The sequence below is a fragment of the Priestia sp. TSO9 genome (genome assembly GCF_021029645.1).
Lineage (GTDB): Bacteria > Bacillota > Bacilli > Bacillales > Bacillaceae_H > Priestia > Priestia megaterium_E.
Genome location: NZ_JAJEKD010000015.1, coordinates 1366106 through 1423776 on the forward strand (window position 1 = coordinate 1366106; position 57671 = coordinate 1423776).

Sequence of the window (57671 nt, forward strand, 5' to 3'; positions counted from 1 at the left end):
TCCTTCATCCTGAGGCTGTGTACGTTCTTCTGCATTTATTTGCACATTACTTGGAGGTTTTGTATACACATGACTTTGGTCTTCTTCCAGCTTTTGAAGCTCTACAGCCGCTTCTTTAAACTTTCGATATTCAATTAAGCGCTGCATCAATTCTTCACGCGGATCTTCTTCATCGACCATTTCAATTTCATCCATATCTTCTTCATACGTAGGCAGAAGCATTTTACTTTTAATTTGAAGCAAAGTTGCTGCCATGACTAGATACTCACTGGCAACGTCTAGCTGAAGCTCATTCATAGTATGTATAAACATCATATATTGCTCAGTAATTGTCGCTACTGGGATATCGTAAATATCAATTTCAAATCGGTTAATCAAATGCAGAAGAAGATCTAAAGGTCCTTCAAACGCATCTACTTTTACACTATACTCCACTTTTATCTCACCAACACTTTTCAATTGCTTATCATTTCTGCTGCTTTATATAACGTTACTATCATTAGTATAGAGGATTATAGACACATGTCCAATACAAATTAACGTAAAAATAGGTCATTTGCCCATACAAAAAGTTTAAACATACATATGATGTCAAGGTAATAACATTTTGGAATGACTGAAGGAGGAACTCGCATGGGTGAAAAATCTTGTGGATACGGTAGCGGTTTCGCTTTAATTGTTGTACTGTTTATTTTATTAATTATTGTTGGTTGTTCTTGCTTACGCTTCTAACCACACATATTGAATAAAAACAAACGTGTTCTCCATACCTTGAGCACGTTTGTCTCTTTAAAGGCACCGCGCTGATGAATAGCTAACTTTTGTGATACACTACATATAGAGTCTTACCAGGAGGGAACAAGATTGTATTCACAAGCTTATATTGATTATTTAGTTCATTTTCATGGCGACCGAGATTACTTTGAATGTCATGAACTGCTAGAAGAACACTGGAAAAAAGACGAAAGAGGACACCGCAATATTATTTGGGTTGGTCTTATTCAAATTGCTGTTTCACTCTATCATCATCGACGCCAAAATTTCACCGGAGCCGAAAGAACGATGCAAAAGGCGCTGGCAATTTTAACAAAGGAAGAAGAAAATATTGCACAGCTTGGACTTAATTATAGTTCAATGCTTAAACTTCTTCGCAAACAATTAGCTTTAATCGATACCTATCAGCCATATAAAAGTATTAACTTACCCATTGAAGATCCAGCATTATTACGAGCTTGCAAACAAAGAAGCACTGATAAACAGCTTGTCTGGTTATCAGCTTCTAATCTGCAAAATGATGCGATTGTTCATCGTCACAGCACGCGAGATCGGTCAGATGTGATTGCGGAAAGACAAGCGAACTTATTGGCAAAACAAAACAACAGGTAGCGGAAGCTACCTGTTGTTTTATGATGACTAAGATGTGAAAGAAGCTTTTGCACCTTACCTAATCATGCTTTTCTTTATTCATCCGCCTGACACTTTTCATAAAACGGAGCGATGATTTCACTCGGCTTAATTTGTGCAGTCGTATACATTTCTTTAAGAGCTTTAATCATTTTTTTGCCAATGCCCTGTTGGCGGTGTGAAGGGTTTACACTGACGTGTTGAACCTCAATCAAACTTTTATCGAGCATGGAAATGCCAACAATCCCAATAATATCTTCTTCTTGTTTCCAAAGATACAGCTGCCAATGTTCGTTTTGCTCATATTCTTTCATCGTTTGTTGAAGTTTTTTTAAATCTTTTTCCGTAGGTACAAACGATAGAAGACCCATGGCAATTTTTTCATAGTTTCGTTTATAGCGAATAAGCATACGATTCTCCCTCGTCCTCAAACTTTCCTACAAATTAATGCGCTGCGTTTTTTACTGCTTTTATCATACAAAATTTATAAGTAAATAGCAATATTACACAAAAGCTTGTCCTATGTCATGCGTGTATGAGAAACCTAATCTATTACGCTTTTTGAGCTGTTGCGCGAAGAAAAAACGCCGTAACCCCCTGTAAAAGGTTGTTATGACGTTTTATCAGCTAATATCCATTTATAGCAGTATGCTCTTATTCTTCCCAGACTTTTACTTCTTTCATTACGTCGCCATTTTTCATTTTTAACACTGTATCAAGTCCTTCTGTTACTTTCCCAAATACAGTGTGAACACCGTTCAAATGAGGCTGTGGCTCGTGAACAAGAAAGAACTGGCTGCCGCCTGTGTCTTTACCAGCATGTGCCATTGATAGAGAACCCGCTTCATGTTTGTGAGGGTTTCCTTCTGTTTCACATTTAATTGAGTAGCCAGGGCCGCCAGCACCTGTACCAGTTGGATCTCCTCCTTGAGAAACAAATCCAGGGATAACGCGGTGGAACGTTACGCCGTTGTAGAATCCTTCATTAGCTAACTTTTCAAAGTTTTCTACTGTTCCTGGTGCTTCGTTCGAAAATAAATCGATTAGAATTTTTTCGCCATTTTCCATTAAAATACTTGCTTTTTTCATATAAATAACCTCCAATATATGTATTAGTACCGCTATAGGCTCTGTTTTTCCCTATCAAAGCGGCAAAACGTAAAAGTTGTAAGTGCCACCTAGAGGCAGAACACTTACATTTATAAACTCACTCTATTCTACTACAAACAAGCTCATGAATTCAATGAATGCACTTTTTCACTTTCTTCTCATAGGGCTCTAAATAAAAAATAGTAGTTGTGAGATGAAACTTTTTATAGTATCATCCGTCTAATACAGTGATGGAGATACATAGATTTCATTTTATATAGAAATCTACGCCTCTAGACTGATTTATGGGAAAATGATGAATTGACTCTGTTACTTCAGACCTGCCCGTATTATAATAGGGCAAGTATGGGATTAAAGGAGGAAAAAGGTTTGAAATTAACGATAAAAGCAATGATGGTGACATTAGGTCTTCTTCTATTCCTAACCGCACCCTTAAAAAGTTTTGCAGATGCTGCTCCTGGCGATGTGATTATTACATTAGGTCAGGACTTAACCAGCTCTCAGAAGCAACAGGTATTAAATGACCTTGATGCACCAAGCAATGCTCAAACAGTAACCGTGACAAACCAAGAAGAGCATGAATATTTAGGTGACTTTATTCCAAAGGCTACTATTGGATCTCGTGCTATTTCATCTTCTAGTATTACCCTTGGTTCAAAAGATTCAGGTTTAAGCGTAGCAACTCAAAATATTAATGGTATTACAGACGACATGTATATTAATGCTTTGATGACCGCCGGCGTTAAAGATGCAAAAATCCAGATTACCGCTCCATTTGAAGTATCTGGTACAGCTGCTTTAACAGGTATTATGAAAGCATATGAAGTTCAAACAGATCAAAAAATCCCAGAAGAAGTAAAAAAAGCAGCCAATGAAGAGATGGTCCAGACATCTGAGCTTGGTGAAAAAATCGGTAAAGAAAAAGCAGCGCAGTTTATGGCAACGATTAAAGAAGAAATTGCCAAAGAAAATCCTCAAACAAAGGATGATTTACGCACGTTAATTCAGCGAGTGGCTGATGATTTAGGTATTAAATTAACAGATTCAGAGCTTAATACACTTGTTGATTTTTTCAATCGTTTAAAAGATATGAACATCGATTGGAATCAAGTAAAAGACCAACTTTCCGCGACAAAGGAAAAAGTAACAACATTTCTTCAGTCAGAAGAAGGCCAATCATTTCTTGATAAATTAAAGCAATTCTTTGTTGATATTATTAATGCTATTAAATCGTTATTCTCATAAAAAAAGAGCCTCTTGAACAAGAGGCTCTTTTTTTTACGTTAATCACTCGTTACTTTTTTACCGTCACTTTGTATTTCACGTCATTTTTTACAATGTCTTCATACGTTTCGCGTTTTACGACTAGCTGTGCTTCTCCATCTTCTACGAACACGACAGCTGGCTTTGGCAAACGGTTATAGTGACTTGCCATAGAATAACCGTATGCGCCTGTACAAAACATCGCTAATAAATCATCTGGGTTTGCTTTTGGAAGGTGTACATCCCACATCAGCATATCCCCCGATTCGCAGCACTTACCCGCGATGGATACGAGCTCATCACTCTCATCATTCATTCGGTTGGCAATGACTGCTTCATATTTCGCTTGATACAGCGCCGGACGGATATTGTCGTTCATTCCTCCATCAATCGCTACATATTCGCGTACATTAGGTACATGTTTACGAGAACCGATTGAATACAGGGTCGTTCCAGCATCTCCTACAAGAGAGCGGCCGGGCTCAATCCAAATTTCAGGAATTTCTACCTCTAACTGTTTGGACTGCTTTTTGACCTCTTCTATAATAACTTCCACATACTGCGAAACAGGAATAGGCTGATCTTCTTCCGTATACCGAATGCCAAAGCCGCCGCCTAAATTTAATACTTGCGGAACAAATTCTATACGTTGTTTCCACTCTTTCATTTTTGCAAAAAGCTTTTGAGTCGCCATAATAAATCCGGTTGTTTCAAAAATTTGCGATCCTATATGACAGTGAATACCTAAAAGTTCTAGCCCTTTGCTTTTCTGCACGAGACGAACTGCTTCGTCTGCCTGACCGTTTTGAAGGTCAAATCCGAACTTAGAATCTTCCTGCCCTGTCAAAATATAATCATGTGTATGAGCTTCGATTCCGGGTGTTAATCTGAGAAGAACAGGCATCTTTTTTTGATACTTTTCCGTTATTTCCTGAAGCAATGCAATTTCATAAAAATTATCAACTACAATGCATCCTACATCTTCTTTGACGGCCATTTCTAGTTCTGCTCGGCTTTTATTGTTTCCATGAAAATGAATCCGTTCTTTCGGAAAGTCAGCTGCTAAAGCGGTATACAGTTCTCCTCCCGAAACAACGTCTAACGAAAGACCTTCTTCATGAACAACTTGGACCATGGCAATTGTAGAAAAAGCTTTGCTTGCATAAGCGACCTGTGCTTTTACCCCATGCTTTTCAAATGTTTCTTTAAATCCTCTAGCACGCTGCCGAATTAAAGCCACGTCATATACGTAAAGGGGTGTCCCAAAATTTGATGCTAATTCAACCGTATCAACTCCACCAATTTCAAGATGACCCTGCTTATTTATGCGACTTGTTCCGTGTAAAAACATGTTTAGACCCCGTTCCTGTGTATAGTGTAAAAAAGACAGTTAACGGCAATTCGCTGCTAACTGTCTAAATATTTATTATTTTCCATATTTAAAACAAATCTATCACATCTTCATACAGGTTTCAACCACATATTTTGTTTAAGGTTTTGCAGGCTGGCGGTCTTTGTCCTGCGGATGTACAATACTAGGACGCGGATTTGCTCCAGGAACCGGTGTGCGAATGAGAATCTGCCATAAAGCCTGCGGATTGAATGGAAGAAACGGCCACAAATAGGGCGTATTCAACGATTTTAGTCGCGCCATATAGAGAATGATACACGTTGTTGCAATAAGAAACCCTGGAGTATGAAAGGCCGCCACAAAAATTAACAAAAATAATCGCAGCATTTTATTTGCTACTGCTAACTCATAGCTTGGCGTTGCGAATGAACCAATTGCTGCAATAGCTACATACAAAATAACCTCCGGAACAAAGAGACCTACATCAATAGCAATTTGCCCAATAAGCGCGGCGGCAATCAAGCCCATCGCCGTGGCGAGCGGCGTCGGCGTATGAATCGCCGCCATCCTCAGAAATTCAATCCCAAAATCAGCTAGGAAAATTTGAACAACAGTTGGAATATTTGTTGCTTCGTTTGGTCCAATAAACTGCAATTTTGACGGCAGCAAGTCTGGCTCAAGTACAAATAACAGCCATAACGGTAATAAGAAAAGAGAAGCAAGAATTCCTAAAAACCGTATCCAGCGGATAAACGTACCGACAGAAGGAGCCTGCCTGTATTCTTCTGCATGCTGCACGTGATGAAACAACGTAGTTGGCGTAATAATAACGCTTGGAGACGTATCGGTAATAATGATCACATGCCCTTCTAGTACATGAGCTGCTGCTGTGTCCGGACGTTCTGTATAGCGTACCATTGGAAAAGGATTAATTCCTTGTTTGACTAAAAACTCTTCAATTGATTTGTCAGCCATCGGCAAACCATCTATATCAATTGCTTCCAGTTCATCTTTTATCAGTTTAACCAGCCCTGGATCAGCTACGCCATTTATGTACCCAATCGCTACGTCCAGTTTTGATCGTTCGCCTACCTTCATAATTTCAAAACGAAATCTTCCGTCACGAATTCGTCTTCTTGTTAACGCAGTATTGATAATGATGTTTTCAGTGTATCCATCTCTTGCTCCGCGAATTACTTTCTCTGTATCCGCTTCTTCAGGGGATCTGCCAGGATATGTACGCACATCGACTTCAAAGCCAACTTCTTCACCGTCAATTAAAACGAATAGCAGTCCTGATAAAACCGACACCATTCCATCATCCAGCGTCTTTAAAGGCTTGACTTGCTGATGAATAAGACGGTTTTCAACAATATCCTTTAGCTTTGCCCGTTCAACTTCATTATCATTAATTTGAACGAGGACTTTGGTAATTTCAATAATAAATGAACTATCGCACAGTCCTGTTACATAGTAAACGTGAACTTCTCGATCCAAAATAAGTAGTTTACGCACGCCCACATCAAAACTTGTGTTCATACTAGCGTTTTCTTTGAACCACTGATCGTTTTTTTGTACTTTCGAAAAAATAGCTGTTTTCTGCTCTGCTAGCTTATCCAAACGAACCGCTCCTTTCTAAAATAAGTCTTGCTGCTTTTTCTGTAATAGGACATCCCAGTTTAACATCATCCATCCTAGCCATTTTGCCGATATCGCCTATTCCTACAACTAAGGGAATATCGAGCTGATCCAAGCAGTAAACTGTATCTCCATTAATTCGTCCGACTTCTAACTCTTGAATTCCGCTTTTATCCACGCCGTAATGCGATATTTCCCCAAAACGATCAATGGTCACATCCACTCTTGTCCATTCGCTTTGATGAGTACGTGATGCAACAGCAATCACTCCAAGAACTTCTACTTGAGGATGCTTTGCTACATGGAGCAAAGCAATTTCCCCAGGTCCTTCCTCTAAGAAACCGCTATCGTCAAACATCACAAAGACGGGGTCATATGGTGCTTGAAGAATTAAATCTACTGTTTGACTGCCTGTTAACGTAGTAGGGTTTCCATATGACCTCGAAATGCATCTGCCACCAACCGATTTGGCTACATGCTCAATGGCTTTGCGCGCATATTCATCCCCATCGGTTACAATAATGACCCTTCTTTTTTTCATAATCTTTTATCCTTTCGGTTTAAAGATTAACGCAATAATAAAAGCAAATAAAATAGCTGCTGAAATTCCAGCCGAGGTAAGTTCAAAAATCCCAATCCCAATCCCAATAAATCCGTGGTCATCGGCTTGCTTCATCGCTCCGTGCAGCAAAGAATGACCAAAGCTTGTAATTGGAACCGTCGCTCCGGCGCCAGCAAATTCAATTAACTTATCATAAAGACCAAATCCATCTAAAATCGCTCCTGCAACTACAAACGAACTCATAACATGCGCTGGAGTAAGCTTAGCAAGATCAAGCAGCAGCTGCCCAATAACGCAAATGATTCCTCCTACAGCAAAAGCTATTACATACTCCATTGATCATCCCCCCTCCCCAATATGTTCTAAGACGACGCCATGAGCAATTGTTGGAATTGACTCTTTTTGCTGAATCATCGTTGGACTTAAAAGAGCTCCTGTTGCCACCATAAACACTTTCTTTAAGTTTCCTGATTTTAATTCATTTAAAATATGCCCATATGTGACAATAGCCGAGCAGCCGCAGCCGCTTCCTCCTGCAAATACATTTTGATCAGGGCGGTATACCATTAATCCGCAATCATTATGATTGGTTGATATATCGTAGCCTTCGTCTTTGAGCAGCTGTTTTAAGATTGGACTGCCTACACCAGATAAATCTCCTGTTAAAATAAGATCATACTCGCTTGGAGCGATGTTTAAGTCTTCCAAATGCCTTTGAATGGTATCTGCAGCAGCTGGTGCCATAGCAGAACCCATATCGTTTGCATTTTTAATCCCGTAATCCATTACCCGACCAATCGTTGCAGACGTGAGACGCACAATACCTTTTTCTTTCGAGACTAGCGCTGCCCCCGCTCCCGTAATGGTTGCCGTTGCTGTATCTGGTTTTTGTCCTCCGTACTCGGTAGGATTTCGAAATTGACGCTCAGCTGTTGCGTTATGACTGCTCGCTGATGCAATAACACGATTAGCAAACCCAGCATCTACAAGAGCTGCTCCCGTTGCTAATGTTTCCATCGATGTGGAACAAGCGCCAAACATGCATAGAAATGGAATTTGGTTATGTCGGGCTACAAAATTAGCCGTTACGTTTTGATTTAATAAATCTCCAGCCAAAAACAAATCAACGTCTTCATAGGATAAATTTATTTTTTGCAAGCAGGAATCAATGGACTCCGTCATCAGTCTTCTTTCAGCTAACTCCCAGTTGTCTTCTTCACAGTGCAAATCTTTATGTGTAATATCAAATGTTTCTCCCAACGGTCCATCTGCTTCTTTTGGCCCTACTGCTGTTCCTGTAGCATTAATGTAAATAGGATTTTCATAAACCCACGTTTGCTTTCCAGTTTTTCTCATAATCCCCCTCTTTTCATAGCAAATAAGTTTTAAAAAGGTAGCGAATGATTCCTACAACGTAAGCCGAAACCGTTCCAAATACAATGACGTTTCCAGCCAGCTTGAACATGTTGGTCGCAACTCCGAGAACAATTCCTTCACTTCGATGTTCAAGCGCTGCACTCGTCATGGAATTGGCAAAACCCGTAACAGGAACGGCTGAACCTGCGCCTGCGAATTGACCGATACGATCGTATATCCCAAACCCGGTTAAGAGCGCAGATATTAAAATAAGGGTTGCAACGGTAGGATTACCTGCATTTTTTTCATTAAAGTCAAAAAATGCAATATAGAAATTTTGAATTGCCTGTCCTAATGTACAAATGATCCCCCCTACCAAAAAGGCTTTTAGGCAATTTGCCACATATGAAGGTTTAGGCTGAAATGGTTTAATACTTTCTTGATAGTTATCTTTTAATTTTTGATTATTTGCCACGTTACATACATCCTTTTCTTATTGATTAACAAAATAAATCCAATGAAATAATGATCCGCATACTTTGCCTAGTACAATGGCCATTAGCAATAAAATAAGCTTGCCTTCCATCCCTATCCGTTTCGTTAACGTCGGCAATACATTAAGCACTTCTGTTAACGCTGCTGCCAGCATCCCAATAAAAATACCGCTCGTTAGACCTATGATCATAATAAGCACCGCAGGAAACTGCCACGTGTATTGATGAAGACTGCACCAACCGCCTGTAACAGCACCACCCACCACTCCCCATTCATATGCTTGAATGTATTTCATGGTTTTGGTCAGCTGCATCAAACGCGGAATAATGCCCAGCACCGTTAAAAATGCTACAAACCCAGCACCTGCAGCCAGTCCTCCCGCAAGTCCAATTACAATGGTCATCACAATGTTAATGATCATCAATTTTTTTCATACTTTCTTTATTCTCGTGCATAATGACGTATTGATCTAAGTCTTGCTGGTAATTAAACATTTCGACTTCGAGAGGACTAGGCTCTTCATTAATTCGTTTTCTAAAGACGTGGTTAAAAAACAGAATCATTCCCAGGCCTAAACCGATAGAGTAAGGCACTTGAATCAGCAAAGGCTGCTTATCTCTCAGACCGGTCAGCATATAGAACAATTTTTGATGTACTTGTCTCATACTCACATCTTCGTGAAAGTTCATAATTGCTAAAGCAGCTCCGATGAAGAGAAGAAACCAAACAGCTAGAAAAAACAAAAAGGAATATTGTTTCTTTTTATACACGACCTCTACAATCGTTTGAGCGGGTCCAATCGTCTGAATGTCTAAATGCGGATACTGAGAGGCAACTTTTTCAATTACCTTCATTAAATCAACAATGATAATATTTCGATCACTCATACTTACTTGGTATACAATGAGCTTTTCAATTTGCTTTTGAACAGAATCTCCTGCTATAACCATTGCTAATTGTCCAATATTTACAGCCTCATCAGGTTTTACTTGAATACGATGCCTCATTTTAAGATAAAGAACGTTTTCCATTCATATCACACCTTACGATTCATTATCTCCCTGTACGTGTAGTATGGATTTTCTTAAATTTTCTAATTCACGTTTCTGAACAGACCATTAATTACCAAATAAAAAAAGCAATCCGTTTCACTATTCTTCTTTGAATAGCAAAACGGATTGCTTCTTAAGTATTACGTATCATTCATATGCAGCTTCATTTGTTTTAAGATTTTCTTCTCAAGCCTCGATACCTGAACCTGGGAAATTCCCAGCCTTGCGGCCACTTCGGACTGAGTTTGATCTTTGTAATACCTCAAATAGACAATGAGCTTTTCACGCTCATCAAGTTCTTCAATTGCTTCTTTTAAGGCAATTTTATCAAACCACTTCGCTTCCGTATGATCAGCAATTTGGTCAAGAAGGGTAATTGGATCTCCATCATTTTCATAGACGGTCTCGTGAATAGACGAAGGAGCACGATTAGCTTCTTGAGCTAGCACTACATCTTCAGGAGTGAGATCCAAATGTTCTGCAACCTCAGCGACTGTAGGGACGCGTCCAAGTAATTTGGAAAGCTCGTCTTTGGCTTTACGTATTTTATTGCTCATTTCTTTTAGAGAGCGGCTAACCTTTACCGTGCCATCATCACGAATAAATCGCTGAATTTCACCAATAATCATTGGAACAGCATATGTTGAAAATTTAACATCATACGATAAGTCAAATTTATCAACGGACTTTAATAGCCCTATACATCCAATTTGAAATAAATCATCGGGCTCATAACCACGGTTAATAAAACGTTGAACAACCGACCAAACGAGCCGCATATTTTTTTGGACGATTGTATCTCGTGCAATTTGATCACCTTGCTGACTGCGCTTGATGAGGTCTTTAACTTCATGATCCTTTAAATACGGTTCGTTTTTATTTTTTTTGACCTCCACATCCATTGGCAAGTCTCCTTAATTACATAGCGCTTTACTATTTGTTAAGTGCTTTTTTAAATATAAGGTCGTACCTTCTAATACAGTAGACTCCACTCGAATTTCGTCCATAAAGTTTTCCATTATGGTAAAACCCATCCCAGAACGTTCTAGATCTGGTTTCGTCGTGTATAAAGGCTGCTTGGCTTCATCTACGTTATCGATACCAATTCCTTCATCACGAATCATCAGCTCGACTACACCGTCTTCATGAAGCGTCACAGAAATATATACCACACCATCCGGATTGCTTTCATAGCCGTGAATAATAGCATTTGTTACTGCTTCAGATACGACTGTTTTAATTTCTGTTAACTCATCCATTGTTGGATCTAACTGCGTAATAAATGATGCTACCGTGACGCGGGCAAACGATTCATTTTGACTAAGCGCGGAAAATTGGAGGTTCATTTGATTTTTCATTATGCCACCCCCAATTTTTGAAGCGCATTTTCTTCATTAGGTTCAAAACGAATAATTTTAAATAAGCCTGACATATTAAACAAACGTTCTACGGCAGGAGAAATAGCGCATACAACCATTTCCCCGCCGTTATTATGAACCTGTTTGTATCTCCCTAAAATAACCCCCAAGCCAGAGCTGTCCATAAAGGTTAAATGCTGTAAATTTAAAATCAAATGGCTGATAGATTCCCTCTCTATCGCTTCGGTGATTTTGCTTCTTAGCTCTTCTGCCGTATGATGATCTAATTCTCCTGTTAATCGAACCAACAAGACATCTTGTTTGAATTCCAATTCAATCGAAAGACTCACTATACAAACCTCCTCGGAAATCTTATAGTCAGTCTTTCGCTGCCGACAGAATAGAATCCTTCTCACCGACAAAACTAGTTCTATTTCGTCACATTTAGCTGTTTACGATGTTTGAGAGAAAATAGAGAATGTACGTTTGAATATCTTCCACCAAGAAGCAGCATCGATATCTTCTTTTGCAAGAAGCGGTGAAGAACTAACTACTTTGTTATCCTTCTTAATGGTCAACATACCAATTTTGTCGCCTTTTTGAATAGGCGCATTTAGCTTCTCGTTCATTTTCACTTCTGTTTTAACGTCTTTGGCTGCATTTCCTTTTTTCAATAAAACAGAAATAGGCTCGGACGTAACAGCTGTTACCTGATCTTCGCTACCCTTATTTACATCTATCTTAGTAATAACGTCTCCTTTTTTGTATAAAGGCTTCGTTGTATATTGACTGAATGCGTAGTCTAACATTTTGGTTACTTGATTATTGCGATCTTTTGGCGTGCTTGCACCGAATACAACGGCTAAGACACGCATATTTCCTTTTTTAGCGGTAGCTGTCAGACAATACTTAGCTTGACCTGTAAATCCAGTTTTGAGTCCATCAACGCCGGGATAAAACTTCACTAAGCGATTTGTATTTACTAACCAAAACTTCTTATCTGTATCCGTGCGCAAATAAGCTTCGTATTTACTTGTATAGTTAATAATTTTTTCATACTTTAGCAGCTCTCTGCCCATCATGGCCATATCATGAGCTGTACTATAGTGATTTTCTACGGGCAGGCCTGTCGGATTTTGAAATTTTGTATGAGTCAAACCAAGCTCTTTCGCTTTTTGGTTCATCTTTGCTACAAATTTTTCTTCTGATCCAGCTAAATATTCAGCCATTGCCATAGAAGCATCGTTACCAGAACCTATTGCAATTCCTTTTAGCAAATCATTTACCGTCATTTCTTCACCGGGCTCTAAAAAGATTTGTGAGCCTCCCATTGAAGCGGCATATTCACTTGCCCGCACTTTATCTTTTAAGGTAATTTTCCCTTTATCCAAAGCCTCCATAATTAAAATCATTGTCATAATTTTAGTCATACTGGCAGGGGGAAGTTCTTGATTACTATTTTTTTCGTATAGAATTTTTCCTGTATCCCGTTCAATTAAAATAGCTGACCTAGCACTGTCAGCGAGCTCAGAATTCTTTTTTTCTGCGGCTAAAACAGGTTGCGTCATAAGTGGAAATAAAAATATGACAACGAGTAACTTTACAATAGTTCGCTTCATCTCCACAAACCTCCATTCTTTATACAACCTATTTTTTCCAAGGTATAATCGATTTATACTAAGGGAAATAAAAAAAGCATCGAGAAATTCTCGATGCTTGAAGCCATATTTTCTTCTTATTTTTGATAAGCTGGAAGCTGCTTTACTACTTCTTTTACAAGCGATAAAAACTGCTGTTTTACTTTTTCAGTCGTTTCAATCACTTCTTCATGATTTAACGGCTGATCTAAAATACCAGCTGCCATATTAGAAATACAAGAAATACCTAGTACTTTCATACCTGCATGGCGTGCCACAATAACTTCTGGCACTGTAGACATACCGACCGCGTCTCCCCCGATAATGCGAAGCATGCGCACTTCAGCAGGCGTTTCGTATGTTGGACCTGTATTTCCTACATATACACCTTCTTGTAAGGCGATATTTAAATCAGCTCCTACTTTCTTCGCTAATTGACGAAGATCCTTGCAGTAAGCAGTTGACATATCCGGGAACCTCACTCCAAAATCAGAGTCATTAGGTCCAATCAAAGGGTTGGTTCCAAAGTTATTAATATGATCAGAAATAATCATTAAGTCTCCTGCATTAAAGGATTCGTTCACTCCGCCTGCTGCATTCGTTACAATCAACGTTTCTACACCGATTTCTTTCATTACGCGCACTGGAAATGTTACTTTATCAAGGGCGTACCCTTCATAAAAGTGAAAACGTCCTTGCATAGCTACAACCGGTACGTCATAAATGGTACCTATTACTAATTGACCTGCGTGACCTTCAACTGTTGAAACCGGGAACTCAGGAATGTCGTTATACGGAATTTTTACCGCACCTTCAATTTCGTCAGCTAATACCCCTAGTCCAGAACCTAAAATAAGCCCAATTGTTGGTGTAACAGCTGATTGATTTTTAATATATGCTGCTGCTTTTTCAATATATTCTTTTTTCATACTCCATTCCCCCTGCTTAATTCAACTCTTTTAAAAAACTTTTTCCATGCTTAGGCATTGCTACGCCAAAATTTTCCGCTACTGTTGCGCCAATATCTGCAAACGTTTGACGAATAGAAAGTTCTTTTCCTTCTTGCATGCCTTTATTGTACACAAGAAGCGGCACGTATTCACGCGTATGGTCTGTCCCATGATGAACAGGGTCATTTCCATGATCAGCTGTAATAATCAATAAATCATCTTCTTTTAATAAATCAAATACTTCTTCTAAGCGTGCATCATATTCTTCAAGCGCTTGCCCATATCCTTGTGGATCGCGGCGATGACCATAGAGAGCATCGAAATCAACTAAATTTAAGAAGCTTAAGCCTGTGAAGTCCATGTTTAATGTATCAACTAGCTTATCCATGCCGTCCATATTCGATTTGGTACGAAGAGATTTTGTGACCCCTTCTCCGTCGTAAATATCAGAAATTTTACCGATAGCAATAACATCGATGTCATTGTCTTTTAATTCATTCATTACTGTACGTCCAAAAGGCTTTAATGCATAGTCATGACGATTGGATGTACGCGTGAAGTTACCTGGTTCACCTAAAAACGGGCGAGCGATAACACGTCCAATCATATATGGATCATCAAGCGTTAATTCACGAGCAATCTCACAAATTTTGTACAATTCATCAATTGGAACAATTTCTTCATGAGCAGCAATTTGCAAAACAGAATCCGCTGATGTATAGACGATTAAGTCACCTGTTTCCATATGCTGTTTTCCTAGCTCATCTAAAATTTCTGTACCAGATGCTGGTTTGTTCCCAATGATTTTTCGACCTGTTTTTTCTTCTAGTTGTGAAATCAGCTCTTCTGGAAATCCGTCTGGAAACACATTAAAAGGCGTATCAATATTAAGACCCATGATTTCCCAATGTCCTGTCATTGTATCTTTTCCCGCAGAAGCTTCCTGCATTTTTGTATAGTAAGCCAACGGTTTTTCGGCTTTATCAATTCCTTTAATTTCACGGATATTGCTTAGACCCAGCTTAGCCATATTAGGCATATGAAGACCGTTGCAGTGCTCTGCAATATGACCAAACGTATCGGCACCTTTATCATTGTATTTTTCAGCATCCGGTGATTCACCGATACCTACTGAATCCATGACAATTAAAAATACGCGTTTATATGTATGCGCCATTTTATTCCCTCCAAATATAAATTTATTTATTCTCTATAAAATTCCCGTTTGGAAATAATTTAACCATCTTCTCTTATTGGTCAGAAGTCTGACCTCTCTATTAGTATAGACGCTTTTTATTTTTTTGTACACATGAATGAAAGTGTTCTCAATCAAAAAAACCAATGTCTATAAACTCACTGGACATTGGAATCTTCCTAAGCTCGCGGATGAAACTGATTGTATACATCTTTTAAACGCGCTTTTGTGACATGTGTATAAATTTGAGTGGTCGAAATATCCGCATGCCCGAGCATTTCTTGAACGGCTCTCAAGTCCGCGCCGTTCTCTAACAAATGAGTAGCAAACGAATGCCGTAAAGTATGTGGAGTTAATTCTTTTTCAATTTTTGCTTCAGAAGCTAACTTTTTTAATATTTTCCAAAACCCCTGCCTTGTTAAACGCCTTCCGTGATGATTAACAAAGAGTGCTTTGTCCTGTTCCTTTTGCTTTGTTAAAATACTCCGGCCATGCTGTAAGTACTCTTCAATCGCCTCCGTTGCCAACCTTCCGATGGGGACAATTCTTTCTTTATTCCCTTTTCCGATGCAGCGAATAAATCCCATCGTCAAATGTGCATCATCAATATTTAAGTTAACGAGTTCAGACACACGAATTCCAGTAGCATAAAGCAACTCAAGCATCGCTTTGTCTCGTATGCCAAAAGGTGTCGAAGTATCAAACACATTTAACAGCGCCTCTACTTCCTCTGCATTTAGCACTTTTGGCAGCTTGCGCTCAAGCTGCGGAGTATCAATATGAACGGATGGATCTGTATCCGCTGCTTTTTCTCTTAGTAAGAATTGATGAAAAGATCTAGTTGAAGCCACATGTCTCGCAATCGTTTTAGATGACTTTTGCTGATCACTTAAATATTTCAGGAAATTAACGATGTGGAGTCTTGTTACTTCATTAAATGATTTCAGCTGCTCTACATGCTCTAAATATTGAGCATACTTTTTTAAATCTCGTTCATACGAATCGATCGTATTTTTCGCCAGTCCCCGCTCTACTACTAAATAATGAATAAAATCTTGAATTTGATCATTCAATAGCCTCTACTCCCCGTTTTGATAAAACATAAATAAACGCTCCAGCCACGTCTGATCTTTGTTCACACTTGCTTGCATGACTTTAACTGCTGAACCCGACGGCTCATCATAACGTTTATAATTTTGATACTCTTGAGATACCCATATCATTCCAAAATAAAACAAAAGAGTAAACCCGGTAAATAAGATAAATACTTTACATGTATTATATACCATTTCAGCCCATGATTTCATGAAACAATTCCTCCAATTTTTGATTCTATTAGAAGATATGCCAACTGGGACAGGTTTTATACATGTTTCTTGCCTTTATACGCTGAGTTCTCTCCTGGTCATTTCCTTCCTTTCTATAAAACCATGTAGCTTGTAACCTCGTTATTTTTTCTATTTATGTACAACAAAAAACCTTCTCCATTAGGGAAAAGGCTTTTACTGCTTGTCTTCTTTATCCTGACAGCGATGGCAAATGCCATGAAACGTCAAGCGGTGATCTTTAATTTTAAAATTCCATTGCTTTTCCACAATTTCTTCAACGTCTTCAAGCAAATCTTCTTGAATTTCGTCCACAGATCCACATTCCATACACACAAGGTGATGATGAAAGTGTGCGGCTCCTTCTTGTCTTAAATCGTAGCGAGAAACACCATCGCCAAAGTTTATTTTATCAACAATTTTAAGTTCAGTTAACAATTCTAACGTACGATAAACAGTTGCCAATCCAATTTCCGGAGACTTTTCCTTGACGAGGAGATATACATCTTCGGCACTTAAATGATCCTCTTCATGTTCAAGAAGTACTCTTACAGTCGCCTCACGTTGAGGTGTCAATTTATAGCTAGCTGAGTGCAACTGCTGCTTAATTCGCTCAATTCGACTTTCCATAATTATTCCCTCCCTCGCCATTCACTAATCCATTATATCAGATGTGTCGAGGGTGTCAAAATAAAGTTATTATTAATAAGAAAAAAGAATTCTTTTTACTTAATACTTATTCTTACTTATTTAATAGAGCCATTACACTTTTCATTAAAGTAGGTGATACGTAGGCTTCAACTGTAGCCGCACAGGCAACCAAACATATCATTGCAATCATCGTGCCGCTATAGCGTAAAAAGGATGCGGAAATTGGCTCCGCTGCTTTTTTAAAGAATTGCTGCCGCACAAGCTTCAAAGAAAAGGCAACGGAAGCTGCAGACAAGATCAGAAACGCGGGGATGAGAAAGATATTTTGCGGCATAACAGATACAAAAGATAGCGCAAAACCAGAGAGTCCCATTTGATTGACTAAAAAGCCTACGGTAAAACCAATCACCATTCCTTTTAAAAACAGCAGAATTAACACTACAGGCAAACCAATAATGGCGATTCCTAATATCCAAATGAGCCCTAAGTATTTGACATTATGAAAAAAACTTTGCTGAAACATTTCAACGCTGCTTGCTACTTCTCCACTCTTTACCTGTCCGAAAAACCGGTTTAAATAGAAGTACAGGTCTTCTTTTTGATCAAGCGTCAAACTATTTACAACAATAGCCCCAAAAATGATTCCCATTAAAAACAGCACGGTCACAAACAAATAAATAGAACTGTTTTCTTGAAAATGTCTTGCATACGATAATGGCAATTGTTTTTTTCTCATCGTCTTCCTCCTATTAATCGCTTAATAGAGTGTATGATAGAGTACAAAAACTATGCCAAGAATCTTTTGAATCTATCAAATAAAAAAAGAGAATGAGACATAATGAAATCTACATTCACAATCACCTTAAAAAAATCCGAACGAATTTGATTCTTCATCAAGAATCTCTATTCATCGTTCGGATGTTCCTTCAACTAAAATATAGTTGTCACACATTTTTTTAAGCTAAAGATACACGCATGCCTGTTTTTTCTCACATCAAATGACGTTTCAATGTAAACCTCTAAATTGCTAGATTGCCGTTCGTATGTAAAAGAAAAAACTCTCTTACTCTCCTAAGCCGCTTTTTAACTGTAAGTACTGCACAGCATAGGCTGTTTTTGCATCATAAATTTCCTTGTTTTGAATAAGAGTAAGGGCCTCATCTACCGTAACTTCCATCACTTCAACAAATTCATCTTCGTCTAATTCCGCTTTGGTGGTCATCACTTTTAAATCTTCCGCTAAATAAAGGTGCACCAACTCATCCGCAAAACCTGGTGATGTATAAAAAGAAATAATATGGCTAAGCGAATCTGTCGTATAGCCCGTTTCTTCTTCTAACTCACGTTTTGCCGTCACAATCGGCTCTTCTCCTTTTTCTAGCTTGCCGGCTGGAATTTCGACTAAAATACGATCCATCGGCCTGCGATACTGTTTGACCATAACCATTTTATGATCGCTTGTTAACGCAATGACAGCTACGGCTCCAGGGTGCTTAACTACTTCTCTTGTACTCGTTTTTCCGTTTGGAAGCTCTACTTCTTCTAAGTACAAATCAATCACTCTGCCTCCAAACAGCTTTTCAGAAGACAGCATTTTTTCTGTTAAATGATCCATTTTCTACACCTCGTTCTATTTTTTTGACTCTTACATATATTCTATCATACGAATCTTGGGAGGTAGAAAAAATGAAAGTTTATGTTCACGAGAAGCAAATCATTTTGGTCGGTAAAGCATGGGAAATCAAACAAAAGTTAAAAGAATACGGTGAACAATTTCAGTATGTTGATGAATGGACGAACGCTATCTCTCAAAATTTCAATTCTTACAAACAAGCAGACTGCAGACACTAATTGTGCTGCAGTTTTCTAATCTTCTTATTTGAGTTTCCCTCTATCATAGCGCTACAATAGATAGAAACAAGTAAAAATAAGGAGTGACATATATGGAAAAAAGACGCTTAGGTACTTCAGACTTGCTTGTCAGTACATTAGGTTTAGGGTGCATGTCTCTTGGAACGGAACAAAAACACGCTGTCAATATGATTGATGAAGCTCTCGAATATGGCATTAACTATTTCGATACAGCAGATTTATATGATTTTGGCTTAAACGAGGAGTTTGTGGGACAAGCCCTAAAAAAACGCAGAAATGATATTATTTTAGCCACAAAAGTGGGGAATCGCTGGAATGATGCAAAAGACAGCTGGACGTGGGATCCGTCTAAAGCTTACATAAAAGACGAAGTAAAAGAAAGCCTGCGCCGTCTTCAAACAGATTACATCGATTTATATCAACTGCACGGAGGAACCGTTGAAGACAATATTGAGGAAACGATTGAAGCATTTGAAGAATTAAAACAAGAAGGCGTCATTCGCTACTATGGTATTTCATCTATCCGCCCAAATGTGATTCGAGAGTATGTGCAAAATTCTTCTATTGTCAGCGTCATGATGCAATACAGCTTGTTAGACAGACGTCCTGAAGAAAGTGCACTTCCTCTTTTACATGACAACGGCATTAGCGTTGTAGCGAGAGGTCCAGTAGCCAAAGGGCTGCTAACCGATAAAGGAGAGCAAAAGCTTGCTGCATTCGAGGGCAAAGGCTACTTAGATTATAGCGGTACGGAATTAGCAAAAACGATAGAAGAATTTCGTCACGTACGACCAACTCACTCTCTAAACTCAACGGCACTTCAATACTGTTTATCTAATCCTAGGGTAGCCTCGGTTGTAGCAGGAGCAAGCTCTTCTTCACAGCTTCGTGAAAACGTCAAAGCTGTCGAGGCTTCCCCGCTTCAGCCCACTGAAATTAGCAAGCTGCAATCGATCTTTAAAGCAAATCAATACGAAGCTCACCGTTAAAAAATAAAAGCGCCTTTATCGGCGCTTTTATTTTTTAAATTCAGACCAGTTCAAATCACTTTCATTTAACAGTTCTTCAAACGACTTATTTTTTTCTTTTTCTTTTCGAATTCGAGCAGCTTCTTTACGCTCTGTTTCTTTCTGCTCTTCTTCTTTTAAAGAAAGCGCCTGTTTTTTAGCTTGAAGCTGTTTTAATAAGCTATCATTTAGCTGATCTTTGATACTGAGCTGATCATTTTGTTTTTGTGCTGTTTGTGCTGATTGTTTTTGCTTTTTTTTAGCCATCACAATTCCCCCGCTACTTTAATTGAGAGATATTGTATCATATTCTTGCTTTTGTTACCAAAAATCAAAATGCATCTAGTTTTACATGTTCATCAATGATTAAAGTTGGCTCTGTAGATTGTTGAATATCTTCTACCGTATAGCCTTTCGCTACTTCAACAAGCTTTAGGCCTTCTGCCGTAATATCAATGACCGCTCGATCTGTAATAATACGATCCACTACCTCTTTTCCTGTCAGAGGGAGGCTGCACTCATTTAAGATTTTAGGCTCATCTTTTCTCGTCACGTGTTCCATAATAACAATGATGCGCTGTGCTCCGTGAACTAAATCCATTGCACCGCCCATTCCTTTAATCATTTTTCCAGGAATCATCCAGTTTGCCAAGTCACCAGTTTTTGAGACTTCCATTCCTCCTAAAATTGCAATATTAATGTGCCCTCCGCGAATCATTCCAAATGATTCAGCACTATCGAAATAAGAGGCGCCTTTTGTCGCCGTTACGGTTTCTTTACCTGCATTAATTAAATCAGGATCTACTTCTCCTTCTTTCGGATATGGTCCAATGCCTAACAGACCGTTTTCGGACTGAAGTACCACCGTTTTATTATCTGAGATATGATTAGCCACAAGCGTTGGAATACCAATTCCAAGGTTTACATAAAATCCGTCCAAAATTTCTTTTTCAGCACGTTTTGCAATTCGCTCTCTCACGTTCACGCCGTTTTCAATCATGAAAAATCTCTCCCCTTTTGTTATTTTTGAACGGTTAAACGCTCAATACGTTTTTCTTGTTCACCAATAATTAACGATTGAACATATACACTAGGTGTGTGGATAATATTTGGATCAAGTGAGCCTGTTGAATGAAGTTCCTCCACTTCTGCTATCGTCACTTTTCCTGCTGCTGCAATCATTGGGCTAAAATTGCGCGCTGTCTTGTTATACACTAAGTTCCCCATATGATCGGCTTTCCAAGCTCTGACCAAACTAAAATCAGCTTTTAACGCCTCTTCTAGTAAATATTCTTTTCCATCAAACACACGAACTTCTTTTCCTTCAGCAATGGGTGTTCCCACTCCCGCTGGTGTATAAAATGCAGGTATGCCTGCTCCGCCGGCGCGAATCTTTTCAGCTAGCGTGCCTTGAGGCAGCAATTCTACTTCAATTTCTCCTGACAATACTTGTCTTTCAAACTCTTTATTTTCTCCCACGTAAGAACCAATCATCTTTTTAATTTGTTTGTTTTTCAGAAGCAGTCCAAGTCCCCAGTCGTCTACGCCGCAGTTATTTGAAATTACGGTTAGATCTTTTACCCCTGTTTCAACTAACGCTAAAATCAAATTCTCCGGAATTCCACATAAACCAAAACCACCGACCATAATCGTAGCACCGTCGTGAATATCTTCCACCGCTTCTTTAAACGACGTATGTACTTGTTTCATACATAACCACCCCTTCGTTATTTTTGAAAACGCTTTCTAATCTATTATAAAAGATTTTTATTTCTTTTTAAATATATATATAACTGAAAATTATAATTTAATCATTTTTTTGTCAAAAAAGTTATATTACTAGACAAATTAAAGAAAAAACAAAAACGCCACGAGTTCCAAAGCTGTATGTTTGGAATCTGTGGCGTTGTGATATAGCTTTAATGTTTGTTAAAACTATATCAAATTAAGGACGTTCAACGATTGTTGCAACGCCTTGGCCTCCGCCAATACATAACGTTGCTAACCCAAGTTTTGCGTCGCGTTTTTGCATTTCATGAATAAGTGAAACTAGGACACGTGCACCACTTGCACCAATAGGATGTCCAAGCGCAATTGCTCCACCGTTTACATTTAAAATATCATGATTAAATTGAAGTTCACGATCCACAGCGATTGACTGTGCAGCGAATGCTTCGTTTGCTTCTACTAATTGAACATCTTCTAATGAAACAGCAGCTTTTTCAAGCGCCTTTTTCACTGCGCTTACAGGACCGATTCCCATAATGCTTGGGTCTACTCCGGCAGTTGCATTACCTTTAATTGACACTAATGGTGTTAGGCCTAACTCGTCTGCTTTTTTACGGCTCATTACCACTACTGCCGCTGCACCGTCATTGATACCAGATGCATTACCAGCTGTTACAGAACCGTCTTTTTTGAAGGCTGGACGTAGTTTCCCTAAGCTTTCAGCCGTTGTGCCTGCACGTGGGAACTCATCTTGTTCAAAAACAGTTACTTGACCTTTTCTTCCAGGCACTTCTACTGGCACGATTTCATCTTTGAAACGACCAGATTGAATAGCTGCTTCTGCTTTTTGCTGACTTGAAGCTGCAAACGCATCTTGTTCGTCACGAGTAATTTCATATTTATCACACAGATTTTCAGCTGTAACGCCCATATGGTAGTCGTTAAATGCACACCATAATCCATCTTGAATCATACTGTCAACTACTTTTTGGTCGCCCATTTTAAACCCGTTGCGTGCATTTTTTAATAAGTATGGTGCTTGGCTCATGTTTTCCATTCCACCAGCAACAATCACATCAGCATCCCCAGCAAGAATCGCTTGTGTAGCGAGATGTACTGCTTTTAGTCCTGATCCGCATACTTTATTGATGGTTAATGCTGAAACAGTTTCAGGTAAACCTGCTGCTAAAGTTGCTTGTCGTGCTGGATTTTGTCCTAAACCTGCTTGTAGGACATTTCCCATGATAACTTCATCTACTTCGTTTGCTGATACCCCTACTTTGTTTAAAGCTTCTTTAATTACAGTACCACCTAAAGTTGTTGCGGATACATTTTGTAAGCTTCCCCCAAAGCTGCCGATTGCTGTACGTACAGCGCTTACAATGACTACTTCTGTTTGACCCATGTCGAAAACCTCTCCTTACTGTTTGATTACTGTGATTAACTGTCACCTGTATTAATTTCGACATCGCTTGCGAAATTCCTCTTTTTTTGTAAAAATTTATAATTTTTATTGAATTTTAATTTTTTAGAATTAAAATGAATATTAGTAAGCGTTTACAATGTGGAAGGAGAGCGGTTTATGGGATTTCCTGAAAAAGTAACAATTATAGAAGTTGGTCCACGAGATGGACTTCAAAATGAAAAAAATTTTGTTCCAACTGAAAAAAAAATTAATTTTATCAAAAAATTAAAAGAAGCTGGACTATCCGAAATCGAAATTACATCCTTTGTTTCTCCAAAATGGGTTCCTCAAATGAAAGATGCTTCTACTGTTGCAAATACATTTCAGTCTGATACGTGTCGAAACATTGTACTTGTGCCAAACCAAAAAGGCTTGGAAAAAGCACTGCAAGCTAATTGCCGCTCCGTTGCGCTGTTTATTGGCGTAAGCGATACTTTTAATCAAAAAAATATTAACAAAAACACCAAAGAAGCTGTACAAACGCTGCTTCCTCTCATTCAGCAGCTCAAGCAGCAAGAATGTTTTATTCGAACTTGCATTTCCACCGCCTTTTATTGCCCGTATGAAGGAAAAATACATGAACGCGACGTGCTGGCCCTTTGCGAAAGCTTTGTGGAAGCTGGAGTGAATGAGCTAAGTGTTGCCGATACAATTGGTATGGCAAACCCTAAAGATGTATTTTCACTTTTCTCGAAATTAAAACAAAACTTTCCCCACACGCTACTTGCTGCGCACTTTCACGATACGAGAGGATTAGCCATTGCAAATATCTATGCAGCTCTGCAAGCCGGTATTAACAGGTTCGATTCATCCGCTGGCGGGTTAGGCGGATGTCCATTCGCTAAGGGAGCAACGGGAAACGTAGCTACAGAAGATCTCGTCTTTATGCTTCATGAAATGGGTATTTCCACTTCTATTAATGAAGAAAAGCTGCTCGAAGCGGTCGCTTTTATCGCTCCTCACATTTCAAGACCGATTGAAAGCAAGCAATACTCTTTATTTGCACAGCGTTAAAAATTAGGTTTTTATGAGAGCGATGCTATAATAAATAATAGCTATATTAACAAAAGGAGCCGCTAATCATGAAAAAATGGCTATTATTAATAGGAAGTGTTTTCGGAGCATTTGCCGCTCTTGGCATCTTTTTTACAAATCAAATGATGTACATCCGTAAAAAGACCGACAAAGTTATTATTGACCGCGATACGGAAGATGGCTTTTATGATGAGAAAGTCTATAGCACTCTTCCTAAAGAAGCATTTGTGCTTCCTTCTTCTCTAGGCTATAACATAGCTGGGACCGTTATTAAACAACACGAAAACAACCGATTTATGATTCTTTCGCACGGAGTTACAGTTCATTCACTGAACTCTATGAAATATGCTCGGCTTTTTCTAAAGCTTGGATGGAACGTCGTTCTTTATGATCATCGCCGACACGGCAAGTCTGAAGGGAAAACAACGAGCTACGGCTATTATGAAAAACTGGACCTTCAATCCGTTGTTCACTGGGTAAAAGAACAATTCGGTCCAACTATTTCCCTCGGGATTCACGGGGAGTCTATGGGAGCTGCGACCACTCTTTTGTATGCTGGAATGGAAGACGGAGCTGATTTTTATATTGTCGACTGTCCTTTCTCTGACTTGGAAGAACTTCTTGCCTATCGCTTAAAACAAGATTTCCACTTACCAAAACAGCTTGTGATGCCAGCAGCTAATATTATTTTAAAATGGCGAGAAGGCTACTCATTCAAAGACGTATCACCCATTTCAGTCGTAGATCAAATCAAACATCCTGTTCTATTTATTCACAGCAAAGAAGATGACTATATTCTTCCTAAAATGACGGAGCAGCTGCATGCCAAAAAAATGGGAGCAAAACGGATGTACTTAGCACCTATAGGCACTCACGCCCGCTCGTATGCTGATAATCCAGTGGAATATGAACATGTTATTGAAGAATTCTTAGAAAAAACACAAAAAGAAGCGCTTTAAAGCGCTTCTTTTGTTTTATCGATAAATGACATGCGCGGATTTAAAATTTGAGAAGGACATTTTAGCATAAACGCATATGCACTTTCATTGTAGTCAATCGTCATATTATCATCTAAAAATACTTGCTTTGTTTTTTCGACAAGAACAGGAACAAAATTCGTCTCAATGGTTACATCATCGCTCTCTTTTTCATCAACAATCCATAGCGTCGTTACGCCGCTCACAACACAGCCGCATCCATCCGTATCGTATTTTAATTTTAAATATAGTGAAGAATCTTTCCCGTACTTTTCTTGTACTTTTGCTATCGCTTTATCAGTAAAGGTAATATTCATTTTCCTTTAACTCCTTTTAAACTAATTGTATAAACAAACGAAAATTGCTTATATAATGAGTATAATACACATCTCGCTTTCATTAAACTCTGGCGCTTCATATAGATGTGTACAAAAAGGAGGTTTTTTTATGTCAAAAGTACAAATTAAAGTAATGGATAACGGCTCTTTCCGTGTCACTGGAGACGTTGAATTAATTGATGCAGACGGCAACAAATTTGAAACAAAGCCGACATTTTCACTATGCCGATGTGGCCAGTCGCAAAAGATGCCCTTTTGCGACGGAAACCATAAAGGGAAATTCGACTCTTGTGTGCGCGCTGCAAAAATTTTAGATGAGCAGTAGATTCATACAAATACAGCCTTACTGAACGAAATCGTTAACGAAAAACATTGGTAACCTGTGGTTAAAGCACAGGTTACTTTCTATTAAACGCATCCCCTGCCAATTTTTCTACGAGCCCCGGGGCAAGCTGATACACCTTCGAACCTATATTCATCCACTTAGGCAAGTTGACTTCTCGTTTTGGTTTCCCAATAATATTGACCGTTTTTTCAGCTACGTATTGAGGGGTTAACATAAACTTTTCTACGCTTTTTTCATAGTTTCCTGATTGATCTGCTATTGAAAAGAAGTTGGTTTGAATAGGACCTGGATTCACTGCCGTTACATAGATATGTGTTTTCGCTAATTCCATTCGCAGGCTGTTGGTAAACCCTAGCACGGCATGTTTAGAAGCTGAATAGCCACTGGATTTAGGCGTTGCAAGTTTGCCTGCTTGAGAAGCAATGTTAATAATATGTCCTTTGTTTTCTTTTAGCATATAAGCTAAAATTTCTTGTGTACATGCAATTAATCCAATAACATTGACTTGAAACATTGAGGCAATTGTCGTAATCGATGCTTCTTTCACTTCTTCAAATACACCAAAACCTGCATTATTAATCAGGACATCCACACGCTTAATTTCACTCATCATTTTCTGAACAACTCTTTTGACTTCCTCTACGTTCGCTACGTCAGCTTTATATATGTAAGAGGTAATCCCATGCTTTTGACTAATTTGCTCGGCTACTCGGTGCAGCTTTTCTTCTGTACGTGCAAGTAAAACGGGGACGCCCCCTCTTTTGGCCACTTCATAAGCTAAATGTTCTCCAAGACCTCCTGAAGCGCCTGTAATCACGACATGTTGGTTCTTTAACGAGGATTTCAAATATAACACACCTTTTTCATAAGTTAAGAGCACACAGAATAAATAAGCGTACTTTCTTTTTCATGTGTACTGATTTTATTTGCATCTTCTAAAAAATCGAGCTGACCAATTGTTTCAGAAAGAGTTAGCCCTAGTTCTTTTTCATAAATAGTAGGAAATAGCTGTTTACAAATATCAAACGCTGTTTGAGGGCGTTCTTTTATCATGCTAAGCACTTTATCCGCTCGGTCGCTCTGCTTTTGTAACCTCTCTTGTACAAGTTCGCGAACATGTAACACTTCATCTCCATGACCTGTATAAATACAGTTTATCTCTAAGTCAAGCAGACGTCTTAATGAATGATTATATTGAAGAAGCGTTTTAGGTCGCTCGCCGCTTGGTTTCATAGGAGGTTCAATAAGCGGATTAGATGAAATATGCTTTAACAGTAAATCTCCTCCAATCATAACCGCTGTTCTTTCATTGTATAATGCAATATGGCTTTGAGCATGACCGGGTACTTCAAGTACTTTCCAACTCTCTAGGCCCGGAATGTAGTCTCCTTCCTGCACAGAAGTTGTAAGAGAACGGTGACATGAATACTTCATTGATGCTTTTAAACGTTTTAAATAAGGGCGAAACCTTTCATCTACGCCGGCTTTCATAAAGTGGTCTTCAAAAAACGCATCGTACCACTCAAAAAAATCTGGATTTTGGGAGATCCAAGGCTGATTTTTCGCATGACCGACTATGGCGATATCTTTATCAAAAAAATCAAGCATTCCTACGTGATCAGGATGGTGATGAGTTAGGACAACTTGCTTAATATCATCTGGTTTTAATCCTATTTCATTAAGCTTTTCTTTAAATACAGACCACGCCGCCTCCGTTTTAATACCAGCATCGATTAGCGTAACGGTCTGACCTTTTATAACAAAAACATTCACATCTCCTACCGCAAAAGGAGTAGGCAGCACAATTTTATATAATTGCTCATTCATCTGTATTTTTGCTCCTTTACCATCGCATTTTCTTTTAAGTTTACACGATTTTTCCTGTTATTTATACAATTGCATTCGTTTTCTGAAAATTACATTGACATCCTTCTCTTTTTCATTGCATAATGACAGAAATATAGTGAAGTTTTATTCATATCTTTAGATAACTATGCATTTTATAAAGAAGAGATACACAAACACAAACCTTTAACAGATACTGAAATCTCAGTATCTGTTTTCATTGGATAGCAAATGACTGGAGGAACTTTTAATGAAAACGGATCTAAACATCGCCTTTATTGGAGCTGGATCAATGGCTGAAGCTATGATCTCAGGGCTGCTGTCAGATAAAAAGCTTCGCCCCAATCAAATCACCGTAACAAATCATAGCAACGATAAAAGACTTCACGAACTTCGAAACGCCTATGAAATTAACATTACGCGTAATCATGCCTTGTTAATCGAAAAAAGCGATATCGTCGTGCTTGCTATTAAACCAAAAGACGTAGCGGAAAGCATCGATACGATTAAGTCTTATATTCGTCCGCACCACCTCGTTCTCTCTGTTTTAGCAGGTGTATCGACTGCCACAATTGTAAACTTGTTTGACCAAGAAGTAGCGGTTGTAAGAGCTATGCCAAATACATCGGCCTCTATTGGATTATCGGCTACAGCCATTGCACCCGGCAAGTTTGCTACAGCAGAGCATATGAACGTTACTACTGCTTTATTTGAAACGATTGGTACGGTTACAACTGTAGAGGAAGAGCAGCTTCACGCTGTAACAGGACTATCTGGAAGCGGCCCAGCGTATGTTTACTATCTAGTAGAAGCAATGGAAAAAGCAGCTGAAAAACAAGGCTTGGATACGTCAGTGTCAAATGAACTAATTCTTCAAACTCTTATCGGTGCTGCAGAAATGCTAAAACAGTCACCTAAAACGCCAGCCGTACTTCGAAAAGAAGTGATGAGTCCGGGCGGCACAACAGAAGCAGGAATCGAACAGCTTATTTCTCATAACTTCCAAGAAGCCATGATGCAGTGTATTGAACAAGCTACAATTCGCTCCAAATATTTAGGAGATACGATTGACGAAAAAATCTCGAGTAAACGTTCGTAAAGGTTCACCTCTTTCTAAAAAAAGAAAGAGGTTTTTTATGATTAAAAATGGATAAGCAGATTATGTGAAAGAAAATTCAATGCGGTGATATAATAACTTTTGTTTAGAGTATCGAAATAATTGGAGGTTAAACCGAATGACAACAAAACTATTTTCACCTTATACAGTGAAAGATGTAACATTAAAAAACCGAATTGTAATGTCACCAATGTGCATGTATTCATGCGAAAAGGAAGACGGCGTAATAACTGACTTTCATATGGTTCACTACACAACTCGTGCGTTTGGACAAGTAGGTCTCATTATGGTTGAAGCCTCAGCTGTCGTGCCACAAGGTCGTATTTCAGCTCAAGACTTGGGAATTTGGAATGATGAGCAAAAAGATGGATTAACGAAACTTGTGACACAGCTAAAAGAAAACGGTGCAAAAACAGCTATTCAACTTGCACACGCAGGACGTAAAGCAACTGTTGAAGGCGATATTTATGCTCCTTCCGCTATTGCTTTTGATGATAAAAGTAAAAAACCTGTGGAAATGACCACAGAACAAATTCATGAAACGATTTCTGCCTTTAAAGAAAGCGCTCGACGTTCAAAAGAAGCTGGATTTGATATTATCGAACTTCATGCGGCACACGGTTATTTAGTACATCAATTTCTATCGCCGCTAAGCAATAAGCGCAGCGACGAATATGGCGGCAGCGCTGAAAACCGCTATCGTTTCTTAAAGGAAATTATTGAAGCTGTGAAAACAGAGTGGGACGGCCCTTTATTTGTCCGTGTTTCTGCTTCTGACTATACAGAAGGCGGATTAACAGTCGATGATCACGTTGTATTTGCAAAATGGATGAAAGAACAAGGCGTCGACTTAATTGACGTTAGTTCCGGTGCTCTGGTACACGCTCCAATCAACGTATACCCTGGCTATCAAGTGCCGTTTGCAGATAAAATCAAGCAGCAAGCTAATATTGATACAGGCGCTGTTGGGCTAATTACAACTGGACGACAAGCAGAAGAGATTTTACAAAGCGAACGCGCTGATTTAATTTTTGTTGCGCGCGAACTTCTGCGCGATCCATACTTCCCGCGCACGGCGGCAAAAGAGCTAAATGAAACAATTTCAGCACCCGTTCAGTACGAACGCGGATGGTAAAAAAAGACGAGGATATCCTCGTCTTTTTTTATGAAATCGTAAACCGCTTCAAGTCTTCTGCTATGTCGGTATTCGGAAAAATTTCTTTTGCTCCTTCTGCTAGCTGGCTGACTGCGTCTCCTTGGTAACGCGAACTAATATGAGATAAAATAAGATGCTCGGCCGATGCTGTTTTAGCAATTTCAGCAGCTTCTTTTGCAGTAGAATGAAAATAGTTGTAAGCAAGCTCCTCGTCTCCCGCTGAAAAAGTAGCTTCATGGACTAATACATTCGCATCCATAGCAAGCTGAACACTTTGCATGCACTTTCTTGTATCTCCTAAAACCGTGATGACCTTCCCTTTTTTAGGCTCTCCTACAAATTCTTGACCATTGATTATACGCCCATCTTTTAATACTACTTCTTTCCCTTCTTTTAACTGCTGATAATGAGGCCCCGGGGGAATATTCATCTCTTTTAAACGCTGAACATCCAGTGATCCTGGCAAATCTTTTTCGACAACTCGATATCCATAAGATAAAATGCCATGTTCAAGCTTGCCAAACTCCACTGAAAAAGTTTCATCTTCAAAAATCGTTCCACTTTCACTGTCCTCTTCTATTTCAACAACCTCTAGAGGATATTGCAGATGAGTTTGACTTACAGCCAGCGTGACTTCAATAAATTCTTTAATTCCTTTTGGCCCGTATACAGTAAGCTGCGATTCTCCACCTTGAAAGGAACGGCTTCCAAGGAGTCCAGGCAATCCGTAAATATGATCACCGTGAAGGTGCGTAATAAAAATTTTCTCAATCCGCCTCGGTTTAACGGTTGTATGTAAAATTTGATGCTGCGTTGCTTCTCCACAATCAAAAAGCCACACCGCCCCTCTTTCTTGCAAAAGTTCGAGCGCAAGAGATGAAACATTCCGCTGTTTCGCCGGTACTCCTGCACCCGTCCCTAAAAATAACAATTCCATTTTCTACTTCCTCCTTCACACGCACAAAAAGCCTGTAAGTATATTATACAGGCTTTTTGCAAACTTACCTATTTGATGCTGTCAAGCGCATACGTAATAGTAGCTAATAACAGCTCAATATCACTTTCCTCAATGTTAAGCGGCGGTGAGAGCGTGAGAACATTATTATAGCCGGCCACCGTTGCTCCATTTTTCCCAATAATCACTCCTTTGCTTTTGCATTTAGCAATCACTTCATTTACAAGATTAACGTCTAACGGTTCCTTCGTTTGTTTATCAGCTACAAGTTCAATTCCAATTAAAAGCCCTTTACCCCTTACGTCTCCAACGTATGGGTGGCTATCGATAAGCGGCTTTAGCTCACTTAATACGTAAGCTCCGAGCTGTTTAGAACGGTCAAAAAGATTTTCTCTTTCCATAATTTCTAAATTCTTTAATGCCAGTGCACACGCAGCCGGGCTTCCTCCAAATGTATTAACATGGCGAAAATACTCGTACTGATCGCTATCTTTGAACGCTTCATAAATTTCTTTTTTAACAGCAGTTGCAGAGAGCGGAAGATATGCGCTTGTAATTCCTTTTGCCATGGTAATGATATCTGGTTTTACATCGTAATTCATAAAACCAAAGGCTTCTCCTGTACGTCCAAAGCCGCAAATAACTTCATCTGCAATTAAAAGTGCACCGTGTTTTTCACACGTTTCTTTTACGCCTTTCATATAATTTTGAGGCGGTAAAAGAATTCCTCCTCCTGTAATAATTGGCTCCATAATAACAGCGGCAATCGTTTCACTTAGCTCCCACGTCATAACGTTGTCAATATCTTTTACAGATTGAAGATTTTCTTTCGGTGCATCGTAGTCATCTTGCCCTCGGTACGAATCAGGCGGGGCAACGTGAATAAAGCCAGGGGCAAGCGGTTCATATTTATATTTACGCTGAGCTTGACCGGTTGCTGCTAGTGCGCCCATTGAATTTCCGTGATACCCTCGGTAACGCGAAATAAATTTGTAGCGAGAATGCTCTCCTTTTTGCTGATGGTACTGACGCACAATTTTAAAAGCCGTTTCATTTGCTTCAGATCCGCTATTTGAAAAGAAGATAACATAGTCATCACCTAGCATTTCATTTAGCTTCTCTGCCAGTTTGATAGCAGGTACGTGCGATTGAGTGAGTGGAAAATAAGCCAGTTCTTTTAGCTGCTCATAGGCTGCGAGCGCTAACTCATCCCGTCCATACCCGGTATTTACACACCAAAGCCCTGCCATTGCATCTAAATAACGATTTCCTTGTTCATCTGTAATCCAAGCACCTTTTGCTTTTGTAGCAACCATTGTTGCATCCGGACTGTATGGTTTCATTCCATGCCATACATACTGCTCATCTTTTGCACGCAGATCTTTTTCATTTTGACTGACCTGTACCATCTTATCCACTCCCAAATCGCTAGCGCGGTATTTTTTTCTGTATGAAAAGACTTCGACAAAATGCCGAAGCCACTTGCTATATTCATCTATATGTTAAAAGTCAAAGCGTGATGTAACCATCTTTTTACGTGTAAAGAAGTTCAAACCGTCTTTGCCGTTGACATGCAAATCTCCGTAAAAAGAGTCTTTCCAACCGGAGAATGGGAAGAAAGCCATTGTAGCAGGTACTCCTACGTTAATACCGAGCATACCCGCATCTGCTTCTTCTCTAAATTGACGCACCGCTTTTGCATCTTTTGTATAAATCGTTGCTCCATTTCCAAAACGGGATTTTTCCATATAGCGAAGTGCTTCATCTAATGTGTCAGCGCGAAGCAAGCTGAGTACAGGTGCAAAAATTTCTTCTTTAGCAATGGTCATATCAGGAGTTACGCGGTCAAAAATTGTTGCCCCTAAGAAGTTGCCTTCCGTATGCTCATCCATTTCTTTACGTCCGTCACGAATGAGTTCCGCTCCTTCTTTCATGCCAAGTTCAATATAATCCAGCACCTTATCACGGTGCTCTTTTCGAATCACAGGCGTTAGAAGCACTTCATCATCAAATCCGCTTCCCATAATTAATTCATCTGCTTTTTGTTTTAATTTTGCGACGAATTCATCGCCTTTTTCACCAACCACGATCACGGCGCTGCACGCCATGCAGCGCTGGCCGGCACTTCCATAAGCCGAGCTGATAATATGTGATACCGCTTTATCCATATCGCAGTCTGGCATCACAACATGGTGATTTTTAGCTCCAGATAAAGCCTGAACTCGTTTCCCTTGAGCAGCAGCTTGTTCATAAACATATTTTGCTACCGGCTGCGATCCGACGAATGAAATCGCTTTAACTTTTTCATGCTCTATTAATCCGTTCACGACATCGTGTGCCCCGTGCACAATATTTAATAATCCATCCGGTGCTCCTGCTTCTGTAAAAAGTTCAGCAAGTCGCGTTGCTAAAAGCGGCGTTCGCTCAGACGGTTTTAATACAAACGCATTTCCACATACAATGGCGAGAGGAAACATCCAAAGCGGTACCATCATCGGAAAGTTAAAAGGTGTGATGCCGCCAACGACACCCAGTGGAAAACGGAACATCTCAGAATCGATTTCTTCCGCTATGTTATTTAATGATTCTCCCATTAATAAAGTAGGAGCACCCGCGGCAAACTCCACGCATTCAATACCGCGCTGTACTTCACCGTAAGCTTCTTTGAAAGCCTTGCCGTTTTCTTGTACAACTAATTTAGCTAACTCTTCATGATGCTTAACGAGTAAATGCTGAAACGCAAACATTAATCTTGCTCGTTTTGGAGCAGGAACGTTACGCCATGTTTCAAATGTTTTTTGAGCTGTTTCCACCGCATTGGCTACGTCTTCTTTTGTAGAAAGCGGTACTTTTGCAATGACTTCGCCCGTCGATGGATTAATTACCTCTCCAAATTTTCCCCCTCCCGTATCAACCCATTTTCCGCCCACGTAATTTTTTAAAACTTGCGTATCATTATTCACAACTGACATATCGCTTGGCCTCCTCAAAAAATAAGAAATGACAAATCTACCTTTATTATTGAATAAATAAATGGTGGTTGCATTAGACAAAATGTGAAACAACTCTAGATTCTCGTTTCACATTTTGCGCAGTGAACTAGGAGAAAGCATGAACTAAAATGAACATATAGTAAAATCCTCCTCAACATAAAAAAACAGCTGTTTCCAGCTGCTTACTTATCCGTTTATAAATTCCGCACGCGACTTTTTCATCATAAACAAATATTCATATGCCATGATCATAAACTCGATTGCCAGTCGTTTTTCCGGCTCCATAAAGTCTTCACCCAACAGCTTTTCTAATTTTTCAATACGGTGATACAGCGTTTGCCGGACAATGTATAAACGCTTAGCCGTCTCTTGTTTAGATCCGTTGCATGCTAAATAAATTTTTAATGTTTCCATGAGTTTTGCATTATACGTTTCATCATATGTAATAACGGGCTGCAGATATTCAAACACCACTTCCTGTAAGTCTTCATGCTGATGTAAAAGCGAAATAATCCGGTACATATGCAAATCATCATAAAAATGAATAATGGTTTGTTTTTGCAGCATTTCTTGAATCGAAATCGTTTCTTTAGCCGTTTCATAGCTTTTATGCATGCAGTCAAGCTGTTCACAGTATTGGCCAATTCCGATAAAGCTAATGGCGTTCCTCTTTGAATTTTCATCCGATTCATATTGATTCATCCAGCGATGAAGGCTGTTTTCTAGTCTCTCTCTCCACGTGCTAACCATTCGTTTGTTCAAAAGAATAAATAATACTTCGCGATTTCGCTCGGAGACTAATAAGTGAAAGCCTTCTTGTTCAAAAATGCTTCGCAAGATCAGCTTAAAATACGTTCGATCAAACTTCTCCCGCCTTTGCCACTTACAGCAAACAACGACACCTCCGCGGATAGGAGAATCTGAACACACTTCGTGCATAGAGTCTTTTATTTGTTCAAGAGTTAACTCTCCGTTCATCCATTTCGTCATCCATTCGGTTTCATCTACTCTTTTTTTCTCTTCGACATACAGGTCCTTCAAAAAATGCTGAGCAAGTGCAGTCGCCGTTCGGTCAACGGTGAGCACTTCAAGTTCTGTTAATGCTTCATTTATAGAAGCGACATACAGCTGAGCATAATCTTGTCCTAATAAATGAATAGGCTGCTCAGTAAAATGCGGACTTCCATTTTCCCTGCTTATATAATGAAGTAGAAGCTGCTGTTTGAGCAAGTCCATCTCCGGAGCAAAGGTAAGTAATTCATTTGAAACTTTAAGGCCGACAAGAAGCCCCGTAGATTCATATAAACACTGTAAGATGAGGGCCGGATCATTAACTGTTAACAGCAGCTGATTTAGCCTATGAGAATACTGTTCTAAGTCGGAAATCATTTGATAGTGCTGATTAATTAAAAGCGAGTGAACATCTTGCGTAATTTCAACGAACGGAACTTCCTCGTGAAATAAAATAATCGGAAAATCACATTCGTTCGCTTTATCGATGACAATTTGCGGAATCTTAGAAGTATAAGTGCCAAGTTCAATACACAGTCCTGATGCCTTACAAGAAATTAATTGCCGAAGAAATGATAAACAAGATTGAGAATCTTCTCCCCAGCCTACCCCTGTTGATAAAATGAGCTCGTTTCCTTTTAGCAGCTCATTGATGCGCGTCACTTCCATCACGTGCACCCACTTCACAGAATTAGTAAGCCCGTTCTCTCCAGCTATTACTTCACAGTTTACAAAATGTTTCCTTGTTAAAATCTCTGTTACTGTTAAATATGATTTCAAGTCAACACCGCCCCTAGCGAATTTCACATCATGTCTCCTGGATCATTAACGCGTATTTCGCATATGTGTAGAACAAAAGCTATATCTTCTTACATTATATTAAATATTTAGAAGAAATAAAATATTTAATAAAAGAAACGAAAAAAGCCGTAACGATAATGGATCGTTACAGCTTCTGAGCTGTTTGCTGTAATTTATTAAAAAAACCGTGGCGTTTAACCGCTTGTTCTTTAATTCGGTGAATTTCTTTTTTATAAAACCGCAAATCTTGTAGTGACACTGCATTTAACATTTCCATTTTTAATTTATCAATAATTTTTGTTTCTTCCTGTGTCATACACTGCATAGCTTGATCCATCCGTGTCACACCCTTTTCGTATTTAATAGATTTAGTTTGAAAACGTTCTACTCTAATATTTACTACAATTTACTAGATAACTAAACCTTTTCTCTTTCGATGTAAACGAAATGTAACAACTGTAATACAGTGAATGGATAATATCTAGTTATTTTGTTTCACATCCAAAACGAAAAAAACACACAAACGGATCACTTTTGTCAGCCAATATAGTAAAAAACTTATAGGTATTAGTAAACAAATAAAGAGATTGAAACATAATTAAATTACTCCAATCAACATCTGAAAGCGCTTATATATATGAAATCTACGTTCACTCTACCAATAAAAAATCCGAACGATTCATCGTTCGGATCTTCCTTCAGCTAAAATAATTTTGTCCTAGCCTCCATTTTTATACTTGTTGAATCAGTACGGATGAAAAATATTTTCTAGCATCCGCCGTCAATATATGAAGTGTTTCTTGTTCGGTTTGGTTATTTTCGGTGCGTTCAAACGTCACAAACGCCCCGCTTAGATTCTCTGTTACGGCCGTTATTTTGAATCCTTTTTGCAGCAAAAAATCAATCTTTTCTCGCTCTGCCATATATTCATGGTAACTTGACACTTCCCTGCCTCCGATCTATTTTTGCATCTGTTTTTATAACATTAATTTTTCAGCTTCGTTAGCCGTGTTTAACTCATTAAACTTTGCTCGTTTTGTAAATTGTCCGTAGCCTTTTTGACCGACAAACTGCTTATCTTTTACGATAAATGCCCCGCGGCAAAGTACTGAAACCGGCTCACCTGTGACTTTCATTCCCTCAAATGCGCTATAATCGACTGCCATATGATGCGTGTTTGCTGAAATCGTACGTTCAACAGATGGATCAAATATAAGCAGATCCGCGTCTGCGCCAACCGCTATTGTTCCTTTTTTCGGGTACAGTCCGAACAGCTTAGCAATTTTTGTTGATGTTATATCAACAAACTGATTGATATTAATTCGTTTCTTCACTACTCCTTCTGAAAATAAAATACTCATGCGATCCTCGATAATAGGTCCTCCGTTTGGAATCTTCGTAAAATCTCCTTTCCCCAGATCTTTTTGACCGTTAAAATCAAATGAACACTGATCAGATCCAATCGTTTGCAAGTCGCCATTACGCAAAGCATTCCACAAAACATCTTGGTTCCATTTTTCACGTAAAGGCGGTGACCATACGTATTTTGCTCCTTCAAAATTCGGTTTCTCTAAATAGGTTTGGTCAAGCGTCAAATACTGCGGACACGTTTCACCCCAGATATTTACGCCTTTTTCCCTTGCTTCAGCAATCTTTTTAACCGCTTCAGCGCACGACACGTGAACAACATAGAGCTGTGAGTCAGCCAGCTCCGTTAGCACCGCGGCTCTTCCCGTAGCTTCTCCTTCTATTTCTGGAGGGCGAGTCAGTGCATGATAGATAGGATCAGTTTGTCCTTGTTCTAGTGCTTTTGCCGTTAAATACTCAATAACATCTCCATTTTCAGCATGTACCATCACAAGCGCCCCTAGTTTTTTAGCTTGCACTAGCGTTTGATAAAGGGTAGCATCGTCTGCTTGAAAAACATTTTTATAGGCCATGAATACTTTAAAAGAAGTAATTCCTTCTTTTTCAATAATTGTAGGAAGTTCATTTAATACATCTTCCGTGATTTCGCCAATCATTAGATGAAAGCTATAATCGATAGCCGCTTTCCCTTTTGATTTTTCATGCCATGTGCCGATCGCTTTTTGCAGCGGTTCGCCTTTATTGGTTAAGCAAAAATCAATAACAGTTGTCGTACCTCCAAAAGCTGCTGCTCTTGTACCTGTTTCAAAGTCATCTTTTGTAACGGTGCCTCCAAATGGCATATCTAAATGAGTATGAGGATCGATCCCTCCCGGAAATACATAGTTGCCTTTTGCATCAATCACTTCACAGCCCTGCTCTTCAAATGCCGAGCCAATTGCCGAAATAACTCCATTTTCAATTAAAATATCGGCTTTATACGTATCTGTTGCTGTGACTACCACACCATTTTTAACGATTTTCTTCATTTCTTCATCCCCTTTGTCTTTATACGTCTAATCGCTGTGCAGCCGTCGCTTGTAAAACAGCTTGGCGTTCATTCCACGTCATTGGAGGCTGTTCATTTGGTAATTCAACCATGGATATAGCCCCGTCCACCGGACATACAATCGAACATAAATTACAGCCTACACAATCTTCTTCTCGTACTTTTAAATAAGATTTCCCTGAAGGATCTTTCAGCATATCAATACATTGGTGAGAAGTATCTTCACAAGAAATATGACACTTGTTGCAGTTAATACACGTATCCGGATCGATGCGAGCCACTACTTTATAATTGAGATCTAAGTTGCCCCAGTCGGAATATTTTGAAACGGCTTTCCCTACAATATCACTTACTTTTTCGATTCCTCTTTCATCCAAATAATAATTGAGACCTTGAATCATATCCTCTACAATGCGGAACCCGTGATGCATAGCCGCTGTACATACTTGCACACCTGTAGCACCCATGAGCATAAATTCGACGGCTTCCTGCCAGTTCGAAACGCCTCCCATACCTGATATTGGAACGTTAATAAACGGACTTCTTGCACATTCAGCAACCATGTTTAATGCAATCGGCTTAACAGCCGGGCCGCAATAACCTCCGTGAGCGCCTTTTCCTGCTACGTGTGGAATCGTATTCCATGAATGAATGTCTACTCCTGCTAAACTATTAATAGTGTTAATCATGCTCACAGCGTCAGCACCGCCTCGAACCGCTGCTTCTGCTGTAACGGTGATATCTGTGATATTTGGGGTTAATTTAACAATAACCGGCGTTTGGGCAACTTCTTTAGCCCAATACGTTTGTTTTTCAACCAAATCAGGGACTTGCCCAGAGGCAGCACCCATCCCTCGTTCTGCCATTCCATGCGGACAGCCAAAGTTCAGCTCTAATCCATCCACTCCTACGTCTTCTACTTTTTTGACAATCTCATGCCATTTTTCTTGCTGAGGCTCTACCATAAGAGAAGCAATAATTGCGTGGTTAGGAAACTTCTTTTTCGTTTCATAGATTTCCTTCAAATTAACTTCAAGCGGACGATCGGTGATTAACTCAATATTATTAAAGCCGGCTACGCGCTGACCGTTGAAGCCAACGGCAGCAAATCGAGAGGAAACATTTAAAATCGGATCACCAAGCGTTTTCCAAACTGCGCCTCCCCATCCTGCTTCAAATGCACGCTGCACTTGATAACCTGAATTGGTTGGCGGTGCGGATGCCAGCCAAAACGGATTTGGTGATTGAATACCTGCTAAATTTGTTGTTAAATCTGCCATAGATTTCTCCTCCTCCTGATTTTAAGCTGTTTCCATTGTTTCTTTTGTTAACTGCATATGAATATTTAACGCCGTTTGTTTTCCTTGCTGAGCAGCGGTCACAACCATTGCTTCTCCTTGCCCTTTACCAAAAATAACGTCTCCGCAAGCAAATACTTTTGGATTGGATGTTTGAAACGTCTCTTGATTAATTAAGACAACTCCGTCTTCATGATGCAGCTGAAATTGTTGAATTAAAGACAGGTACCGTTCTTGACCAATTGCTTTAACAACAGCATCGACTGGAATGGTAAACGTTGAACCTTCAATAGGAACAGGCTTTCTTCGGCCGTCTGCATCTGGATCTGTTAGGGTCATTTTTACACATTCAATTCCGCTCACCTTACCATTTTCATCTCCAATAATTCGTATAGGAGCCGTTAACCAGCGGAATTCCACACCATCTTGTTTTGCAAATTCAAATTCAAAATCATAAGCCGTCATTTCTTCTCGTGTACGACGGTATAAAATTTGAACATTTTCAGCCCCCAAGCGCACGGAACACGTAGCACCATCAATCGCAGTATTTCCCGCACCAATGACAGCAACACGCTTACCCACAAATTCTGTTGATAACGCTTCTGACTTCGTTTTTTTCACAAAATCAATCGCGTCATACACACCGTCTAGCTCTTCACCTTCAACATGTAGAGAAGGCACCTTGCTCATACCAATAGCTAATACAACAGCATCATACGACTGCAGCAATTCGCTTGGAAGAATATCTTCTCCAATTCTTACGTTTGTTTTAATTTTCACATCTAAGCTTTTTACTTGTTCAACTTCCCAGAATGAAATCGCTTGAGGAAGACGAAACGACACGATTCCATATGTATTTAACCCTCCTGCTTGTTTTTCCGCTTCAAAAATGGTTACGTCATACCCAAATCGCGCCAGTTCTCTTGCTGCAGAGAGACCAGCCGGACCTCCGCCAACAATTGCTACCTTTTTGCCGTTTGCTTTTCCTTTTTCAAACAGCACCTGTTCATTTTGAATAGCCCAATCCGTTGCGTAGCGCTGCAAATCTCCAATCATAATTGGTTTGGTTGAATGATTAAGCACGCACGCTCCTTCGCATAGTTCATCAGTCGGACAGACTCTCGAACAGCTTGCTCCTACGGGATTAGAAGACATAATCGTTTCGGCAGACCCTTTTAAATTGCCCGATGCAATTTTTTTAATAAACGTCGGGATGTCAATTCCTGTAGGGCATGCCTGAATACAGGGTGCATCATAACAGTACAAACATCGATTAGATTCTTCGACTGCTTCTCTATTTGACAACCCTTTTTCTACTTCATTAAAGTTTTGAATGATGGACTGCAAACTTTCCTGTGACCGCATTGCATCAACCTCCCAAGGATATCTGTTGATAAAGCTCAGATTGAAAGCGCTTACATATTTTTTATATACGTTATTTTCAACTTCTACTTTGGTAAAATGTATTACTAACTTTATTGTACAAAACGACCGTCTTTTCTTCATTATACATTATGTTAAAAGATTCAGACTATTTACTATTCACTATGTAAAAAGCCTTGCTTTTATATAAAAGCAAGGCTGCAACTATTATTTTGCTACTTCTTTAATAATCGACACTACTAGTTCAGATGTCTTCACCAGTTCTTCTACCGGAATTTTTTCATTTGTTGTATGAATGTCTTCATAACCAACTGCTAAATTTACTGTTGGAATATCAAAGCCTGCGATTACATTTGCATCGCTTCCGCCTCCGCTTTGAAGCAGGCGTGAAGGACGATCGATATTAGCCACGGCTTTTTTAGCAACTTCGACAACATGATCTCCCTCACCGAATTTAAAGCCTGGATACATCACTTTAATATCAACTTCTGCACGTCCGCCCATTTCTTGTGCAGCTGTTTCAAACGCTTCTTTCATTTTCGCTACTTGTGCTTCCATTTTTTCCGGAATTAATGAACGAGCTTCTGCTAAAATATCGACGCGGTCACACACGATATTCGTTTGCGTTCCACCTTCAAAACGTCCAATATTCGCTGTAGTCTCTTCATCAATACGTCCAAGCGGCATTTTAGAAATGGCTCTTGAAGCAATCGTAATAGCAGAAACACCTCGTTCAGGAGCTACACCTGCATGAGCTGTTTTTCCATAAATTGTTGCATTCACTTTTGCTTGCGTCGGCGCAGCAACAATAATGTCTCCCACTTTGCCATCGCTATCTAAAGCATAGCCGAATTTTGCCGTTACAAGACTGGAATCAAGAGCTTTAGCGCCCACTAAGCCAGATTCTTCTCCTACTGTAATAATAAATTCAATTTTGCCGTGCGCGATGTTTTCTTCTTTTAATACGGTGATGGCTTCTAGCATTGCTGCTAAGCCTGCTTTATCATCCGCTCCAAGAATTGTCGTGCCGTCACTTTTAATATACCCATCTTCAATAGATGGTTTAATACCGTTTCCAGGTACGACTGTATCCATATGAGAAGTAAAGTAGATTGTGTCTACGCCTTCTTTTGTAGCTGGCAGTGTGCAGATTAAGTTGTTAGCTCCGTGGCCCGTTTTTTCTTTAGCATCATCTTCTACTACTTCGACGCCTAATGCGGTAAATTTTTCTTTTAGTACAACAGCAATTTTTTCTTCATGCTTTGTTTCTGAGTCTACTTGTACTAATTCAATAAATAAATCAACGATTCGTTGTTCATTAATCATAATATGTAATCCCTCCAAAAATAACCTACAATGGTATGTTACCATGTTTCTTTGCTGGACGCTCTTCCTTTTTATTGTGCAACATTTCAAGTGCTTGTATTAATTTTATTCGCGTTTCCCTAGGATCAATAACATCATCAACCATTCCAGCGCTTGCCGCTACGTAAGGATTAGCAAATTTCTCGCGATACTGTTCAATTTTTTCGTGTCTTGTTTCATCTGGGTTTTCGCTACCTCGAATGTCGTTTGCAAAGATAATATTTGCAGCACCTTGAGGACCCATAACAGCGATTTCTGCATTCGGCCACGAATACACAAGGTCCGCTCCAATCGATTTACTATTTAAAGCTACGTATGCACCGCCGTATGCCTTTCGCAAAATCACCGTGATTTTCGGAACGGTAGCTTCGGAGTATGCATATAAAATTTTAGCACCATGACGTATAATTCCGCCATGTTCCTGCTTGATACCTGGGAAGAAACCTGTAACATCTTCAAATGTAATAAGTGCGATATTAAATGAATCGCAAAATCGAATAAACCTTGCTGCTTTATCTGAGGAGTTAATATCTAAACTGCCTGCCATTACTTTAGGCTGGTTACACACAAGTCCGACAACTTTTCCATCTATGCGGGCAAAACCAATGACAATATTTCTTGCAAAGTCTTTTTGCACTTCAAAAAATGAGTGCTCGTCCACTACTTGGTGAATGACTTGACGCACATCGTAGGGGCGCACGGCATCAAACGGGACAACGTCTAATAAATCCGGACGATAATGATCACACTCTGCCTTTGAAGCTAAAGGAGGCTGCTCTTGGCTAGACTGAGGAAGATAGCTTAAGAGCGTTCGTACTTGTTCTAGCACCTCTTGTTCTGTTGCACCTCTAAAATGGGCATTACCGCTAATTTCGTTATGAACAGCTGCTCCTCCAAGATTTTCAGAGGAAATGCTTTCTCCCGTTACCGTTTCAATTACTTTTGGTCCTGTAATGAACATTTGACTTGTTTCTTCTACCATAAAAACAAAGTCTGTAATCGCCGGTGAATACACGGCTCCGCCTGCACAAGGACCCATAATAACAGATATTTGAGGCATGACACCCGAATAAATGGCATTTCGATAAAAAATATGACCGTATCCATCAAGAGACATGACGCCCTCTTGAATACGAGCTCCGCCTGAATCATTTAAGCCAATAAACGGCACGCCTGTTTTAGCCGCTAAGTCCATTACGTGCGCAATTTTTTTAGCATGCATTTCACCTAACGCACCTCCGAATACTGTAAAATCTTGCGAAAACAAGTAGACTGAGCGACCGTTTACCTTGCCGTAACCTGTTACTACCCCGTCTCCTGGTCCTACTTGATTATTCATACTGAAATCCGCACACCGATGTTCAATAAACGGATTTAATTCGACAAATGTATGTTCATCCAAAAGAATTTCAATTCGTTCGCGTGCCGTTAGTTTTCCTTTATGGTGCTGTTTTTCAATTTTTTCGTCTCCACCGCCTAACTCGATCTTTCGGCGCTTATCGTACAATTCATTTAATTTATCATAAATGTCAACCATGTTTCTTCTCCTCCTCTAGTGTTTTTTCACAGAGCTCATAAAGAACACCGTTTGCTGACTTTGGATGCAAAAAAGCAATGGATGCTTCCCCTGCGCCTTTTCGCGGAACATCGTCAATCATTTGTACACCCTTCTCCTTTAACTCGTTAATCCGTTCTTCAATCGTGCGCACACCTAAAGCAACATGATGAAGACCTTCACCTCTCTTTTTGATAAACGCGCCGACCGCACTGTCTTCAAAGAGCGGCTCTAATAATTCAATTTTTACGTTGCCGCACTGAATAAAAGCAACTTTTACTCCTTGTTCTTCTACTTCTTCTACTTTTAATAGAGACAGTCCTAATACCTTTTCATAAAACGGGAGGCTGCCTTCAATTGATTTTACAGCTATTCCTATGTGATCAATTCCTTTTATCACTTTCTCACCTCTTAAAAAAGCGTTTTCATTTACACATATTCTTGAAAACAAAAGAAATCTCCTGCTCGCGTATCTACAGAAAGTTGCTTGTCTAAGCAGCGGAAGACATGTAAAATAAGAAAAAAACGTGTAGGAGGACTTTGGTTGTATGTCTAATAAGAAAATCCAAAAAACCATTGTGTTTTTAATGCTTCTTGTCATGTTAATATCTACGCTTTTAGCTGGACTTGCCATGTGGTTTTAATCGGAACCGATGACTAAAAACATAGCTGCACTGCTGTTTCTGTGTGCAGTGCAAACATATAAAAAAGACTGGTGACTAGTCACCAGTCTTTTGCTGTATATTCACAATGCCTTTTTGAGCGGCTAACTCTTCAAAAGATTGATCTGTAGATACAATCCATACTTTTGTACCTAACGGGACTTGGTCATATAAATGGCTTACTTCACGATTTTCTACGCGAATGCAGCCATTCGATACATATTTACCGATGGAATCCGGCTGATTTGTACCGTGAATGCCATAAATACGTCCGTCAGTCTCTCTTGCATCAAACCCAATCCACCTTACACCTAGAGGATTTTGAGGAGCGCCTCCTTCGATATTACTTCTCCGATAATAAGGATTAACAGCTTTTACTGTTACGGTGAACTCCCCTTCGGGCGTCAGATTAACTGTTTTCCCCGTTGCTACTTTAATAATTTGTTTAATTTCTTTATTTTGAATATAAGCAAGCTCATTGCTTTGTTTATTAATAATAATATAAGGATCATTTGGCAACGGATTTTCTCCTAATGGCCAAACCGGAGATAGTAGTAAAAGGATAAAAGCAAACACATGCACGTAATCCACCACCTTACGTTAGTCCTAAATAAGACGAGAGAGATATCTCTTGTCTTATTTAGTGTTCGTAAGCAAGATAAACAACATGCATGCTGTTTAACTTATTTTTAAGGTTTGTTTAATAACTAAATATTGTTCAATTTCTTTGACTACGTGCAGTAAATCGGCACGCGCTTCAAACTCTTCCCGCGTTTTTGGAAGTGGCATCTCTGCAAACGCTTCTCGTAAATGCTGAAGTTTGGCTAAAAATAATTTTGCTGTATTACCGGGGTGGATGGATAGACTTAATTCTTCAATGAAATCGGCAATCATGTAGCGCTGTTCTACCACCAAATCAATAGCGGTAATGAGAGGAAGCGTTCGCTCAATAATTTCAAGCTGTTTTTCACGAATTTTAAAATAGCGGTAATAATAGTTTTCCCCACGCACAAAATGATTTTCTACATCACGAAACGCAAGGCTTTTTGCTTTTTCTAAAATTTTTACCGTATCTGCAATTTCCTTACCGTCCCAACTGCTGTCATTGGTTCTGAGATACAGGGCAATTTCTTTTAACATCGACCGGAAATTCTCTTCAATTTCTTGCTGATACGTGCGAAGCTCTTGATCTAAACTTGGCATGTATAAATTCACAAGCAGGGCAACACCTATCCCAATTACAATTAAGCCAAGTTCATTAAAGACGATTCCCCATGTCATATTGCCTTTGGAGTAAATATGAAGCAAAATAACGGAGCTTGTAACAATGCCTGCATTAACTTTGAATATAACCGTAACCGGGATAAACAAAAGCAGCATCAGTCCTATAACAATTGGATGATAAGCAATCCCTTCAAAGAATATAAACGAAAACAGAATGGACAAAGAACAAGCAATAAAACGATCGCTTGCACTTCGCAACGATTTTTTCTTTGAATTTTGAATGCACAAAATGGTGATAATTCCAGCTGATACAAAAAACTCGAGGTGAAAGAACTGAGCTATAATAATAGCCAGTGATGTACCGACGGCTGTTTTAATTGTCCGGTACCCAATTTTAAATTTCATTTTCTAGACTCCTACATGTTGGTTTCTTTTTAGTGTGATAAAATACTCTATTCTTTATTAACACGAATAGAAAAATAACACAACCTTAAACCCTGCTGTACCGTATAAATTTCAATAAAAAAAGTGCAGAAAAGTTCGTACTCTTCCTGCACTTTTTTTATTATAAAATCTTTTCTAAGAAATCTTTAGCACGCTTGCTTTTAGGCGCTGAGAAAAATTCAGCCGGAGGCGCATCTTCAACAAGCACACCGCCGTCTAAAAACAGCACGCGATCCGCTACTTCTCGTGCAAATCCCATTTCATGCGTTACAATGACCATCGTCATTCCTGTTTCTGTTAGCGACTTCATTACGTCGAGTACTTCTTTTACCATCTCTGGATCCAATGCTGAGGTTGGTTCGTCAAACAGCATCACTTTCGGTTCCATTGCCAGTGCTCTGGCAATAGCTACACGCTGCTTTTGACCGCCCGATAAGCGACTTGGAAACTCGTTGGCTTTTTGAGCAAGCCCCACTTTTTGGAGTAATTCTTTGCCTTTAGCAACAGCCGTTTCTCTTGACACGCCTTTTACCGTCATCGGAGCATACGTCAAATTTTCAAGCACTGTCATATGTGGAAACAAGTGAAAATGCTGAAATACCATTCCTACGTTTTCACGCACACGCATAATGTTTGTTTTTTTATCTGTAATCACTTGACCGTTAATTGAAACGACTCCGCTCGTCGGTTCTTCAAGCAGGTTCATACAGCGTAAAAAAGTAGATTTACCAGAACCAGAAGGGCCAATAACAGCCACGACTTCTTTTTCTTTAATCTTAGTTGAAATACCTTTTAAAACTTCATTTTTACCAAATGATTTGTGTAAATTTTCAACGTTAATCACCTTTTCTCATTCTCCTCTCGACTGCTTTACCAAGGAGCGTTAAGCCCATTACCATTACATAATAAATCAACCCTGCAAAAATTAACGGTTCAAGGTAGGCGAACTTTTCTCCCCCTACAATGTAAGCACGGCGCATAATGTCGAGTGCTCCAATAACTGTAACGATAGCTGATTCCTTTGTTAATGTAATGAACTCATTCATTAAAGCAGGTAAAATATTTTTAAGTGCCTGTGGCAAAATAATTTGTCCCATCATGCGGCGATAAGGAATTCCTAACGCTAATGCCGCTTCACGCTGTCCTTTGTCAACAGCTAAAATACCAGCGCGAATAATTTCAGATATATATGCTGCAGAGTTTAGCCCGAACGCAGCAACGGCTGCTGGAAACGGGGCAATATCAAACCCGAGCAGCTGAGGTAATCCAAAGTATATTAATAATAATTGCAGTACTAGCGGTGTTCCGCGAAACACGGACGTATATGCATCCGCAAACCATTGAAGAGGTTTATTGCGGCTGATTTTACATAAAGATAAAATAACTCCCAGCACAAACCCTAAAATTGCTGAAGCTAGGACTATCTGTATCGTTACCCCTATCCCTTTTAAAATATAAGGCATAGAAGGCACGATTTGCGAAAAATCCAAATTCATGCCTAGTTCCATTCCTCTCTAACTATCATTCTTATTTTTGGTCGTCAAACCACTTAACGATTAATTTATCTAATTCACCGTTTTCTTTCATTTTCTTTAATTCACGGTTAAAGTCATTCGTTAGCTTGCTGTCTTTAGGAAATGCGATTGCTGATCCTTTACTTGAATCTGGACGTCCGGTATCAGACATTTGCAAGCTTTTGTCTTTGTTCACATACCCTTTAGCTACTGTATCTTCAATAATCGCTGCATCGATACGATTTGATTTCATTTCTTGAATTAGTTCTGGAATACGGTCACGCGTTGTTACATTTACTCCGTCAACTTCTTTTGCAATTTCTTTTGCTTCGTCTGCTTGAATAGAAGAAGTTTGTACACCGACTGTTTTTCCTTTTAGTTCTTCTGCATTTTTAATTGGCGCATCTTTCTTCGATACAATCATGTTTTTTGCTTCATAGTATACGTCCGAGAAGTCCACGTTCTTTTTACGCTTTTCAGTTGGCGTCATACCCGCTAAAACTAAATCGACTTTATTAGATTGTAAAGCTGGAATTAATCCGCCAAATTCCATATCCTTCACCTGTACGTCATACCCTAACTTTTTACCGATTGCTTTTGCTAAATCTACGTCAAATCCGATTGCTTCACTATCACCTTTTGCCGTATCAATATATTCAAATGGTGGGTAATCTGCTGATGTTCCCATTACTAGTACTTTTTTATCTTTGTCGTCGCTGCTTGCTCCGCCATTAGACGTTCCATCTCCTGCTCCGCATGCAGCTAAAACGCCTGCTGTTAAAAGACCAATTGCCGTTACCGATAACCACTTCTTCAATTTCATCTTCGTTCCCCCTAGTTTATTCCTTACATTATTTTTTAAAAATTAATAATATTATGAAATAAGTTTTTTACTATTGCAAGTAAATGTCGAAATTTAAATATATATTCATATAAATGTATTTTAACACAACATTATAAATATGCAATATCTTTTTTAAATATAAGTTTCACTATTTGAAAATACCTTTTCTCAACATTTTCCACTCGTTAGAAGGCCTGCATACAGATAGGTAAAAAAACGCATAAAAAAAGAAGCCGTTCAAAACGGCTTCTCTCTTACACTTCTTCACAGTGCTGTTCGAATGCTTCTTGCAGCTTCATCACAACTGACATTGGCTCATGGCCTTCAATTTCGTGACGCTCTACCATTGTGATAATTTTTCCGTCTTTTAATAAGGCGAAAGATGGAGATGAAGGCGGATAACCTTCAAAGTATTCGCGTGCACGTGCAGTTGCTTCTTTATCTTGCCCAGCAAATACTGTAACCAAGTTTGTTGGACGTTTATCATAATGTACAGAGTGCGCTGCAGCAGGTCTTGCAATACCTCCTGCACAACCACAAACTGAATTCACCATTACAAGCGTTGTACCAGGCTTTTTAAAGGTTTCATCTACCGCTTCAGCCGTCGTTAATTCTGTATAACCAGCAGCTGTAATTTCTTTGCGGGCTTGACGAACAACGTCGTTCATAAACAAGTTAAAATCGATATTCATTTTCATACCTCCCTTTTGCTATCTATTCTTTATCATAGCAAACGAAAACTAAAAAGGCGATTGCTTTGACTCATTTTTTCTTGGTAATCAAGATTAAAGAAGAAAAGAAATGGTGATACTATTTTTACAGCTAGTAAACCATACTCTTAACTCCCTAGTGTAGAAGGATCCGCATAAAATGCAGGATCCTTTTTTATATTTCCTTCATCGCCTGCTGGTAGGTTTTAATCAAGTGTTCGAGAGCTTCAGCCATTGTGACATCTCCCGTCATCATTTGTTTTTCAACATCCCCTAACGTTTGCTTAACTAAAGGATGTTCATAAAATGATTCTTGTAAATATTCATTAACACTTGCTTGTAACCATGCCCTCATTTGCTTTTGCCTTACTGTATAAAACAGATCCTTTTTATTCATCCATTCCTTATAGTCACAAATTATCTTCCACAAGTCTTGAAATGATGCTTCTTCATAAGCAGAAGTTGTGATGACCTGTGGGTTCCATCCTCCAGAATGACCGTGAAGGAAACCGATGATGCTTTCGTATTCTTTTGCAGTCACTTCTGCTTTTAGCCGGTTATCCCCGTCTGCTTTATTTACACAAATCAAATTAACCCACTCAAGCAGCCCTTTTTTAATTCCTTGCAAATCATCTCCTGCTCCGGTTAAAGCAAGCAGAACAAAGAAGTCTACCATCTCTTTTACAATCATTTCACCTTGGCCAACGCCCATCGTTTCGACAAATATGATGTTATACCCAGCCGCTTCGCAAAGAAAAATGGCTTCTCTCGTTTTAAGATGAACACCTCCAAGCGTTCCTTGAGAAGGTGAAGGACGGACAAAAGCATTCTCTTGTTTGGTAAGCAGCTCCATTCTCGTTTTATCTCCTAAAATACTTCCTCCAGACAAGGTACTGCTTGGATCGACTGCCAAAACTGCAACGGAATGGCCATTTTTGCATAGGTACGAACCAAATTTGTCAATCAGCGTACTTTTTCCTGCTCCGGGTACCCCTGTAAAACCAATGCGCACTGAATGCCCCGTATGAGGATAGATTTCTTTAATCAGCTGTTGTGCTAGTACTTTATGCTTCGGCGCTTTACTTTCAATTAAAGTAATGGCTTGAGCTAACACTGTTCTTTTTCCTTCAAGCAGCCCTTGTTTATAATCTTGTACCGTTTTTAATTTCACCAATTGTCTTCACCAACTATTCTTCTAACCGTTTCTTTATTTCATATAAAACGGAAACGGCCGCTTTTGGGATTACTGTTCCAGGTCCAAAGATTGCAGAAGCGCCGTGTTCTAAAAGAAATGAGTAGTCTTGTTTAGGAATAACGCCTCCGACAATAACAACGATATCGTCGCGCTCTAATTTCTTTAATTCCTCAACAAGCTGCGGCAGTAACGTTTTATGCCCGGCTGCCAAAGAGCTTATGCCAATCGCATGTACGTCGTTTTCTACAGCTTGCCTTGCTGTTTCTTGAGGCGTTTGAAATAAAGGGCCGATATCAACATCAAATCCAAGGTCAGCAAAGGCTGTTGAAATCACTTTCGATCCTCTGTCGTGACCGTCTTGCCCCATTTTTGCGACTAAAATTCTTGGACGTCTTCCTTCTTCCTCTAAAAATTCAGCCGTGAGCTTTCGAACTTCTTCGATTTGATCTCGATGCACAAACTCCGCACTGTATACCCCGCTGACTGACTTAGAAGTAGCCTGGTGTCTTCCAGCCACTTTCTCAATAGCTTCTGAAATTTCACCTAGTGTAGCTCTCGCTCTCGCAGCTTCAACCGCAAAAGCAAGGAGATTACCTTCACCTGTTTTGGCACAATTGGTCAGTCGATTAAGCGCTTCGATTACCGCTTGTTCGTCACGTTCACTGCGTATTTTCTTTAACTTTTCCAACTGCTTCATTCGAACTGCTGTGTTATCAATATCCAGAATATCAAGCGGTTCTTCTTGCTCCGGCTGAAACTGATTCACACCTACAATAATTTCTGCCTGCGAGTCTATTCTTGCTTGTCTGCGCGCAGCGGCTTCTTCTATCTTCATTTTAGGTACGCCTGCTTCTATTGCTTTTGTCATTCCGCCGAGCTGCTCTATTTCTTCAAGATGCTTCCACGCTTTTATCATTAATTCATTCGTTAATGATTCCACATAATAAGAGCCTCCCCAAGGATCAATAACGGAACAAATCTCCGTTTCATTTTGTAAATAAAGCTGCGTATTTCGGGCAATTCTAGCTGAAAAATCAGTTGGGAGAGCAATCGCCTCATCCAGTGCGTTTGTATGAAGCGACTGCGTATGTCCTGATACTGCAGCCAGAGCTTCGACGCATGTTCTAATAACATTATTAAATGGATCCTGCTCCGTTAAGCTCCAGCCGGACGTTTGAGAATGCGTTCTAAGAGCTAAAGATTTAGGATTATCCGGCTCAAACTGCTTCATTAGTTTTGCCCATAGCAGCCTTCCTGCTCTCATTTTCGCTACTTCCATAAAATAGTTCATTCCAATTGCCCAGAAAAAGGATAGCCTCGGAGCAAATGCGTCAATTGTAATTCCTGCTTTCAAGCCGGTTCGTACATATTCAAGTCCGTCTGCAAGCGTATAAGCAAGCTCTAAGTCTGCTGGAGCGCCTGCTTCTTGCATATGATAGCCTGATATACTGATACTGTTAAATTTCGGCATGTACTCCGCTGTATATTTAAAAATATCCGCAATGATTCGCATTGACATTTCAGGAGGATAAATATACGTATTGCGCACCATATATTCTTTTAAAATATCGTTTTGAATCGTTCCAGCCAGCTTTTCTTTTTTTACCCCTTGTTCTTCAGCTGTTACGATGTAAAAGGCCAAAATAGGAAGCACGGCCCCGTTCATCGTCATCGACACGGACATTTGATCAAGCGGAATCCCTTCAAACAGCTGCTTCATATCCATCATTGAATCAATTGCCACGCCTGCTTTCCCTACATCTCCAACAACTCTTGGATGATCAGAGTCATAGCCGCGGTGGGTAGCGAGGTCAAAAGCAACAGACAGCCCTTTCTGTCCAGCAGCTAGGTTTCGGCGGTAAAAGGCATTGCTTTCCTCCGCCGTTGAGTATCCTGCGTACTGTCTAATCGTCCAAGGCCGATTCACATACATCGTTGCATACGGTCCTCTCACAAACGGTGGGACGCCAGGTGCAAAGTGAATAAAGTCGAGGCTATCTCTGTCTTTTTTTGTATATACTGATTTTAATTCAATTTGTTCATTTGTTTGAAAAGCAGTGAATGAACTTTGAGTCACGTCATCTTCCCTTTGCTGCTTTGAAAATGATAATGGAATATTAGAAAAAGAAGGCTTTTTATACATGAACTTCTACCTCCAAAGCACATAATAACTTCTTAACGCATTGAATAACATTCGTCTTAGGATGTATGACGCTCATTACACCTTTTTGCTGCCACTGCGTTTTGCGTGATACATGTTCTTCCCCTACTACGTACACATAAACGGAATCTTCCTCAAAATAAGTCATCGCTTTTGTTAAGAGCTTTTCCACGAGTTCATCACTTCCACAGATCACATATGCTTCGTGCTCTTGTTCATTCATCCAATCTGCTATCTCCACATAGGAATCTATGTTTTTAATTGTTTCACACGCAAAGCCTGCGCTTTCAAATAAAGACCGGGCAATCTCAGCTTTTTTACGGCTGGTAGGATCGGTGAGCTCCATAATGCCAATGCTCATCCCCTTTGTATAAACCCGTATTTTTTCAAACTTCTCTGCTGCTCTCCACTTAGTGAGCGGCACAATACTGTCAGGCTGTGTCTGCTTCGCCATTTGTTTTAGCATCCACCCTGCTGTTACCCCTTTAGATGCTAGCTTTGTATAGTCCTCTAGCGAAAGATTTGATGAAAATTCCGAAGCGGTCTGATCACTGTATTTATCCATTTTTATTTCTTCTTTTTTAAACGGCGTGCTTTTTATCTCTTGAGATACATCCTGTTGCTTAGGAGCATAGTGTGTGACTCCGATCAAGCGCTCAATTCGGCACTCTATATCCTCTTGTCTTTTTACTTTCATTTGTTCAACTTCATCTTGAATTCGCCCTTGTTTTAAAGCTTCTTCCATTCCGCCGTGGTCTTCAATGTTGCCAAATAACTCCCAAGCTTTTGTCATTAATTCATGTGTGTAAGCTTCAACGTACCAAGAGCCTCCGGCAGGATCCATTACTTTTGATATATGTGTTTCGTGCTGTAAAATTAAGTGAGTGTTACGGGCAAGGCGATGAGCGAACTGAGAAGATGAAGATGTGACGGAATCATACGGTTCAATATGCAGACTATCGGCTCCTCCTACAATAGAAGCAAATGCTTGAACCGTGCTCCTTAATGCATTTGTATACATGTCTTCTTTAGACTGTGTAAGATGTGACGTTTCCGTATGGATAAACGGCACTGAAACGGCCGTGTCATCAAAAGCACGAACCACATTTGCCCAAAGCATGCGAAAAGCACGAAGTTTTGATATTTCCATAAATAAATGTGAGCTAACTGAAAAAGAAAAGGTCATGTGAGGTAAAACTTGATGTAAGGACAAACCGCGTTTTATGCATTCATCAATATACTGCACCCCTGTAGCAAGCATATAAGCTAGTTCTTGAACAGCATTTGCACCGCTGTTATGGTAAGGAATACTTGATACAATGATCGTTTTGAGCTCTGGAACATTACTGTGAGCCAAACGCGTTGCGTAAGCTAAATGATCGTATAAATCTCGAGTAGAAAGTGGAACTCTTCCATATTCAGCAAGGGTGCCGAGCGGATCCATTCCAACCGTACCTGTCAGCTGTCTCATATCAAAGTTATGATCAGCACAGTATGCTTTTAGGAACGAAAGAAGTGGAACGGATGTACATCCCGTATTTAAAAATAAAGGCACAGCTTCAAGAGCTACATGCTGAAACAAATGAGCAACATCCTCTAAAGTGGAAATTGTAGCGCCTGAGGCTACTTCAGCTTCAGTTGCTTCATCAACGTCTTTTCCTTGCCTCATTGCTTCACTGCACGTAAAAGCGGCCGTATTTTGTCCATTTCTCAAACTGTGTAAAAGAAGTTTATTGCTTTCTTTAATAGAAGGCAAGTCGATTTTTTGGGTAATTTCCCATTCCCCTAGTATGTATGATTCTTTACCGGCTCCTCTTAAACAATCTATTTCCGCCGGACTCTGCTGCAAGTAGTCTAAATGTGCCGTATCACTTTCAAAATAAAGCGGTTTCAAAAAGATGTTTTCTAACGTTTCTTTTGAGCGGAGCGCGGTATTTTTGCTAACTTCCTGTGCCCAATCTTCTTTAGGTGTACGTGTAAATTCATGAAATGATAATGTATTTGTTTTCATTTCCATGCCCCTTTACAGTTAATAGCTGCCTGCTAAACCGAGATGATTACACTTTGAAGTTTGATGATTCTTCTTTTATTTTAATACATCTTTTACAAATTGTTCAATCATTGCTTCAAAATAAAACAAGACGGGGACATGATCACCCTACATTTACCATCACGATAAAAAAATCCGAACGAGTGGGATTCTCTATCAAGAATCTCAATTCATCGTTCGGATCTTCCTTCAGCTAAAATAGTTTTGCGCCAGCCTCTTTTTTAATAGACGGACGTATTCTCTTTAGACGTAGATTCTAAAATCTCTTTAACTCTTGCCAAGAATCTGCCGCACACCAAGCCGTCTAACACGCGGTGATCAAGTGATAAACATAAGTTAACCATATCTCGAACAGCAATCATGTTATCAATAATAACCGGACGTTTTACAATAGATTCTACTTGTAAAATAGCCGCTTGCGGGTAATTAATAATCCCCATTGATTGCACGGAACCAAATGAGCCTGTGTTGTTAACAGTAAATGTTCCGCCCTGCATGTCTTCAGACTTCAATGAACCTGTACGAACTTTTTGCGCGAGCTCTGTAATTTCACGTGCAATGCCTTTGATTGTCTTTTCATCGGCTTGTTTAATAACCGGCACAAATAAAGCATCGTCTGTTGCAACAGCAATCGATACATTAATGTCCTTTTTCTGAACAATACGGTCTCCTGCCCACATTGAATTCATTTGAGGGAATTCTTTTAAAGCCTGAGCCACTGCTTTTACGAAGAACGCAAAATACGTTAAGTTAAAACCTTCTTTTTGTTTGAACTCCGTCTTTAATGCATCACGATAAGAAACTAAGTTCGTTACATCAACTTCAACCATTGTCCATGCATGCGGAATTTCATGCTTGCTGCGAAGCATATTTGCTGCAATAGCTTTGCGCACGCCTGTAACAGGGATTTCTTGATCTCCTGCTGCGGACACAACCGGCGCGGGCTGCTGCGTTTTTGGAGCAGCTGCTGCTACAGGTGCTTCTGGCTGAACTGTTGATGCAGGTGTTTCTTTCACTTCAGCAGCTCCGCCTTTTTCGATAACAGCTAAAATATCTTTTCTCGTAATGCGGCCGCCCGCTCCTGTTCCTGTCACGGCATCTAAATTAATATTATGCTCTTGCGACAGGCGCATAACAGCTGGAGAGTATCGGCTTTTATTGGATTGACTGTCCGCTGTTTTTGGCGCTGATTCTTCTACAGTCTTATCAGACGTTTTCTGTTCTTCTTGAGGTACAGTTCCTTCTACTTCAATTAAACAAATCACTTCTCCTACAGGCAAAGTATCATCTTCACCTGCAATTAACTCTTTAATTGTTCCGCTAAAAGAAGAAGGCACTTCAGCATTTACTTTATCCGTCATGACTTCAGCTAACGGGTCGTACTTATTTACGTGATCTCCAACAGAAACGAGCCATTTGCTAATTGTACCCTCTGTTACACTTTCACCGAGCTGCGGCATCGTAATTTTTTCAATAGCCAATTGATACAACTCCTTTTAAAATTGAGCTAATTCTCTCATTGCTTTTTCTACTTTATCTGGATTCACCATAAAATATTTTTCCATTGTTGGTGCATACGGCATAGCTGGAACATCAGGGCCAGCAAGGCGCTGAATTGGCGCATCTAAATCAAATAAGCAGTGTTCAGCAATAATAGCTGCTACTTCGCTCATAATGCTGCCTTCTTTGTTGTCTTCCGTTAAAAGCAGAACCTTACCTGTTTTAGATGCTGCTTCTATAATAGCTTCTTTATCAAGCGGATAGACCGTTCTTAAATCTAAGATGTGTGCTGAAATGCCGTCTGCTTCCAGTTTTTCAGCAGCTTGAAGAGCAAAGTGTACACAAAGACCATATGTAATAACCGTGATGTCGTCTCCTTCTCTCTTTACATCTGCTTTGCCAATCGGAAGTACATAATCATCTTCAGGGACTTCTCCTTTAATCAAACGGTACGCACGCTTATGCTCAAAGAAAAGAACTGGATCATCATCACGAATAGCTGCTTTTAATAATCCTTTTACGTCATAAGGCGTAGAAGGCATCACAATCTTTAACCCTGGCGTATTGGCAAATAGTGCTTCAACAGACTGAGAATGATAAAGAGCGCCGTGAACTCCGCCGCCGTAAGGAGCTCGAATTGTAATTGGACAACTCCAATCATTATTAGAACGATAGCGAATTTTTGCTGCTTCTGACACAATTTGATTGACTGCAGGCATAATAAAATCAGCAAATTGCATTTCAGCAATCGGACGCATGCCGTACATTGCCGCTCCGATTCCTACGCCTGCAATAGCAGACTCTGCAAGAGGTGTGTCAATAACTCTTTCTTCCCCGAACTGTTCGTACAGTCCGTTAGTTGCTTTAAATACGCCGCCTTTTTTCCCTACGTCTTCTCCTAATACAAACACGCGGGAATCTCTTTCCATTTCTTCACGAATGGCCATTGTTACTGCATCAATATATGAAATAACCGGCATATGTTCTCCTCCTTACTCACCGTACACGTATTTTAAAGCCGATTCCGCTTCTGCATAAGGAGCGTTTTCAGCATAATCTGTTGCATCATTAACGATGTTCATAATATCATCAAGCATTTGTTTTTCTCGTTCATCGGTTAACACGTTAACCTCTTTTAAATAAGTCGCAAAGTACGCAAGCGGATCGCTCTTTTTAGCTTCAGACAATTCTTCTGCTCCGCGATATGCACGATCATCATCATCACTTGAATGGGCAGTCAAACGCTCTGAAACAGTTTCAATAAGAGTAGGCCCTTCTCCTCTGGATGCACGATCTCTTGCTTCTTTTACCACTCGGTATACTTCAAGGACATCGTTTCCATCAATTGTGTAGCCTG

The 57671-nt window shown here is 39.6% G+C and carries 64 protein-coding genes (2 of these 64 running past the window's edge); 11 read left to right on the forward strand and 53 right to left on the reverse strand.

Going from position 1 to position 57671, the window contains the following annotated elements; translation table 11 throughout:
• A protein-coding gene (locus tag LJC66_RS22215; protein ID WP_013059060.1) for a segregation/condensation protein A crosses the window boundary here: on the reverse strand, positions 1-435 show its 5' portion. 321 nt of this gene lie to the left of the window's left edge; only the first 435 of its 756 coding nucleotides appear in the window; its start codon is at positions 433-435; its stop codon lies off the left edge, out of view.
• 198 nt (positions 436-633) lie between these two features.
• Here LJC66_RS22215 and LJC66_RS22220 point away from each other — a divergent pair, with 198 nt between their 5' ends.
• Entirely contained in the window at positions 634-732 is a 99-nt protein-coding gene (locus LJC66_RS22220; protein WP_170836726.1) for a YjcZ family sporulation protein, read from the forward strand.
• A 132-nt stretch (positions 733-864) separates the two neighbouring features.
• Complete coding sequence (locus LJC66_RS22225) at positions 865-1386, forward strand: DUF309 domain-containing protein (protein WP_230933555.1); 522 nt, start codon at positions 865-867, stop codon at positions 1384-1386.
• 74 nt (positions 1387-1460) lie between these two features.
• Here the strand turns inward: LJC66_RS22225 and LJC66_RS22230 are convergent, their stop codons facing one another.
• Positions 1461-1814, reverse strand: coding sequence for a GNAT family N-acetyltransferase (locus LJC66_RS22230; RefSeq protein ID WP_013059063.1), 354 nt, complete (start codon positions 1812-1814; stop codon positions 1461-1463).
• Positions 1815-2058: 244 nt separating this feature from the next.
• Complete coding sequence (locus tag LJC66_RS22235; protein ID WP_230933556.1) at positions 2059-2493, reverse strand: peptidylprolyl isomerase; 435 nt, start codon at positions 2491-2493, stop codon at positions 2059-2061.
• Positions 2494-2883: 390 nt separating this feature from the next.
• On the opposite strand from LJC66_RS22235, the gene LJC66_RS22240 reads away from it, so the two are divergent.
• A complete protein-coding gene (locus LJC66_RS22240) occupies positions 2884-3759 on the forward strand; it encodes a DUF1002 domain-containing protein (protein WP_230933557.1) in 876 nt (291 codons plus the stop codon).
• A 49-nt stretch (positions 3760-3808) separates the two neighbouring features.
• Here LJC66_RS22240 and lysA read toward each other — a convergent pair whose 3' ends face one another.
• The 19 genes from lysA to LJC66_RS22335 all read right to left on the reverse strand — a co-directional run bounded on the left by lysA (position 3809) and on the right by LJC66_RS22335 (position 18962).
• Positions 3809-5128 (reverse strand): diaminopimelate decarboxylase, encoded by a 1320-nt coding sequence (gene lysA / locus LJC66_RS22245; protein ID WP_071270802.1) that lies wholly within the window; start codon positions 5126-5128, stop codon positions 3809-3811.
• A gap of 138 nt (positions 5129-5266) precedes the next feature.
• Positions 5267-6748 carry a spore germination protein gene (locus LJC66_RS22250; protein WP_045292948.1) on the reverse strand — a complete coding sequence of 494 codons (1482 nt, stop codon included), beginning with the start codon at positions 6746-6748 and terminating at the stop codon, positions 5267-5269.
• Positions 6741-7307 carry a stage V sporulation protein SpoVABEA gene (gene spoVAEA / locus LJC66_RS22255; protein WP_071270796.1) on the reverse strand — a complete coding sequence of 189 codons (567 nt, stop codon included), beginning with the start codon at positions 7305-7307 and terminating at the stop codon, positions 6741-6743. The genes LJC66_RS22250 and spoVAEA overlap by 8 nt, the downstream gene beginning before the upstream one ends.
• 6 nt (positions 7308-7313) lie before the next feature.
• Entirely contained in the window at positions 7314-7664 is a 351-nt protein-coding gene (spoVAE, locus tag LJC66_RS22260; protein WP_013059069.1) for a stage V sporulation protein AE, read from the reverse strand.
• Between the two features lie 3 nt (positions 7665-7667).
• Complete coding sequence (gene spoVAD / locus LJC66_RS22265; protein WP_043976324.1) at positions 7668-8684, reverse strand: stage V sporulation protein AD; 1017 nt, start codon at positions 8682-8684, stop codon at positions 7668-7670.
• 13 nt (positions 8685-8697) lie between these two features.
• Positions 8698-9159: a stage V sporulation protein AC gene (gene spoVAC / locus LJC66_RS22270; protein WP_028411545.1), complete on the reverse strand. Its 462-nt coding sequence runs from the start codon at positions 9157-9159 to the stop codon at positions 8698-8700.
• Positions 9160-9177: 18 nt separating this feature from the next.
• Positions 9178-9600, reverse strand: a complete 423-nt coding sequence (locus LJC66_RS22275) for a stage V sporulation protein AB (protein WP_014458301.1) — start codon at positions 9598-9600, stop codon at positions 9178-9180.
• Positions 9590-10210, reverse strand: a complete 621-nt coding sequence (locus tag LJC66_RS22280) for a stage V sporulation protein AA (RefSeq protein WP_045292952.1) — start codon at positions 10208-10210, stop codon at positions 9590-9592. Before LJC66_RS22280 ends, LJC66_RS22275 begins: the two co-directional genes overlap by 11 nt.
• A 161-nt stretch (positions 10211-10371) precedes the next feature.
• Entirely contained in the window at positions 10372-11133 is a 762-nt protein-coding gene (gene sigF, locus LJC66_RS22285; RefSeq protein WP_230933558.1) for an RNA polymerase sporulation sigma factor SigF, read from the reverse strand.
• A gap of 12 nt (positions 11134-11145) precedes the next feature.
• Entirely contained in the window at positions 11146-11589 is a 444-nt protein-coding gene (gene spoIIAB, locus LJC66_RS22290) for an anti-sigma F factor (RefSeq protein WP_013084935.1), read from the reverse strand.
• On the reverse strand, positions 11589-11939 hold the full coding sequence (spoIIAA, locus tag LJC66_RS22295) for an anti-sigma F factor antagonist (protein WP_116514821.1): 351 nt from the start codon (positions 11937-11939) through the stop codon (positions 11589-11591). Before spoIIAA ends, spoIIAB begins: the two co-directional genes overlap by 1 nt.
• Positions 11940-12041: 102 nt before the next feature.
• A complete protein-coding gene (locus LJC66_RS22300; protein WP_025750447.1) occupies positions 12042-13208 on the reverse strand; it encodes a D-alanyl-D-alanine carboxypeptidase family protein in 1167 nt (388 codons plus the stop codon).
• A gap of 116 nt (positions 13209-13324) precedes the next feature.
• The gene (locus tag LJC66_RS22305) at positions 13325-14155 is read right to left on the reverse strand and encodes a purine-nucleoside phosphorylase (protein WP_230933559.1); all 831 of its coding nucleotides are present in this window, start codon (positions 14153-14155) and stop codon (positions 13325-13327) included.
• 16 nt (positions 14156-14171) lie between these two features.
• The gene (gene deoB, locus LJC66_RS22310; RefSeq protein WP_025750449.1) at positions 14172-15353 is read right to left on the reverse strand and encodes a phosphopentomutase; all 1182 of its coding nucleotides are present in this window, start codon (positions 15351-15353) and stop codon (positions 14172-14174) included.
• Between the two features lie 197 nt (positions 15354-15550).
• Positions 15551-16444, reverse strand: a complete 894-nt coding sequence (gene xerD, locus LJC66_RS22315; RefSeq protein WP_028411550.1) for a site-specific tyrosine recombinase XerD — start codon at positions 16442-16444, stop codon at positions 15551-15553.
• Positions 16445-16450: 6 nt separating this feature from the next.
• Positions 16451-16678, reverse strand: coding sequence for a YqzK family protein (locus LJC66_RS22320; protein WP_013059081.1), 228 nt, complete (start codon positions 16676-16678; stop codon positions 16451-16453).
• A gap of 195 nt (positions 16679-16873) precedes the next feature.
• Positions 16874-17326, reverse strand: a complete 453-nt coding sequence (gene fur / locus LJC66_RS22325) for a ferric iron uptake transcriptional regulator (protein ID WP_013059082.1) — start codon at positions 17324-17326, stop codon at positions 16874-16876.
• 112 nt (positions 17327-17438) lie between these two features.
• A complete protein-coding gene (gene spoIIM / locus LJC66_RS22330) occupies positions 17439-18083 on the reverse strand; it encodes a stage II sporulation protein M (RefSeq protein WP_025750451.1) in 645 nt (214 codons plus the stop codon).
• 327 nt (positions 18084-18410) lie between these two features.
• Positions 18411-18962 (reverse strand): NUDIX hydrolase, encoded by a 552-nt coding sequence (locus LJC66_RS22335; RefSeq protein ID WP_013059084.1) that lies wholly within the window; start codon positions 18960-18962, stop codon positions 18411-18413.
• 71 nt (positions 18963-19033) lie between these two features.
• On the opposite strand from LJC66_RS22335, the gene mciZ reads away from it, so the two are divergent.
• Together mciZ and LJC66_RS22345 are read left to right on the forward strand one after the other, a co-directional pair.
• Positions 19034-19198, forward strand: coding sequence for a Z-ring formation inhibitor MciZ (gene mciZ / locus LJC66_RS22340; RefSeq protein WP_013059085.1), 165 nt, complete (start codon positions 19034-19036; stop codon positions 19196-19198).
• A gap of 92 nt (positions 19199-19290) precedes the next feature.
• Positions 19291-20208, forward strand: coding sequence for an aldo/keto reductase (locus LJC66_RS22345; RefSeq protein WP_195695931.1), 918 nt, complete (start codon positions 19291-19293; stop codon positions 20206-20208).
• A gap of 27 nt (positions 20209-20235) precedes the next feature.
• On the opposite strand, the gene LJC66_RS22350 is transcribed toward LJC66_RS22345, so the two are convergent.
• The 4 genes from LJC66_RS22350 to LJC66_RS22365 form a co-directional block, all read right to left on the reverse strand.
• The gene (locus tag LJC66_RS22350; RefSeq protein ID WP_050688188.1) at positions 20236-20493 is read right to left on the reverse strand and encodes a YqkE family protein; all 258 of its coding nucleotides are present in this window, start codon (positions 20491-20493) and stop codon (positions 20236-20238) included.
• A gap of 64 nt (positions 20494-20557) precedes the next feature.
• The gene (locus LJC66_RS22355; RefSeq protein ID WP_016765510.1) at positions 20558-21226 is read right to left on the reverse strand and encodes a 3-oxoacid CoA-transferase subunit B; all 669 of its coding nucleotides are present in this window, start codon (positions 21224-21226) and stop codon (positions 20558-20560) included.
• Positions 21227-21246: 20 nt separating this feature from the next.
• Entirely contained in the window at positions 21247-21936 is a 690-nt protein-coding gene (locus LJC66_RS22360) for a CoA transferase subunit A (RefSeq protein ID WP_195695929.1), read from the reverse strand.
• Positions 21937-22171: 235 nt separating this feature from the next.
• A complete protein-coding gene (locus tag LJC66_RS22365) occupies positions 22172-23359 on the reverse strand; it encodes an acetyl-CoA C-acetyltransferase (RefSeq protein ID WP_028410695.1) in 1188 nt (395 codons plus the stop codon).
• A gap of 177 nt (positions 23360-23536) precedes the next feature.
• Here LJC66_RS22365 and LJC66_RS22370 point away from each other — a divergent pair, with 177 nt between their 5' ends.
• Entirely contained in the window at positions 23537-24433 is an 897-nt protein-coding gene (locus LJC66_RS22370) for a hydroxymethylglutaryl-CoA lyase (RefSeq protein ID WP_115654891.1), read from the forward strand.
• 68 nt (positions 24434-24501) lie between these two features.
• Entirely contained in the window at positions 24502-25413 is a 912-nt protein-coding gene (locus tag LJC66_RS22375; protein ID WP_153255366.1) for an alpha/beta hydrolase, read from the forward strand.
• On the opposite strand, the gene LJC66_RS22380 is transcribed toward LJC66_RS22375, so the two are convergent.
• A complete protein-coding gene (locus tag LJC66_RS22380) occupies positions 25410-25748 on the reverse strand; it encodes an iron-sulfur cluster biosynthesis family protein (RefSeq protein ID WP_028410692.1) in 339 nt (112 codons plus the stop codon). The genes LJC66_RS22375 and LJC66_RS22380 overlap by 4 nt on opposite strands.
• A gap of 130 nt (positions 25749-25878) precedes the next feature.
• Here LJC66_RS22380 and LJC66_RS22385 point away from each other — a divergent pair, with 130 nt between their 5' ends.
• Positions 25879-26094 (forward strand): CDGSH iron-sulfur domain-containing protein, encoded by a 216-nt coding sequence (locus LJC66_RS22385; RefSeq protein WP_013059094.1) that lies wholly within the window; start codon positions 25879-25881, stop codon positions 26092-26094.
• Positions 26095-26167: 73 nt separating this feature from the next.
• On the opposite strand, the gene LJC66_RS22390 is transcribed toward LJC66_RS22385, so the two are convergent.
• Both LJC66_RS22390 and LJC66_RS22395 read right to left on the reverse strand, forming a co-directional pair.
• Positions 26168-26962 carry an SDR family NAD(P)-dependent oxidoreductase gene (locus LJC66_RS22390; RefSeq protein ID WP_195695928.1) on the reverse strand — a complete coding sequence of 265 codons (795 nt, stop codon included), beginning with the start codon at positions 26960-26962 and terminating at the stop codon, positions 26168-26170.
• 23 nt (positions 26963-26985) lie between these two features.
• Positions 26986-27942: an MBL fold metallo-hydrolase gene (locus LJC66_RS22395; protein ID WP_016765515.1), complete on the reverse strand. Its 957-nt coding sequence runs from the start codon at positions 27940-27942 to the stop codon at positions 26986-26988.
• 268 nt (positions 27943-28210) lie between these two features.
• Between LJC66_RS22395 and proI the strand changes: the two genes are divergently transcribed.
• Positions 28211-29059, forward strand: a complete 849-nt coding sequence (gene proI / locus LJC66_RS22400; protein WP_013059097.1) for a pyrroline-5-carboxylate reductase ProI — start codon at positions 28211-28213, stop codon at positions 29057-29059.
• A 136-nt stretch (positions 29060-29195) separates the two neighbouring features.
• Positions 29196-30212, forward strand: a complete 1017-nt coding sequence (namA, locus tag LJC66_RS22405) for an NADPH dehydrogenase NamA (protein ID WP_230933560.1) — start codon at positions 29196-29198, stop codon at positions 30210-30212.
• A gap of 28 nt (positions 30213-30240) precedes the next feature.
• On the opposite strand, the gene rnz is transcribed toward namA, so the two are convergent.
• From rnz to mce, 12 genes are all read right to left on the reverse strand, one after another.
• Entirely contained in the window at positions 30241-31170 is a 930-nt protein-coding gene (gene rnz / locus LJC66_RS22410) for a ribonuclease Z (RefSeq protein WP_195695926.1), read from the reverse strand.
• 68 nt (positions 31171-31238) lie between these two features.
• Positions 31239-32597 carry an aspartate aminotransferase family protein gene (locus LJC66_RS22415; RefSeq protein WP_195695925.1) on the reverse strand — a complete coding sequence of 453 codons (1359 nt, stop codon included), beginning with the start codon at positions 32595-32597 and terminating at the stop codon, positions 31239-31241.
• A 93-nt stretch (positions 32598-32690) separates the two neighbouring features.
• A complete protein-coding gene (locus tag LJC66_RS22420) occupies positions 32691-34160 on the reverse strand; it encodes a CoA-acylating methylmalonate-semialdehyde dehydrogenase (RefSeq protein ID WP_195695924.1) in 1470 nt (489 codons plus the stop codon).
• Between the two features lie 207 nt (positions 34161-34367).
• The gene (locus LJC66_RS22425; protein ID WP_230933561.1) at positions 34368-35999 is read right to left on the reverse strand and encodes a PucR family transcriptional regulator; all 1632 of its coding nucleotides are present in this window, start codon (positions 35997-35999) and stop codon (positions 34368-34370) included.
• A gap of 139 nt (positions 36000-36138) precedes the next feature.
• Positions 36139-36330, reverse strand: a complete 192-nt coding sequence (locus LJC66_RS22430) for a hypothetical protein (protein WP_098249282.1) — start codon at positions 36328-36330, stop codon at positions 36139-36141.
• 394 nt (positions 36331-36724) lie between these two features.
• On the reverse strand, positions 36725-36937 hold the full coding sequence (locus tag LJC66_RS22435; protein ID WP_013084958.1) for a hypothetical protein: 213 nt from the start codon (positions 36935-36937) through the stop codon (positions 36725-36727).
• A 33-nt stretch (positions 36938-36970) separates the two neighbouring features.
• A complete protein-coding gene (gene hydA, locus LJC66_RS22440) occupies positions 36971-38389 on the reverse strand; it encodes a dihydropyrimidinase (RefSeq protein ID WP_230933562.1) in 1419 nt (472 codons plus the stop codon).
• Positions 38390-38408: 19 nt separating this feature from the next.
• A complete protein-coding gene (gene preA, locus LJC66_RS22445; RefSeq protein ID WP_164796470.1) occupies positions 38409-39689 on the reverse strand; it encodes an NAD-dependent dihydropyrimidine dehydrogenase subunit PreA in 1281 nt (426 codons plus the stop codon).
• Between the two features lie 21 nt (positions 39690-39710).
• Complete coding sequence (locus tag LJC66_RS22450; RefSeq protein WP_230933563.1) at positions 39711-41072, reverse strand: NAD(P)-dependent oxidoreductase; 1362 nt, start codon at positions 41070-41072, stop codon at positions 39711-39713.
• A 225-nt stretch (positions 41073-41297) separates the two neighbouring features.
• Positions 41298-42416, reverse strand: a complete 1119-nt coding sequence (locus tag LJC66_RS22455) for a tripeptidase T (protein WP_050688173.1) — start codon at positions 42414-42416, stop codon at positions 41298-41300.
• 25 nt (positions 42417-42441) lie between these two features.
• Positions 42442-43992, reverse strand: a complete 1551-nt coding sequence (locus LJC66_RS22460; protein ID WP_230933564.1) for an acyl-CoA carboxylase subunit beta — start codon at positions 43990-43992, stop codon at positions 42442-42444.
• Positions 43985-44410, reverse strand: coding sequence for a methylmalonyl-CoA epimerase (gene mce / locus LJC66_RS22465; protein WP_028411573.1), 426 nt, complete (start codon positions 44408-44410; stop codon positions 43985-43987). Before mce ends, LJC66_RS22460 begins: the two co-directional genes overlap by 8 nt.
• A 148-nt stretch (positions 44411-44558) precedes the next feature.
• Between mce and prli42 the strand changes: the two genes are divergently transcribed.
• On the forward strand, positions 44559-44654 hold the full coding sequence (gene prli42 / locus LJC66_RS22470) for a stressosome-associated protein Prli42 (protein WP_149917156.1): 96 nt from the start codon (positions 44559-44561) through the stop codon (positions 44652-44654).
• Positions 44655-44729: 75 nt separating this feature from the next.
• Here prli42 and LJC66_RS22475 read toward each other — a convergent pair whose 3' ends face one another.
• From LJC66_RS22475 to LJC66_RS22530, 12 genes are all read right to left on the reverse strand, one after another.
• On the reverse strand, positions 44730-45254 hold the full coding sequence (locus LJC66_RS22475; protein WP_014458269.1) for a L,D-transpeptidase: 525 nt from the start codon (positions 45252-45254) through the stop codon (positions 44730-44732).
• 96 nt (positions 45255-45350) lie between these two features.
• Positions 45351-46301 carry an aromatic acid exporter family protein gene (locus LJC66_RS22480; RefSeq protein ID WP_230933565.1) on the reverse strand — a complete coding sequence of 317 codons (951 nt, stop codon included), beginning with the start codon at positions 46299-46301 and terminating at the stop codon, positions 45351-45353.
• Between the two features lie 160 nt (positions 46302-46461).
• A complete protein-coding gene (locus LJC66_RS22485; RefSeq protein ID WP_230933566.1) occupies positions 46462-47184 on the reverse strand; it encodes an amino acid ABC transporter ATP-binding protein in 723 nt (240 codons plus the stop codon).
• The gene (locus LJC66_RS22490; RefSeq protein ID WP_013059114.1) at positions 47177-47836 is read right to left on the reverse strand and encodes an amino acid ABC transporter permease; all 660 of its coding nucleotides are present in this window, start codon (positions 47834-47836) and stop codon (positions 47177-47179) included. Before LJC66_RS22490 ends, LJC66_RS22485 begins: the two co-directional genes overlap by 8 nt.
• 31 nt (positions 47837-47867) lie before the next feature.
• A complete protein-coding gene (locus LJC66_RS22495; protein WP_372586388.1) occupies positions 47868-48671 on the reverse strand; it encodes a transporter substrate-binding domain-containing protein in 804 nt (267 codons plus the stop codon).
• A gap of 281 nt (positions 48672-48952) precedes the next feature.
• The gene (locus LJC66_RS22500) at positions 48953-49390 is read right to left on the reverse strand and encodes a BrxA/BrxB family bacilliredoxin (RefSeq protein ID WP_028410674.1); all 438 of its coding nucleotides are present in this window, start codon (positions 49388-49390) and stop codon (positions 48953-48955) included.
• A gap of 193 nt (positions 49391-49583) precedes the next feature.
• Positions 49584-50579: a methylmalonyl Co-A mutase-associated GTPase MeaB gene (meaB, locus tag LJC66_RS22505; protein ID WP_230933567.1), complete on the reverse strand. Its 996-nt coding sequence runs from the start codon at positions 50577-50579 to the stop codon at positions 49584-49586.
• A gap of 16 nt (positions 50580-50595) precedes the next feature.
• Positions 50596-52746, reverse strand: a complete 2151-nt coding sequence (scpA, locus tag LJC66_RS22510; protein WP_230933568.1) for a methylmalonyl-CoA mutase — start codon at positions 52744-52746, stop codon at positions 50596-50598.
• Entirely contained in the window at positions 52739-54775 is a 2037-nt protein-coding gene (locus LJC66_RS22515) for an acyl-CoA mutase large subunit family protein (protein ID WP_230933569.1), read from the reverse strand. Before LJC66_RS22515 ends, scpA begins: the two co-directional genes overlap by 8 nt.
• 260 nt (positions 54776-55035) lie before the next feature.
• Positions 55036-56295, reverse strand: a complete 1260-nt coding sequence (locus LJC66_RS22520; RefSeq protein WP_028410670.1) for a dihydrolipoamide acetyltransferase family protein — start codon at positions 56293-56295, stop codon at positions 55036-55038.
• Positions 56296-56310: 15 nt separating this feature from the next.
• Positions 56311-57294, reverse strand: a complete 984-nt coding sequence (locus tag LJC66_RS22525; protein WP_013084975.1) for an alpha-ketoacid dehydrogenase subunit beta — start codon at positions 57292-57294, stop codon at positions 56311-56313.
• Positions 57295-57306: 12 nt separating this feature from the next.
• Positions 57307-57671 carry the final stretch of a thiamine pyrophosphate-dependent dehydrogenase E1 component subunit alpha gene (locus LJC66_RS22530; protein WP_230933570.1) on the reverse strand. The gene runs 628 nt beyond the window's last position, so only the last 365 of its 993 coding nucleotides appear in the window; the start codon falls outside the window, past its right edge; it ends in the stop codon at positions 57307-57309.

Bases quoted from the DNA above. Each gene is read 5' to 3' on its own strand.
- LJC66_RS22220 (WP_170836726.1), top strand. From the start codon at position 634: ATGGGTGAAAAATCTTGTGGATACGGTAGCGGTTTCGCTTTAATTGTT.
- LJC66_RS22230 (WP_013059063.1), bottom strand. From the start codon at position 1,814: ATGCTTATTCGCTATAAACGAAACTATGAAAAAATTGCCATGGGTCTT.
- LJC66_RS22235 (WP_230933556.1), bottom strand. From the start codon at position 2,493: ATGAAAAAAGCAAGTATTTTAATGGAAAATGGCGAAAAAATTCTAATC.
- lysA (WP_071270802.1), bottom strand. From the start codon at position 5,128: ATGTTTTTACACGGAACAAGTCGCATAAATAAGCAGGGTCATCTTGAA.
- spoVAEA (WP_071270796.1), bottom strand. From the start codon at position 7,307: ATGAAAAAAAGAAGGGTCATTATTGTAACCGATGGGGATGAATATGCG.
- spoVAE (WP_013059069.1), bottom strand. From the start codon at position 7,664: ATGGAGTATGTAATAGCTTTTGCTGTAGGAGGAATCATTTGCGTTATT.
- spoVAD (WP_043976324.1), bottom strand. From the start codon at position 8,684: ATGAGAAAAACTGGAAAGCAAACGTGGGTTTATGAAAATCCTATTTAC.
- LJC66_RS22275 (WP_014458301.1), bottom strand. From the start codon at position 9,600: ATGATCATTAACATTGTGATGACCATTGTAATTGGACTTGCGGGAGGA.
- LJC66_RS22280 (WP_045292952.1), bottom strand. From the start codon at position 10,210: ATGGAAAACGTTCTTTATCTTAAAATGAGGCATCGTATTCAAGTAAAA.
- sigF (WP_230933558.1), bottom strand. From the start codon at position 11,133: ATGGATGTGGAGGTCAAAAAAAATAAAAACGAACCGTATTTAAAGGAT.
- spoIIAB (WP_013084935.1), bottom strand. From the start codon at position 11,589: ATGAAAAATCAAATGAACCTCCAATTTTCCGCGCTTAGTCAAAATGAA.
- LJC66_RS22300 (WP_025750447.1), bottom strand. From the start codon at position 13,208: ATGAAGCGAACTATTGTAAAGTTACTCGTTGTCATATTTTTATTTCCA.
- LJC66_RS22305 (WP_230933559.1), bottom strand. From the start codon at position 14,155: ATGAAAAAAGAATATATTGAAAAAGCAGCAGCATATATTAAAAATCAA.
- deoB (WP_025750449.1), bottom strand. From the start codon at position 15,353: ATGGCGCATACATATAAACGCGTATTTTTAATTGTCATGGATTCAGTA.
- LJC66_RS22320 (WP_013059081.1), bottom strand. From the start codon at position 16,678: ATGAAATCATGGGCTGAAATGGTATATAATACATGTAAAGTATTTATC.
- fur (WP_013059082.1), bottom strand. From the start codon at position 17,326: ATGGAAAGTCGAATTGAGCGAATTAAGCAGCAGTTGCACTCAGCTAGC.
- spoIIM (WP_025750451.1), bottom strand. From the start codon at position 18,083: ATGAGAAAAAAACAATTGCCATTATCGTATGCAAGACATTTTCAAGAA.
- LJC66_RS22335 (WP_013059084.1), bottom strand. From the start codon at position 18,962: ATGGATCATTTAACAGAAAAAATGCTGTCTTCTGAAAAGCTGTTTGGA.
- mciZ (WP_013059085.1), top strand. From the start codon at position 19,034: ATGAAAGTTTATGTTCACGAGAAGCAAATCATTTTGGTCGGTAAAGCA.
- LJC66_RS22345 (WP_195695931.1), top strand. From the start codon at position 19,291: ATGGAAAAAAGACGCTTAGGTACTTCAGACTTGCTTGTCAGTACATTA.
- LJC66_RS22350 (WP_050688188.1), bottom strand. From the start codon at position 20,493: ATGGCTAAAAAAAAGCAAAAACAATCAGCACAAACAGCACAAAAACAA.
- LJC66_RS22355 (WP_016765510.1), bottom strand. From the start codon at position 21,226: ATGATTGAAAACGGCGTGAACGTGAGAGAGCGAATTGCAAAACGTGCT.
- LJC66_RS22360 (WP_195695929.1), bottom strand. From the start codon at position 21,936: ATGAAACAAGTACATACGTCGTTTAAAGAAGCGGTGGAAGATATTCAC.
- LJC66_RS22365 (WP_028410695.1), bottom strand. From the start codon at position 23,359: ATGGGTCAAACAGAAGTAGTCATTGTAAGCGCTGTACGTACAGCAATC.
- LJC66_RS22370 (WP_115654891.1), top strand. From the start codon at position 23,537: ATGGGATTTCCTGAAAAAGTAACAATTATAGAAGTTGGTCCACGAGAT.
- LJC66_RS22375 (WP_153255366.1), top strand. From the start codon at position 24,502: ATGAAAAAATGGCTATTATTAATAGGAAGTGTTTTCGGAGCATTTGCC.
- LJC66_RS22380 (WP_028410692.1), bottom strand. From the start codon at position 25,748: ATGAATATTACCTTTACTGATAAAGCGATAGCAAAAGTACAAGAAAAG.
- LJC66_RS22385 (WP_013059094.1), top strand. From the start codon at position 25,879: ATGTCAAAAGTACAAATTAAAGTAATGGATAACGGCTCTTTCCGTGTC.
- LJC66_RS22395 (WP_016765515.1), bottom strand. From the start codon at position 27,942: ATGAATGAGCAATTATATAAAATTGTGCTGCCTACTCCTTTTGCGGTA.
- proI (WP_013059097.1), top strand. From the start codon at position 28,211: ATGAAAACGGATCTAAACATCGCCTTTATTGGAGCTGGATCAATGGCT.
- namA (WP_230933560.1), top strand. From the start codon at position 29,196: ATGACAACAAAACTATTTTCACCTTATACAGTGAAAGATGTAACATTA.
- rnz (WP_195695926.1), bottom strand. From the start codon at position 31,170: ATGGAATTGTTATTTTTAGGGACGGGTGCAGGAGTACCGGCGAAACAG.
- LJC66_RS22415 (WP_195695925.1), bottom strand. From the start codon at position 32,597: ATGGTACAGGTCAGTCAAAATGAAAAAGATCTGCGTGCAAAAGATGAG.
- LJC66_RS22420 (WP_195695924.1), bottom strand. From the start codon at position 34,160: ATGTCAGTTGTGAATAATGATACGCAAGTTTTAAAAAATTACGTGGGC.
- LJC66_RS22430 (WP_098249282.1), bottom strand. From the start codon at position 36,330: ATGGATCAAGCTATGCAGTGTATGACACAGGAAGAAACAAAAATTATT.
- hydA (WP_230933562.1), bottom strand. From the start codon at position 38,389: ATGAAGAAAATCGTTAAAAATGGTGTGGTAGTCACAGCAACAGATACG.
- preA (WP_164796470.1), bottom strand. From the start codon at position 39,689: ATGGCAGATTTAACAACAAATTTAGCAGGTATTCAATCACCAAATCCG.
- LJC66_RS22450 (WP_230933563.1), bottom strand. From the start codon at position 41,072: ATGCGGTCACAGGAAAGTTTGCAGTCCATCATTCAAAACTTTAATGAA.
- LJC66_RS22455 (WP_050688173.1), bottom strand. From the start codon at position 42,416: ATGATTAATGAACAACGAATCGTTGATTTATTTATTGAATTAGTACAA.
- LJC66_RS22460 (WP_230933564.1), bottom strand. From the start codon at position 43,992: ATGGTTGACATTTATGATAAATTAAATGAATTGTACGATAAGCGCCGA.
- prli42 (WP_149917156.1), top strand. From the start codon at position 44,559: ATGTCTAATAAGAAAATCCAAAAAACCATTGTGTTTTTAATGCTTCTT.
- LJC66_RS22480 (WP_230933565.1), bottom strand. From the start codon at position 46,301: ATGAAATTTAAAATTGGGTACCGGACAATTAAAACAGCCGTCGGTACA.
- LJC66_RS22490 (WP_013059114.1), bottom strand. From the start codon at position 47,836: ATGAATTTGGATTTTTCGCAAATCGTGCCTTCTATGCCTTATATTTTA.
- LJC66_RS22500 (WP_028410674.1), bottom strand. From the start codon at position 49,390: ATGAATATCGATTTTAACTTGTTTATGAACGACGTTGTTCGTCAAGCC.
- scpA (WP_230933568.1), bottom strand. From the start codon at position 52,746: ATGTATAAAAAGCCTTCTTTTTCTAATATTCCATTATCATTTTCAAAG.
- LJC66_RS22515 (WP_230933569.1), bottom strand. From the start codon at position 54,775: ATGAAAACAAATACATTATCATTTCATGAATTTACACGTACACCTAAA.
- LJC66_RS22525 (WP_013084975.1), bottom strand. From the start codon at position 57,294: ATGCCGGTTATTTCATATATTGATGCAGTAACAATGGCCATTCGTGAA.